The following is a 55988-nucleotide window of genomic DNA, read 5'->3' on the forward strand; positions in this document are numbered from 1 at the left end:
ACAAATTTGACCAAACAAAAGACACCAAAACTGGCATCAAAAAAACCACACCCCTAAACGGGAAAAAGAGGCGCGGCAACAAAACAACAAACAAAAACCACCAAACACACTATTGAGTTCTCAAACAACACACCCGGTTTCAGGCAACCCTGCCACTGTACTTCATGTGGCCAGGGAGGTCAAACCTCGTCCGCCGAATCTCTCGACCGGGGCCGTGGGCTTCTGTTGGAAGATACTACGCACGAATCCGCAGTAAGCCCAAATTCCCTGGTCACAGCCGGTTTCGGACCTTCAAGTCTACGTGACTCGCTCGACTTCCGCACCCAAACTGACGAGATTCTCGACGAACTTCGGGTAGCCGCGGTCGATGTGGAACACGTCGTGCACCTCGGTCTCCCCGTCGGCGACGAGGCCCGCCAACACCAGGCCGGCACCCGCGCGGATGTCCGACGACCACACAGGTGCACTCGACAGCTGCGGGATGCCCCGAACCACCGCATGGTGGCCATCGGTCCGAGCGTCGGCGCCGAGTCGGATCATCTCTTCGACGAAGCGGAAACGCGCCTCGAAAACGTTCTCGGTGATCATCGACGTACCGTCCGCGACGGCCGCCAGGCCGATGGCCATCGGCTGCAGGTCGGTCGGGAATCCGGGGAACGGCAGGGTCGCGACGTTGACCGCCTTGGGCCGCTCGTACTGGACCACCCGGAAACCGTCGTCACTCTGGGTGACGGTGGCGCCGGCGTCATGCAGTTTGTGCAACACCAACTGCAGGTGGGCCGGATCGACCCCGGTTACGGAGACGTCCCCGCGGGTCATCGCCGCAGCGATGCCCCACGTGGCTGCGACGATCCGGTCGCCGATCACCCGGTGCTCGGTCGGATACAGCCGGTCGACTCCGGTGATCGTCAGGGTCGACGAGCCGGCCCCGGTGACCTGTGCACCCATTTGGTTGAGCATCGTGCAGAGGTCGACGACGTCGGGTTCCCGCGCCGCGTTGTGGATGGTCGTGACGCCTTCGGCGAGCACCGCGGCCATCAGGATGTTCTCTGTGGCCCCGACCGACGGGAACTCCAGCTGGATTTCCGCGCCGCGCAGGTGATCGGCCTCGGCCACCACGCAGCCGTGCTCGATCGTGCAGCGCGCACCCAACTGCCGCAGTCCCGCCTGATGCATGTCCAGGGGACGCGACCCGATGGCATCGCCACCGGGCAACGCGACCTTGGCCCTCTTGCACCGGCCGACCAACGGCCCGAGGACGCAGACCGATGCGCGGAACTGGCGCACCGCAGCGAAGTCGGCGTCGTACTTCGGTTCGTCGGGCGAGGTGATCCGGACGACGTCGCCGTCGAGTTCGACGGTCGCCCCGAGTCCTCGCAACACCTCGGCCATCAGCGGAACATCGAGGATGTCGGGGCAGTTGGTGATCGTGCTGGTTCCCTCAGCGAGCAGCGCCGCCGCCATCAGCTTCAGCACACTGTTCTTGGCGCCGCCGACAGCAACTTCGCCCGATAACCGGCAACCGCCGGTCACCACGAAATGCTCGCTCACGTCGGTCAGTGTAAACAGCGGCCCTGCCCATGTCAGTCTCCCGAGCCGCGACTCTCAGACTACGTCCCGTACGGTTTGGGCATGGCTGTGCACCTGACTCGGATATATACCCGGACCGGCGACGATGGGTCCACGGGACTCAGCGATTTCAGCCGGGTTTCCAAGAACGATGCGCGGTTGACGGCCTACGCCGACTGTGACGAAACGAACGCCGCCATCGGTGTCGCACTCGCGCTCGGCAACGCCGACGATCGCCTCACCGAGGTGCTTCGGCAGATCCAGAACGACCTGTTCGACGCGGGTGCCGATCTGTCGACACCGGTGGTGGAGAACCCCGAACATCCCCCACTGCGCATCCAGCAGAGCTACATCGACCGGCTGGAACGCTGGTGCGACGAATTCAACGAGGGGCTGCCGGCCCTCAACTCGTTCGTGTTGCCCGGCGGGACGACGCTGTCGGCCCTGCTGCATGTCGCTCGGACCGTCGCTCGGAGAGCCGAACGTTCGGCCTGGTCCGCGGTGCAGACCCACGGTGAGACCGTCAGCGTCCTGCCCGCGAGATACCTGAACAGGCTCTCGGACCTGTTGTTCATCTTGTCGCGGGTCGCCAATCCCGACGGGGACGTGCTCTGGAAGCCGGGGGGCGGCGCTCAGTAACTTCGCCGACGCGCCCGTGGTGACGGCCGCGACTCCAGCCACGAGGTGAAGGCGGTCAAGGCACCGCGATCGAGCGCGATCTCATAGCCCCGGCCGCGTTCCGGACCGGTGTCCCGGAGTTCGAGGATCACGATCTCGTCGGTCATGATGTCGAACTCGTCGCCGCGGGGCGACCGACGCGACACGATCTCGAGGCCGCGGCGGCTCAAGGTCCGATCAGGCCACCAGCGCAGGCTGGAGAGTCGATAGAACTCGGCTTCGCCGCCGCGGTACCGCATGACCCCGTGGCGCCAGCCCTGACCGCCGACCGCCGGATAGTCCCGCAAAATCGCCGCGGTGCCCCCGACCTGACGCAGCTTCCACAGCCGATAGCCGAGCACCGCGACCAACAGTGCGAGGACGGCGACGAGCGCGACCATGAGTTGCATGGACGCGCTCATCGCGGGTCAGTCCAGTTGCCCCAGGGCGCGCAGGCGCGCGCGACCCCACGCCGCGGTCCGCTCGTCGTCGGACTCCGCGTCCTGCTTGGCCTCGTCGGCGTTGATCTCGTTCTCGAACTGCGCGTTCTCCACGAGGATGCGGACCGCATCCTCGGTGACCGACAGGAATCCCCCGTCGACTGCGATGCGCAGGTCGTCCTCGCCTTCCCGCTCGACGCGCACCATCGCGTCGTCGACCAGCTGCGCGACGAGCGGGATGTGCCGCGGCAGGATCCCGATCTCGCCGGCCGTGGTGCGGGTGAACACGAACGTGGCTTCGCCCTGCCACAGCTCACGTTCCACGGCGACGATCTCGACGTTCATCTCCGCCATGTCACACCACCTCTCTCAACCCGATGCTCTTCGCGCAAGCGCTCATCGCCGGCGCGAAATTAACCTCGTCGATCACAGCTTCGCGCCGAGGCTTTCAGCCTTCTTGGCGAGGTCGTCGAGCCCACCGATGAGGAAGAATGCCTGCTCGGGCAGGTGGTCGAACTCGCCCTTGGTGAGCTTGTCGAACGCCTCGATGGTCTCCTTAAGCGGCACCGTGGAGCCGGGCTGGCCGGTGAACTGCTCGGCGGCCATCATGTTCTGGCTCAGGAAGCGCTCGATGCGGCGCGCCCGGTTCACCAACTGCTTGTCCTCTTCGGCGAGCTCGTCGATACCGAGGATGGCGATGATGTCCTGGAGGTCCTTGTAACGCTGCAGAATCCGGATGACTTCCTGCGCGACGCGGTAGTGCTCGTCGCCGACCACGGCCGGGTCGAGGATCGTCGAGCTCGACGCCAGCGGGTCCACCGCGGGGAAGATGCCCTTCGAGAACACCGAACGAGAGAGCTCGGTGGTCGCGTCGAGGTGGGCGAACGTGGTCGCCGGAGCCGGGTCGGTGTAGTCGTCGGCGGGCACGTACACGGCCTGCATCGAGGTGATCGACTTACCGCGGGTCGAGGTGATGCGCTCCTGGAGCTCACCCATCTCGTCGGCCAGGGTGGGCTGGTAGCCCACCGCGGACGGCATACGACCGAGCAGCGTCGAGACCTCCGAGCCGGCCTGCGTGAAGCGGAAGATGTTGTCGATGAACAGCAGCACGTCCTGGCCCTGCTCGTCGCGGAAGTACTCCGCCATCGTCAGCGCCGACAGGGCGACGCGCATACGGGTGCCCGGCGGCTCGTCCATCTGACCGAACACCAGGGCGGTGTCCTTGAGCACGTTGGCGTCCTCGAGTTCGACCCACAGGTCGTTGCCCTCACGGGTGCGCTCACCGACGCCGGCGAACACCGAGGTACCACCGAAGTTACGGGCGATACGGTTGATCATCTCCTGGATGAGCACCGTCTTGCCCACGCCGGCGCCGCCGAACAGGGCGATCTTGCCGCCGCGCACGTACGGGGTCAGCAGGTCGACGACCTTCAGACCGGTCTCCAGCATCTCGGTACGGGGCTCGAGGTCGGAGAAGGCCGGCGGCTTGCGGTGGATCGACCAGTGCTCGAAGTCCTTGCCGTAGCCGGGCTCGTCGAGGCAGTCGCCGAGGGCGTTGAACACGTGACCCTTGACGCCGTCGCCGACGGGCACCGAGATCGACCGGCCGGTGTCGGTGACCTCGACGCCGCGCACCAGACCGTCGGTGGGCTGCATCGAGATGGTCCGGACCAGGTTGTCCCCGAGGTGCTGAGCCACCTCCAGCGTCAGGGTCTTGGACAGCTCCTTGTAGGAGATGTCGGCGTGCAGCGCGTTGAACAGCTCCGGGACGGAGCCACGCGGGAACTCGACGTCGACGACCGGGCCGGTGATACGGACCACGCGGCCGGTGGTCTCCTTGGCTTCTGCTGGTGCACTCATGATTGTTTCTTCGCTTCCTAACGGGGCGTACTGCTGAAGGTCACTTGGCGTCGGCGAGCGCGTTGGCGCCGCCGACGATCTCGCTGATTTCCTGGGTGATCTGGGCCTGGCGTTCGCGGTTGGCCGCGAGCGTCAGGGACTTGATCAGTTCGTCGGCGTTGTCGGTGGCCGACTTCATGGCCCGGCGTCGCGACGCGGACTCCGAGGCAGCGGCCTCGAGCAGCGCGGCGTACACGCGGGTGGCGACGTAGCGGGGAAGCAGTTCGCCGAACAGCGTCTCGGCGTCGGGCTCGAACGAGAACAACGTCTGCGGGCCGTCGGCCGGCGTCTCGTCCTCGACGTACTCGACGACCATCGGCGCGATCCGCCGGGCGGCCACCACCTGCGAGAGCATCGACCGGAACTCGGTGAAGACGATGTGCAGTTCGTCGACACCGAGGATGCCGTCGGCTCCGGCGTCATCGCCCTCGTCGTCGGCTCCGGACATGAACGCCGTCACCAAGGTGTCGGCGATCTCCCGCGCGTTCTCGTAGCTGGGACGCTCGGAGAAACCGGTCCACGACTCGACGACCTCGCGCTGACGGAAGCTGAAGTAACCCAACGCTTTCCGGCCGACGACGTAGAGAACCGGTTCCTTGCCCTCTTCGCGCAGCAGCGAGAAGAGCTCCTCGGACTGCCGCAACACGTTGGCGTTGTAGGCGCCACAGAGCCCACGGTCCGACGACACCACCAACACACCGGCCCGCTTCCGGTTCTCCCGCTCCACGAGCAACGGGTGATCCAGCGCGCTCGCGCTGGCGAGCTCGGTGAGCATGTTGGTGATCTCGGTGCTGTAAGGCCGAGCCGCCTCGACCCTGGCCTGCGCCTTCGAGATTCGCGAGGTCGCGATCAGTTCTTGCGCCTTGGTGATCTTCTTGATCGACCCGGCGGAACGGATGCGCCCGCGAAGCTCGCGCAGTGTTGCAGCCATCTAGCTCTCCAGCCCTCCAGTACCTGTTCCGTCCGACTACTTCGCCGCCGGCTTGCGAACCTTGACGGACTCCTTCTCGACGTCCTCTTCGTCCATGGCCTCAGCCTTGGGATCGACCGCAACGGAGCTGCCGTCAGACGCCGAGAAGCCCTTCTTGAAGTCGTTGATGACCTTCACGAGCTTCTCCTCGTTCTCCTCAGAGAACTTCTTGGACTCGCGGATGTCCTGCAGGATCTCGCCGTGCGAGCCGCGGATGTGCTCGAGCAGGTCCGCCTCGAAGCGCGAGACATCCTCCACCGGAACCGAATCGAGATGACCGCCGGTGCCGAGGAAGATCGACACAACCTGCTCCTCGACCGGGAACGGGGTGTACTGCGGCTGCTTGAGCAGCTCGACCAGGCGTGCACCACGGTCCAGCTGCGCCTTCGAAGCGGCATCGAGGTCCGAGGCGAACGCCGCGAACGACTCGAGCTCGCGGTACTGCGACAGTTCCAGACGCAGCGACCCGGCGACCTCTTTCATGGCCTTGATCTGAGCGGCGCCACCGACGCGCGACACCGACACACCGACGTTGATGGCCGGGCGCACACCCTGGTTGAACAGGTCGGACTCCAGGAAGCACTGGCCGTCGGTGATCGAGATGACGTTGGTCGGGATGAACGCCGAGATGTCGTTGGCCTTGGTCTCGATGATCGGCAGGCCCGTCATCGAACCGCCACCGAGCTCGTCGGAAAGCTTCGCGCAACGCTCCAGCAGACGCGAGTGCAGGTAGAACACGTCACCCGGGAACGCCTCGCGGCCCGGCGGGCGGCGCAGCAGCAGCGAGATGGCGCGGTAGGCGTCGGCCTGCTTGGTCAGGTCGTCGAACACGATCAGCACGTGCTTGCCGTCGTACATCCAGTGCTGACCGATGGCCGAACCGGTGTACGGGGCCAGCCACTTGAAGCCGGCGGCGTCGGAGGCCGGAGCCGCGACGATGGTGGTGTACTCCATCGCGCCGCCCTCTTCGAGAGCCCGCTTCACCGACGCGATCGTGGTGCCCTTCTGGCCGATCGCGACGTAGACGCAGCGCACCTGCTGCTTGGGGTCACCCGTCTCCCATGCCTGACGCTGGTTGAGGATGGTGTCCACGGCGACGGCGGTCTTGCCGGTCTTGCGGTCGCCGATGATCAGCTGGCGCTGACCGCGCCCGATCGGGGTCTGGCTGTCGATCGCCTTGATGCCGGTCTGCAGCGGCTCCGAAACGCCTTGGCGCTGAACCACCGACGGTGCCTGGAGCTCCAGTGCGCGACGGGTGTCGGTCTCGATGTCGCCCTGGCCGTCGATCGGCTGGCCGAGGGGGTTGACGACGCGCCCGAGGAACGCGTCGCCGACCGGGACCGAGAGCACCTCACCGGTGCGCTTGACCTGCTGGCCTTCTTCGATCTTCTCGAAGTCGCCCAGGATGACCGCACCGACCTCGTGTTCGTCGAGGTTCAGCGCGACACCGAGGACGCCGCCCGGGAACTCGAGCAGTTCCTGGGTCATGACCGAGGGCAGGCCCTCGATGTGGGCGATACCGTCGCCGGCGTCGACGACGACACCAATTTCTTCTCGGTCGGACTCCGCGGAGAAGGAGGAGACGTAGTCCTCGATCGCCCCTTCGATGTCAGAAGCCGAGATTGTCAACTCTGCCATGGCTTTTCGTCTTCCTGCCTGTGTGTTTCTCGTTGCTTGGTTCTCGGAGTCCGGCGTGTTCAGTCCGGCAGCCCTGCGCGGGCTGCGGCCAACCGGGAGGAAATGGATCCGTCGATGACCTCGTCGCCGACGGTGATGAGGAGGCCGCCGAGCAGATCGGGATCGACGTCGAGCTGGACCGACACGTCGGTCCCGTAGATACGGCTGAGCACCTCGGTCAGCCGCGTGCGTTGTTCGTCGGACAGTTCGGCTGCCGCGGTGACCTGTGCGACGGCTTCACCGCGCCGCGCCACCGCCAACTCGGCCAGATCGTTGACCGCCGCGTCGGCGTTCTGGCCGCGCAGCAGCTCGACGGTCTGCTTCAGCAGCGCCGACGTGGTCTCGTTGACACCACCGCCGCTCTGGAGCACCTTGTCCAGCAGGCCGATCCGCTGCTCGGCGTCGACGGTGGTGTCCGACAGCAGCCGGCTGAGCCGGGATTCGTTGTCGAGCACCCGGCCGAACCGGAACAGCTGCTCTTCGACTTCCTCTGCTTGGTTGTCGCGCTCGGCGCGGACCAGCAGGGCCAACCGCGCCACGTGCTCGAGCGCATCGACCAGGTTTTCCGTGACCGACCAACGCTGGGCCACAGCCGTCTTCAGCAGTTCCAGGCTCTTGGCGTCGACCTTGCCGTCGAACAGACGCTCGACCAGGCGCACCTTGGCCGACGACTCGTCTGCCGGCTCCGCGAGGTGCTTGTTGAGCGCCGATTCCTTGAGCAGAACCTTCGCGATCCCGGTGAGGTCGTCGGCGACGGTGCTCAGGGTGGCGGCGTCAGCGCCGTCGGCGTCGGACTCGAACTGCTTGACGACCTCGCCGAGGGCTTCGCGACTGGCGGCACGCAGATTGAGCGAGGCCCCCGACTCGAGAACCGCCGGGGAGGGCGCCATCTCGTTGAGCTGATCGAGGAAGCGGTCGACGGTCGACGACTGCGCGGCCGGATCCGAGACGTAGTCGCGGACGATGTCCTCGGCCTTCTGGACCGACTGCAGGCCGAGGTTCTGACGGAGTCCTCGGATGGTCTGCTGCCGGAGCAGTTCGACCTGCTGCTGGCCCTGCGCCTTGATCCGTTCCGCCTCGACGGCGGCCTGCGAGCGCAGCTGCTCGACGATGCGCTTCGAGTCCGACTGCGCCTCCTCCTTGACCTGAGCGGCCTCGGATTTGGCTTCCTCGAGTGCCTTCTGGTGCATCTGGTCGGCGTTGGCCAGCTTCTCGGCGGCCGCCTTGCTCTCCTCGAGGGCCACGCGAACCGCCTCCTGCTGCGTTTCCATCATTCGCTTCACCAGCGGAACGACGTACTTCCACAGCAAGAAACCGATGATGGCGAACCCGACCAGGTTCCCGATGAACGTCGACATCAGCGCCTCTCGCTCGAGGTGCCGTTGACATCGACACCAAGGATGCGGCTGGCCAACGTCTTGGACAGATCGTCGACCGACGACTCGAGTTGAGTCGAGGTGGTCGCAGCGGTCTGGTCCAGAGTCGCGTTGGCGGACTGCAATTGGTTCGAGACTTCTCCGCCCGCCTCGGCTCTGGCCTGGTCCACTACCTGGCGACCTTCGGCCCGAGCTTCGTCACGGATTGCGGCGGCTTCACTGCGCGCACCCGCCATCGCCTTGTTGTAGTCCTCCTGGGCCGCGTCGAGTTGCTTGGCAGCCTCTCGGTTGTCGGCAGCGGTCTTGGCGAGCATGGCCTCGCGTTCGGCCAGGACCTTGCTCACCGGCGGCACGACCCACTTGGCGATCACGGCGAGAACGACGAGGAAGATCAACAGCACCACGAAGAAGGTGCCGTTGGGCAGCAGGAAGTTGCCGGTCCCCTCGCTCTCGTCGGCAGCCGGGGCTGCCAGGACGGCTGCGGTCAGTTCACCCATGTCGCTGAATTAGCCGACGGGGGTGGCGAAGACGAACAGCGCCATGAACGCCAGGTTGATGAAGTACGCCGCCTCGACCAGACCGACGGTGATGAAGAACGGCGTGAAGAGCCGACCCTGTGCTTCCGGCTGGCGAGCGATGCCCGAGATGAGCGCGTTACCGGCCACACCGTTACCGATACCGGCGCCGATGGCGCCACCGGCCATGATGAGCCCGCCGCCAATGAGCGCGCCGGCAGCGATTGTGGGATCCATTCCTTGTCCTCCTTGATATCTGGCAGAGATGCCTACCAGGGTCTGCGTGCTTCTTACGAACCGATGTCGTTGGTCAGCGGTCGGTTGCGACCGCGGTCTCGCTAGTGATGGTCATCCTCATGCTCGAGTTCCATCGACTGTCCGAAGTACAAGATGGTCAGCAGCGAGAAGATGAAGGCCTGGATGAGTCCGATGAACAGGTCGAACGCCTTCCAGATGGCGTTGGGGGCCCACAGGATCCAGGCGGGGAACATCGCGATCAGACCGATCATGATGCTGCCGGCGAAGATGTTGCCGAAGAGTCGCAAGGACAGCGAGATCGGCTTGGCGATCTCCTCGACCAGGTTGATCGGCGCCAGGAACGCGACGTGGCCCTTGAGCAGACGCTTCGGATGGCCCAGGATGCCGCGCCGCCAGACGCCGGCCGCGTGGTAGGCGATGAAGACGAACGCGGCGAGCGCGAAGACGAAGTTCACGTCGGCTGCCGGCGGTTTGAGGAGCTCGTGCTCCATGCCGTCGCTACCCGTGTACTGCACCGGCAGCACCGCGATCCAGTTGGCGATCAGGATAAACACGAAGAGGCTCACCGCCAGGGGGAGCACGAACGGTGCGACCCTCATGCCGATCGCGCTCTCGACCTGGTTGCGGAACTGGATGGTCACAGTCTCGAAGAACAGCTGGACACCGCCGGGCACACCGGTCGAGGTGACCTTCGCCCGGAGGTAGAACGCCAAGGCCAACACCACGGCCGCTGCGATCGCCGTCGACAGGACGGTGTCGACGTTGACCGTCATGCCGAACCACTCCTGCTCGGTGTGGTGGCCGACCTGGAGCGCCAGGATTTGTTCACTCATCTGTGGATTGATCCTTCGATGCTTAACCGTCGTTGAAAGTCGTTGCGGAGTGCGTGGAACTGGGTGTCGTGGGATCGGCTGATGCCTCGTCGTCGCCGGCCCGCAGCTTCTTCAGAACCGGTAACGACGTGCTCAGTACGAGAATCACCTGAAATAATGCCAAACCGAACAGCACGCCCAACCCCTGCGGTCGGAAGTAGAAGGCGATGCTGAGACCGATCACGGTGATCACCATGAGGCGGGTCGCGGAGTTCAGGGCCATCTTGCTCTTCAGCGGATGATCGCTGGCCGTGATGGCCTGCACGCTGCGGCGGACGAGCAGGGCGTTGGTCAGGCCGAGCGCCAGACCGATGGCGAAGAACACTCCGAACAACGGGTGACCCAACAGGGCGGCGGCGACACACGCGACGCCCGCGATGGCGGCGCACACCGCAGACAACATGACGGGTCGGAAAGCGACGGACGGAAACACCAACGGCGCGTCGTGCGCTGGCGTCGTCACGGCTTCACCTCGATCCCGCGGTCGTCATGTGTTGTGAGAGCTGCCCCGGCGTTTCGGTGCGTGGCGCCCGTAGCGTAGCGGAGGGCGGCAGGCGCACTGGAATCACCCAAGGGGTAGCTCCCTGTGATCGGTCGAACTGTCTATCTTTGTTCCGTTCGGGTTCGGCGGAGCCGATGGCCCGAGAACGGAAACCCGCGAGGTCGGTCGGGGTTCTTATTGAACCCTAACACACGGAACAGGGCACAAAAGAGGGCCTACTACTTCTCGTCGTATACCCCCCGGCCTGCATCGTCGCGGCGGCCGAGCAGCGGTATCAACGTCACGACGAGGGCTACGACGACGGCCGCTCCCATCACCGCGGCGGTGTGCCGGGGATCGAAGAAGATCGAGCTCGCCGCTCCCAGCGCCGCGATCCCGACCCACAGATAGATGAGCAGCACGACGCGTCGGTGCGAGTGCCCGATCTCGAGGAGCCGATGATGCAGGTGCATCTTGTCGGGACTGAACGGGCTGCGGCCCGCACGGGTGCGCCGGATGATCGCCAGCAGCATGTCCAGGGCGGGCACGAACATCACGGCGACCACCAGAAGGAACGGCGACAGCAACGCGAAGACGTCACGCACCCCGTACGCGGTCTGCGAGATCGGCCCGGCGGCCGTCGTCGACGCGGCCGCCAACATCAGGCCGATCAGCATCGACCCGGAGTCCCCCATGAAGATCTTGGCCTTGTGGAAGTTGTGCGGCAGGAAGCCCAGACACGCGCCGGCCAACACCACCGAAATCACCGCCGGCGGGTAGAACAGCACGTCGCCACCGTGGTCGCGGAGCAGGCCGACGGAGAACAGACAGATGGCCAGGGCGGTGATCAGCCCGAGCCCCGCCGCCAAGCCGTCCAGTCCGTCGACGAAGTTCATCGCGTTGACGATCGCCACGGTCAGGGCCAGCGTCAGCAGGATCGATGCGACCTGGTCGAGCACAATGGTGCCGACCCCGCCGAACGGGATGTAGAGCACACTCCAGGCCACCCCCATCGTGACCAGCACGCTGGCGGCGGTGATCTGGCCGGCGAACTTGGTCAGGGCGTCCAGACCCCAGCGGTCGTCGATGAGTCCGACGACCATGATGAGGCCGCCGGCCACCACCACCGCGGGCATGCCCGACGAGTAGACGAAACCGCGGGTCAGTGCCGGTAGCTGGGAGGCCAGCAGGACCGCCGCCACGACGCCGACGTACATCGCCAGCCCGCCCATCCGCGGGGTGGGCTGCAGGTGGACGTCACGTTCACGCGGATAGGCGACCGCACCCCAACGCATCGCCAGCACGCGGACCAGTCCGGTGGCCAGGTAGGTGATGATCGCCGCGGTCAGCCCGACCAGTGCCAGTTCTCGCAGCGGTACACCGGCACCGCGGTCCGACAGCGCGAGCACGCTCTCCGATACGGGGCTGGAGAACATCACCGCGCCACCGTAATCCACGCGCCCGGCACTCAGTCGGGCTGCGGCAGCAGGGTCGCAGGGTCGACGCGCAGCACATCGGCGATGGCCTCGGCGGTCACCGGCCCCTCCCGCAGGATGCGTGGTGTCTCGCCGGTCAGGTCGACGATGGTCGAGGCGGCCTGAGCTTGGGCAGGGCCACCGTCGAGGTAGACGGCGACCCGGTCGCCGAGTTGATCACGCGCCGCGGCGGCGGTGACCGCCGCCGGGTGTCCGGAGATGTTGGCGCTCGACACCGCCATCGGCCCGACTTCGCGGAGAAGTTCGATGGCCACCGGGTGCAGGGGCATGCGCAGCATCACCGTGCCGTCCGCGTCGCCCAGGTCCCATTGCAGGGATGGCGCCTGGTGCACCACGAGGCTCAGCGCGCCGGGCCAGAACGCGCGGATCAGTTCTTTGACCGACGGCGGCACCGAGTAGACCAGGCCCTGGATCGTGTGCCAGGAACCGACCAGTACCGGGACCGGCATGTTGCGGCCACGTCCCTTGGCCTCCAGCAGCGCGGCCACGGCTTCGCCGTCGAAGGCGTCGGCACCGATGCCGTAGACGGTGTCGGTGGGCATGACCACCAGTCGACCACCCTTGAGCGCGCTGATGGCTGCCGCGATGCCGGTCTTGCGTTGCTCCGGGTCGGAGCAGTCGTAGGTGTCAGCCATGGGTCACCAATCTCTCACCGTTCACGCACGGCGGTCACGAATCGGGGCCGGCCGGTCCAATCGTGTCGCGAGGTGATCGCCTCGAACCGCCCCTGTCGTCGGAAGACGTCGACAGTGGCCTCGGCCGTGGTGTCGTCGTGCTCCACCGCGCAGAATCCGCCCGGCGTCAGCAGTCGGGCCGAGTGGCCGACGATGGGTCCGATGACCGCCATCCCGTCCGGGCCGCCGAACAGGGCGCGCTGCGGATCATGCTGCGCCACTTCGGGTTCCAGCCTGGCGCCGTCGGGAATGTAGGGCGGATTGGCGACCAGCAGGTCCACCCGGCCGTCCAGGTCCGCGAGCAGGCCGGGGCGCGTCACGTCGGCGTGCAGCAGTTCGACGCGGGCGCCGGCCGCGTTGCGGCGGGCGTAGGCCAGGGCGTCGTCGGAGTCGTCGACGGCGATCACCCGGGCCGCGGGGTAGGCCACGGAAAGCGCGAGCGCCAACGCGCCGGAGCCGGTGCACAGGTCCACGATCACCGGCGCGTCCGGCAGCGGCAGCTTCATCGCCCAGTCGAGCAGGACCTCGGTCTCTGGCCGCGGAGTGAACACCCCCGGCCCGACCTCGACGGTCACCGGACCGAACGCGGTGCTGCCGAGGAGATGTTGCAGCGGAACGCGTTGGGCGCGCCGCGCAACGAGTTCGCGGTAACGCTCGACGTGCTCGGCGTCCGGCTCGGTCAGGGCGAGACGTCCGCGAGGAACTCCGGCGACGTGCGCGGCCAGGAGTTCGGCGTCCACCCGCGGCGACGCCACTCCCGCGGCGGTCAGCTCGCGGGTTGCGGCGTCGATGACCTCACGCATGGTCGCCGGCCGCTGGGCCACGGTCACGTTCTCTGCAGCCGCGTCTGCCGGTCGGCAGCGGCCAGCGCGTCGAACAGCGGGTCGAGCTCTCCGTCGAGGACCTGGTCGAGGTTGTGCGCCTTGAAGTTGATGCGGTGGTCGGCGATCCGGTTCTCGGGGAAGTTGTACGTCCGGATGCGTTCGCTGCGGTCGACGGTGCGGATCTGGCTGGCCCGGTCGGCCGAGGCGTCGGCCTGGGCCTGCTCCTCGGCGAGCGCCTGTAGCCGCGCCGCGAGCACCTGCAGCGCACGGGCCTTGTTCTGCAGCTGCGAGCGCTCGTTCTGGCAGGTGACGACGATGCCGGTGGGCAGGTGGGTGATACGCACCGCGGAGTCGGTGGTATTGACTCCCTGACCGCCCTTCCCTGAACTGCGGTAGACGTCGACCCGTAGGTCGGATTCGTCGATCTGGACGGCCTCGATCTCTTCGGGCTCGGGGTAGACGAGCACCCCGGCGGCCGAGGTGTGGACCCGGCCCTGGGATTCGGTGACCGGCACCCGCTGGACGCGGTGCACACCGCCTTCGAACTTCATCCGCGACCACACACCGTCGGCCGAGTCGCCCTTGCTGCGGATGGAGAGGGTGGCGTCTTTGTAGCCGCCGAGATCGGAGCTCGTTTCGTCGAGGATGGTCACGGTCCAGCCCCGCCGCTCCGCGTAGCGGATGTACATGCGGGCCAGGTCCGCGGCGAACAGGGCGGACTCCTCGCCGCCCTCCCCCGATTTCACCTCGAGCACGATGTCGTCGGCGTCGTGCGGGTCGCGCGGCGCGAGCAGGTCGGCCAGTTGCGTCTCCAGTTCGGCGACGGTGGCGGTGAGCTCCTCGACCTCGGCGGCGAACGACGAGTCGGCGGCGGCGAGTTCGCGCGCGGCTTCGAGGTCGCCGCGGGCCGCCTCGAGCTTGCTGTGCGTGGCGACGATCGGCGAGATCTGCGCGAATCGGCGACCCACCTTGCGAGCGGCGCCCGGATCGGCGTGCAATTCCGGATCGGCCATGCGCTGCTGCAGGTCAGCGTGTTCGGCGAGGACGGCGTCGATCCCCGATGCGGTGTCGGTCACCCCGCCTCCTTGTCGTACCGACGAAACAGCGCCCGCCCTGCGCGGAATGCGTCAGGCCGGGCGCCGATCGGATGGCTACTTGTCGTCTGCGGACTTGTTCTGGCCCGCCGAGCGCTTGCCGTAGCGCTTCTCGAAGCGGGCGACGCGGCCGCCGCTGTCGAGGATCTTCTGCTTGCCGGTGTAGAACGGGTGGCACTGCGAGCAGACCTCGACGGTGATCTGGCCGCTCTTCTTGGTGCTGCGGGTGGTGAAGCTGGCGCCGCAGCCACACAGCACGGTGGTCTCGACGTAGTCAGGATGGATACCTGATTTCATTGGATGTTCCCTCTTCGATCGTGGGCCCCGGGTCGCCTCCGAATATTCGAGAGATTGCGGCGTGAACCGGAACCGAGGTGTCGGCGGACCATTATGCCAGTGCGACCGCCAGCAGCCTAAACGCGCAGCCGACCGGCACTATTCCGGGCGGTAGACGCGGCCCTCTCGCCGCCAGAGCACTCGTCCGGCGGGTTCGGCGCCCATCGCGACGAGTTCCCGTTTGAGGATCTTGTTCGTCGCGGTGGTGGGCAGTTCGTCGGCGACCCAGACGTGGCGTGGCCAGGCTTTCGGCGACAGGTCGGGCTGGGCGGCCAGGAACTCGGCGAACTCCTCCGGGGTCAGGGTCGCCTCGTCCTGCAGCACGACGGCAGCCATCACCTGGTCGCCGACGTGCTCGTCGGGCACCGGGTAGACCGCGACGGTGCTGATGGCGGGGAGCCGGATCAGGATTCGCTCGATCGGGGCGGCGGTCATGTTCTCGCCGTCGACCCGCATCCAGTCGGCGGTGCGGCCGGCGAGGTAGATCCAACCGTCGGCGTCCCGGTAAGCGAGGTCCCCCGACCAGAACATGCCGTGCCGCATCCGTTCGTCGGTGGCTCCGGGATCGTTGTAGTACCCGGCGAACATTCCGGCTCCCTGGGTGTTCACCAGTTCGCCGATCGCGTCGTCGGGGTTGAGCAGCGCGCCGTGCCGGTCGAACTCCGCGACGGCGCACTCGGTCAGGGTCTCGGCGTCGTAGATGGCCACACCGGGAAAGCCCTTGCCGATCGACCCGGGCGGGCAGCCGTCGTCGCGGGTGACGGTGACGGCGTTCTCGGTGGACCCGAAGCCGTCCCAGACCTGGCAGTCGAAGCGGCGCGCGAACTCGGCGATGTCCCGGTCGGTGGCCTCGTTGCCGAATGCCACCCGCAACGGGTTGTCCGCATCGTCGGGGCGTTCCGGGGTGGCCAGCACATAGGCCAGCGGCTTCCCGACGTAGTTGAGGTACGTGGCTCCGTAGCGGCGGATGTCGGCCAGGAAGTTCGACGCCGAGAAGTGCGCAGGTGCCATCGCCGCGCCCGCGTTCAATGCGACCGACCAGCCGGCCAGAACCGCGTTGCTGTGGAACAACGGCATCGCCAGATAACAGACGTCGTCGGAGGTCAGGCCGAACCGGTCGGTCAGCGCCGCGCCCGCGAGCAGCACCATCGCGTGCATCACCTGCACGGCTTTCGGGTCGCCGCTGGTTCCCGAGGTGAAGATCAGCATGAAGGTGTCGGTGCCGCCGGACTCTCGGTGCGGGACGAGTTCACCGGCGCCGGCGAGCAGTTCCTTGTACTCGGCACCACCGACCCGAAGCACACGCACGCCGGGCAGGTCCAGACCGTCGAGCAGGGGCGCGTGCTCGTCGTCGGTGAGCACGATCTGGCAGTCGGCGTGCACGATGTCGCGCGCCAGCGCGGGCCCCCGACGCGTGTTGTTGATACCGCAGAGGACGTAGCCCCCCAAACCTGCGGCCGCCATCGCGGTCAGCATATCCGGGGTGTTCCCCAGCAACGTCCCGACGTGCAGCGGACGGGCGGGGTCGGCAGTCTCGATCAGAGCGGACGCCTGGGCAGCCGCGGCGTCGAGATGCTCGCGCCACGTCCACGTCTGCCCTTCGAAGGTGACGGCGATCCCGTCGTCGCCGTGGCGTTCCCGCAGCAACTGCTGAACCGTCTCGGCCACCGGCGCCACCCTCCGCTTGTGTACAGAATTTGATACTTGTCTACTCGACGGGTCACGGCTGGGCCACATCGGCCCATCGGGAACAGGTCATTTGCGAAGATAGGCCGATGAGCGTCGACACTGTGGTCAATCCGGCATCTGCTTCGGAGACGAAGCGGCCGGTCCGGGACCGGCTGATCGACGCGGCGGTTCGATGCTTGACCGCCAAGGGAATTCGCGCGACCACCGTATCGGAGGTGGCGGAGCAGGCCGGTGTCAGCAGAGGTTGGCTGTACCGGCACTTCCCCGACAAGTCCGAGCTTCTCGGCGCGGCCATCGTGCGGCTCAACGACGCTTTCTGGACGGAGTCGCGGACGCGCCTGGACTCGGTGCAGGGCCTGGACCAGCAGATCGCGGTCGGTGTGGCGCTGGCGCGGAAGGAGTCCGAGACGCCGGGTGCTCTGGTGCTCAAGCTGCGTCAGGAGGAGCCGGAGGCATTCACCGCATGTGTGGGCCTGGGTGTGCGCGGGTTGATCCCCGAGATCGCCGCCTTCTGGGTGCCGTATCTGCAGGCGGCTGCGGCGAGCGGGGAGATCCACCCGGACACCGACTGCGCCGAGGCCGCCGAGTGGATCGCCCGCCTGATGATGAGCCTGGCGACGGTGCCGGGTGAACAGTGCGACGTCGACGACCACGAGTCGGTGCTGCGGCACGCACGCCGCTACATCGTCGCGGCGTTGCGGTGCGACCCTCACGCCATCGGCTGACGACGTCCCGTCAGCTTCAGCAGCAGGTCACCGATCGGCGCCTCGACCGTGGTCGCGCCCTCCCCCACCGCGAAGTCCGCGTCCGTGGCGATCAACCGCGCATCGGCATAGCGCCGACGCGCATGGAAAGGGAAGCCGCGCCCCCAGACATGGATCGCCGCTTCCACGGCGGCGTCGATCGGCATAGACCGCTCGATCCCCAACGGACGACAGATGTCCTGCGTATGCACCAGTACATCGGTGAGCGGATCGCGGACGTCGGTGCCCGGCGGGTGCCGCCGGCGACCGACCATGGCGCGGAGTCGGGAAGTGAGTTGCGACGGGGTGCTGTCGTCGGAGCGCGCCATCCGGTCGATCACCGCGTTCATCCGGAACCCATTGCGCGCGGCCTCCCACAGCATCCTCGGCGCGCCCACCGTCGAGTGGGTCACATGCGCAGCGACATGACGGACTGTCCACCCGTCGCACAGTGACGGTGTGTCCCAGGCGGCGGTGTCCAAGGCGTCGAGGAGGTCGGCGAGCTCACCCCGTTGCTGATCGATGTGCCGCCATACGGTGTCGTCGTCCATGGCCCACCTCGCTGACATAGTCAAATTCCCTGACTAAATTAGTCAGGGAATGCGACTAAAGTCAAGGGGTGTCCGAGCACCCGCCTGTCGCCGTCCTCATGTTCATCGCGCACCGCGAAGTGGAGAGTCGAGTGATGACGGCGATCGCCGCAGCGGGATTCACCGACATCACGATCGCGCAGTCCCGACTGATGCAGCGGCTCGATCCGACGGGCATGCGCCTGACCGACCTCGCCGAGCGGGCGCGCGTGACCAAGCAGACGGCCGGGGCACTGATCGACCAGCTCGAGCGCGCCGGTTACGTGCGACGTGGCCCCGACCCGACCGACGCACGGGCGCGACAGGTCACACTCAGCGACAAGGGTGCACAGGTGTGCCGGCTGGCCGGCGCCGAGGTCGGGCGCGTGGAAGCACAGTGGCGCAACCACCTCGGCGACCGCGCGTTCACCGCGCTACGCGACGCCCTGGTCACCTTGCGCGAGATCACCGACCCCTACGCGTGACCGGCAACACCGGTCAGTCGTTGTCGCCGCCCGGCGTGTTCTTCGAGACCTGGACCAGGAACTCGTAGTTGTTCTTGGTCTTGCGCAGCTGGCTCATCAACAGGTCGATGGCCTGGTGCGGGTCCAGTCCGGACAGCACCCGGCGCAGCTTGTGCACGATCGCGAATTCGTCGGGCGAGAGCAACAGCTCGTCCTTGCGGGTGCCCGACGGGTTGACGTCGACGGCCGGGAAGACGCGCCGCTCGGCGATCTTGCGGTCCAGCTTGAGCTCGGCGTTGCCGGTGCCCTTGAACTCCTCGAAGATCACGGTGTCGCCGGTGGAGCCGGTTTCGACCATGGCCGTGGCGATGATCGTCAGCGAGCCGCCCTCTTCGATGTTGCGCGCGGCACCGAGGAAGCGCTTCGGCGGGTACAGCGCCGTCGAGTCGACACCACCGGACAGGATGCGGCCCGACGCCGGGGACGCATTGTTGTAGGCGCGGCCCAGACGGGTGATCGAGTCGAGCAGCACGACGACGTCCTTGCCCTGCTCGACCAGGCGCTTGGCGCGTTCGATGGCGAGCTCGGCGGCCTGGGTGTGGTCGGACGGCGGCCGGTCGAAGGTCGAGGCGATCACCTCACCCTTGACCGATCGCTGCATGTCGGTGACCTCTTCGGGGCGCTCGTCGACGAGCACGACCATCAGGTGGCATTCCGGGTTGTTGCGGGTGATCGCGTTGGCGATGTCCTGCATGATCGTGGTCTTACCGGCCTTGGGCGGAGACACGATCAGCGCACGCTGACCCTTGCCGATCGGCATGATCAGGTCGATCACGCGGGTGGTCAGCTTGTCGCCGGAGGTCTCCAGACGCAGACGCTGGTTCGGGTAGAGCGGGGTGAGCTTGTTGAACTCAGGCCGCTTCTTGGCCTCTTCGACCGGCTTGCCGTTGACGCTGTCGAGGCGCACCAGCGGGTTGAACTTCTGGCGCGAATTCTGTCCGCCGCCGCTGTCGCCCTCCTTGGGGACGCGCACCGCGCCGGTCACGGCATCACCGCGCCGCAGACCGTTCTTGCGGACCATGTTCATCGAGACGTAGACGTCGTTGGGGCCGGCGAGGTAGCCCGATGTGCGCACGAACGCGTAGTTGTCCAGCACGTCGAGGATGCCGGCCACCGGCTGCACGACGTCGTCCTCACGCAGCTCCGCATCGGCGTTGCCGCCGTCACCACCGCCGCGCTCGCGACGACGACGATCCCGGAACCGGCGACCCCGCCGACCCTGGCGTCCGTCGCCGTCGTCATCGTTGTTGTCCGACCGGTTGTTGTTGTCCGACCGGTTGCGGTTCTGTCCGCCCTGCTGATCGTTGTCGGAGTCGTTGCCGTCCGACTTGTCGCTCTTGTCCTTGGACTCCTGGCGCGAATCCTGGCGTTCGCCGGAGTTGTCCGCCTTCGAGTCCTGCGCGTTGCGACCGCCGCGCCCGGACCGGTTCTCGTTGTCCTTGCCGGACTCCGCCCGCTGTCCGGCGTCGTCGCCGTCCTGAGCCGGTGCGCTGTCGGCACTCTCCTGGGCGGCCGCCGGCTTGCCCTGGTCACGCGACGCACCGCGGCGCTCACGGCGCGGCGGCGCGGACGTGTCGGCCACGGGCTGGTCGGCACCCGATTCGGGAGCGGTGGAAGCAGGAGCATCCGCCGCGGGTGCGCTCGACGCCGAGGCGCCGTTGCTCGCCTCGCGACGCTCACGGATGGCCGAAACCAGCTCGCCCTTGCGCATGCCCGAAGCACCCTCGATACCGAGTTCCTTCGCCAGGGCGCGCAGTTCGGGCAGCACCATGCTGGTCAGGGCGCCACCGCGGCGCGGGGCGGCCGGTGCCGACGTCGCGCTGTCGTCCGCGGCAGCGGGAACGTCTGGGGTCACGGAGATGGGCAGCTGGCCGGAATCGGCGCTGTCACCAGCCGTGATGAGGTCCGTATCGGTCACGGATTTCCTTTCTTCCCTCGCTGATCAGGTCACGCGGGGGTTCGGTGCGATCAGCCGAGCCGCTGATCGCGAAGGTCACACCATTGCCAGTGCAACGATGATCGCCGGGCTTCGCCGGGAAACGGCGAACCGTCAGTCCACAAATTGAACACCTGAAAGAAGAGTGGTCGTCCTCGTGTCAACGCAGGTACAGACGCTGCGATTGCTGGACGATTGCGAGAATAACCCGCATCGGAGGCGGAAGCAAGAAAGCCGTGGTCGGCATGTTTTCCGTCGCGGCATGCGCGCTAGCCGCCCACCTGGCTTTTCGTCATGTCTCCGAACTACCGACGACCACTCCCGATGTCCACCGCACGCCGTGGCCGACCGTGGTCTTCACGAGGGTGAAGCCCTTGTCTGCAGCACATCGCACGGCTTCGTCGGGAAGTTCTTGCCGGGTGCTCAACGCCAGTACCGCAGGCCCGGCGCCTGACAGTACTGCTGCGATCCCACAACGCCGGAGTACCTCGAACAATTCCGCCGAGGCCGGCATGGCCGGAGCGCGCTGCGGCTGGTGCAGAACATCCTCGGTGGCGCTCAGCAGCAGGTCGGGTCGTTCGGAGAGCGCCACGACCAGCAGCGCCGCCCGGCTCAAGTTGAACCGCGCGTCGCAGTGGCTGACCTGTTCGGGCAGCAGCACCCGGGTCTCGGCTGTGGAGGAACGCACCTGCGGGATCGCGACGAACAGGTTGATGTCGGGATGCAACCGGATCGGCGCCGCCGCGTAACGCCGTTGGTCACCGTCTTCGTCGGTCCAGGACACCACGGCGCCACCACAGACCGCGGCGGCGGCGTTGTCGGGGTGACCCTCGAACTCGGAGGAGACCTGCACCAGTTCGTCTTGGTCCATCAGGGGGCAATCGATCTGTGCGGCAAGCCCGTTGGCCGCAGCCAGACCGCCGACCACCGCGGCCGCCGAGGACCCGAGTCCACGGGAATGCGGAATGTCGTTGCGGCAGCGGACGATCAGACCGGGCGCAGTGACACCCAGGACACGGAGGCCGCGCTCGATCGCCCGCACCACCAGATGCGAGGAATCCAGCGGGACCTGCCCCTGCCCTTCACCTTCGACGTCCACGACGAGACCGGACTCCGTTGTCTCGACGATGATCTCGTCGTAGATGCTCAGAGCCAGCCCGAGACTGTCGAACCCGGGCCCGAGGTTGGCGCTCGACGCCGCGACCACGGCGTTGGCGGTCAGCCCGGGAGGCAGGGTGCGCGTCATCGACCGTTCCTAGACCAGACCCAGCTTGGCGACCACGGCGACGGGGTCGACGGGCACCGGGATGACCGCCGGCATGCCCTTGAGTGCGGTGTCGGGGTCCTTGAGGCCGTTGCCGGTGACGGTGCACACGACCGTGGATCCCTTGGCCACCCAACCGTCTTCGATCGACTTCAGCAGACCTGCGATGCTGGCCGCCGACGCCGGTTCGACGAACACGCCTTCGGTGCGGGCGACCAGGTGGTAGGCGGCGAGGATCTCCTCGTCGGTGGCGGCCAGGAACCGCCCGTCGGATTGCTGCTGGGCTTCCACTGCCGAACTCCACGACGCGGGTGAGCCGATACGGATCGCCGTGGCGATGGTTTCGGGGTCGGCGACCGGTTCCCCCAGGACCAACGGCGCCGCGCCGGCGGCCTGCGTGCCGAGCATCCGCGGCAGCCGCTGGGCGATACCGTCACGCCGGTACTCGCTGTAACCCTTCCAATACGCGGTGATGTTGCCGGCGTTGCCGACCGGCAGCGCATGGACGTCGGGAGCGTCGCCGAGCGCGTCGACGATCTCGAAGGCAGCGGTCTTCTGCCCCTCGATACGGAACGGGTTGACCGAGTTGACCAGCGACACCGTCGGGAAGTCGGCGGTCAGCTTGCGCGCCAGTTCGAGGCAGTCGTCGAAGTTGCCGTCGATCTGGATGATCTTGGCGCCGTGCATGACCGCCTGGGCGAGCTTGCCCATGGCGATCTTGCCCTGGGGCACCAGGACCGCGCAGGTGATCCCGGCACGGGCCGCGTACGCGGCGGCCGACGCCGAGGTGTTGCCGGTCGAGGCGCACAACACGGCCTGCTGACCGCGCGCCACGGCCTCGGTGACGGCCATCGTCATCCCGCGGTCCTTGAACGACCCCGTCGGATTGAGGCCCTCGACCTTCAGATGCACTGTGCAGCCGGTGTATTCGGACAACCGCGGCGCGGGGAGCAGCGGAGTGCCGCCTTCCCGCAGGGTGATCGGGGTCCAGCTGTCCTCGACGGGCAGGCGGTCGCGGTACGCCGCGATCAGTCCCGGCCAGGGCTGGTGGACGGCTGAGGTGGTACTCATTCGGCGGTTCCCTCCATCCGAAGGACACTGTTGATGCTCTGCACGACCTCCAGATCGGCAAGGGCGGCAACCGTTTTCGACAGTGCGGCGTCGGTGGCTTGGTGGGTCACGACGACGATGCGGGCGCCGCTGCGCTGCCCCTCCTCGTCGACCACGCTCTCCTGCCGGACCTGGGCGATGCTGACCTCGCGGGTGGCGAACTCGGCGGCGACCGCCGAGAGCACGCCGGGGCGGTCGGCGACGTTCATGTTGACGTAGTAGCGCGTGGCGATGTCGCCGATCGGCGCGATCGGCAGCTTGGCGTACTTGGATTCCCGGGGGCCGCGGCCACCCTGGACCCGGTTACGCGCGGCCATCACCAGATCGCCCAGAACCGCGGACGCGGTGGGCGACCCGCCGGCGCCCTGACCGTAGAACATCAGCCGTCCGGCGGCCTCGGCTTCCACCACCACGGCGTTGAACGCACCGTTGACCGAGGCCAGCGGATGGTCCAGCGGCACCAGCGCCGGGTAGACCCGCGCGGACACGCGCTGCTGCCCGTCGTCTCCGGTGAGACGTTCGCAGGTGGCGAGCAGCTTGATCGTGCATCCCAGCGCACGCGCCGAGGCGAAGTCGGCGGGGGTCACCTTGGTGATGCCCTCGCAGTGGACGTCGTCGGCGGTCACCCGGGTGTGGAACGCGATGGACGCGAGAATGGCCGCCTTGGCGGCGGCGTCGTGACCCTCGACGTCGGCCGTCGGGTCGGCCTCGGCGTATCCGAGCGCACTGGCGTCGGCCAGTGCGGTGGCGTAGTCGGCTCCGGTGCTGTCCATCTCGGAGAGGATGTAGTTGGTGGTGCCGTTGACGATGCCGGCGACCCGCAGCACCGTGTCCCCGGCCAGCGATTGGGTCAGCGGGCGGATCACGGGGATGGCGCCGGCCACCGCGGCCTCGAAATAGAGGTCGACGTGGGCGTTTTCGGCGGCTTGTGCGAGTTCACCGGCCGCGACGGCCATCAGCGCCTTGTTGGCCGTGATGACCGACTTGCCCTGCTCGAGGGCGGCCAGGATGGCTTTGCGGGCCGGTTCGACGGGACCCATGAGCTCCACGACGATGTCGACGTCGTCGCGGTTGACCAGTGCGTCGATGTCGTCGGTCAGCAGGTCCGGCGAGACTCCGCGGTCGGTGTCTACCCGGCGCACGCCGATGCCGCGCACCTTCAGCGGCGCGCCGATCCGGGCGGCGAGGTCCTCGGCACTCTCGTCGATGATGCGGACCACCTGACTGCCCACGTTGCCCAGCCCCAGGACAGCCACGCCGATCTCGCTGACGGACTCGGTCACCGGTTCACCTCACTTCCAGACTCAGGAGATCATCGACCGTCTCGCGGCGCAGGATCAGGCGGGCCCGCCCGTCGCGCACGGCCACGACAGCCGGTCGGCCGATCAGGTTGTATCGGCTCGACATCGAGTAGCAGTATGCGCCGGTCGCTGCGACCCCGGCCAAGTCACCCGGTGTGATGTCGTCGGGGATCCAGGCATCGCGGACCACGATGTCACCGCTCTCGCAGTGCTTGCCGACCACCCGTGCCAGCGCCGGCGACCCGTCGCTGGTGCGCGACAGCAGCCGGACGTCGTACTCGGCGCCGTACAGCGACGTACGGATGTTGTCGCTCATCCCGCCGTCGACGCTGACGTAGCGGCGGTACCGGTCGGCGGCCACGGCGACGTCCTTGACGGTGCCGACCTCGTAGAGCGTGATGGTGCCCGGGCCGGCGATCGCCCGGCCGGGTTCGACCACCAGCTTGGGCGTCGGGAGCCCGACCGCCGCGGACTCGTTGCGCACGATGTCGCGCAGCTTGTCGGCCAACTCGTCCATCGGGGGCGGGTTGTCGTCGGGCAGATACGAGATGCCCAAGCCACCGCCGAGGTCCACGATCGACATCTGGGCGGTCTTCTCGACGCCGAACTCGGCGACCACGTCGCGCAGCAGTCCGATGACGCGGCGGGCCGCGATCTCGAAACCGGCGACGTCGAAGATCTGCGAGCCGATGTGGCTGTGCAGACCGACCAGCCGAAGATTGTCGGTCGCGAAGACCTTGCGTACGGCGTCCATCGCGGCGCCGCTGGCCAGCGACAGCCCGAACTTCTGGTCTTCGTGTGCGGTGGAGATGAACTCGTGGGTGTGCGCCTCGACGCCGACGGTCACGCGCACCAGCACGTCCTGCACGACCCCGGCCTCACCGGCGATCCGGTCCAGGCGCTCGATTTCGATCTCGGAGTCGAGCACGACGTGGCCCACGCCGGCGTCGACCGCTGCGGTGAGCTCGGCGATCGACTTGTTGTTGCCGTGCACGGTGATTCGTTCGGCCGGGAATCCGGCGTGCAGCGCGACGGCGAGTTCACCGCCGGTGGCGACGTCCAGGCACAGGCCTTCCTCGTCGACCCAGCGCGCGATCTCGGTGCACAGGAACGCCTTTGCGGCGTAGTGCACGTGCTCTCCCCCACCGAACGCCGCGGCGATCTCTCGGCAGCGTGACCGGAAGTCGTCCTCGTCGACGACGAAGACCGGTGTGCCGAACTCGGCGGCGATGTCGGTGACCGCGACGCCGGCGATGCGCACCACCCCGTCGTCGCCGCGAACCGCGTTGCGTGGCCACACATTCGGCGCCAGCGTCAGCACCTCGGTGATGTCGCGGGGACGGTCGGGCGTGTCGGCGTGGTGGATTTCCTCGGCGTGCCGGGGACCGGCGGGATGCGCGATCACATGCGCTCCGGTGCGCTGACGCCGAGGATGCTCAGTCCGTTGGCGATGACCTGGCGGGTGGCCACGCACAGGGCCAGCCGCGCCGCGTGCAGTTCCCCGGCAGGTTCGTCGCCCTGGGGCAGCACCCGGCAGGAGTCGTAGAAGCGGTGATAGTCGCCGGCCAGGTCTTCGAGGTAGCGCGAGACCCGGTGCGGTTCCCGTAGGGCCGCAGCGGTTTTGAGCACCCGGGGGAACTCGCCGATGTTGCGGATCAGCGTGCCCTCTTTGTCGTGGGTCAGCAGGTCCAGGTGCGCGGTGTCGGGTGCGACGCCGAGGTCGGCGGCGTTGCGCGCCAGCGCCGACAGCCGGGCGTGGGCGTACTGCACGTAGTAAACGGGGTTTTCGTTGGACGCCGAGGACCACAGCCCGAGGTCGATGTCGATCGGGGTGTCGACCGAGCTGCGGATCAGCGAGTAGCGGGAGGCGTCGACGCCGATGGCCTCGACCAGGTCGTCGAGCGTGATGACGGTGCCGGCGCGCTTGCTCATCCGCACCGGTTGGCCGTCGCGGACCAGGTTGACCATCTGGCCGATGAGCACCTCGACGGTGTCGGGGTCGTCACCGAGCGCCGCCGCGGCCGCCTTGAGCCGAGCGACGTAGCCGTGGTGGTCGGCGCCGAGCATGTAGATGCACAGATCGAAACCGCGCTTGCGCTTGTCCAGGAAGTACGCGAGGTCACCGGCGATGTAGGCGGGCTGGCCGTCGCTCTTGATGACGACGCGGTCCTTGTCGTCGCCGTGGTCGGTGGTGCGCAGCCAGACCGCGCCGTCCTTCTCGTAGATGGCGCCGTTGTCGCGCAGCTGCGCGATGGCCTGGTCGACGCGGCCGGAGGTGTGCATCGAGTCTTCGTGGGTGTAGACGTCGAAGTCTGTGCCGAACTCGTGCAGGGACGCCTTGATGTGGTCGAACATCAGGTTGACGCCGATCGCGCGGAACGTCTCGCGCATCTCGTCCTCGGGCAGGTTCAGCGCGTCGGGCTCCTTGGCCAGCACCTGGGCGGCGATGTCGCCGATGTAGGTGCCCGCGTATCCGTCCTCGGGGGTCGGCTCGCCCTTGGCGGCGGCGATCAGCGAGTTGGTGAAGCGATCGATCTGCGCGCCGTGGTCGTTGAAGTAGTACTCGCGGGTGACGTCGGCACCCTGGGTGGTGAGCAGCCGGCCCAGTGCGTCGCCGACGGCGGCCCAGCGGGTGCCGCCGATGTGGATGGGGCCGGTGGGGTTGGCCGAGACGAACTCGAGGTTGACCTTGGTGCCGCCCAGAACGGTCGAATGGCCGTAGTCGGCGCCGGCGGTCAGCACGTCGGTGACGATGACGTTCTGCGCGGACGCCTCGATACGCAGGTTCACGAAGCCGGGACCGGCGACGTCGGCGGCGGCGATGCCGTCTTGCTCGGCCAGCGCGGCGGCCAGCCAGCCGGCCAGTTCACGGGGGTTGGCGCCGACCTTCTTGCCGAGCTGCAGCGCCAGGTTGGTGGCGTAATCACCGTGGTCGGGGTTGCGCGGGCGTTCAACCGTGACGGTGGCGGGCAGTGCGGCGGTGTCGAGGCCGTGCTCGGCCAGCACCGCGGCAGCGGTGGCCTTGAGCAGCTCGGCCAGATCGGCGGGGGTCACGGGGGTTCATCCTATGGTCTGGCCCCTTCAGGCCCCGAATCCGTTTCCCGCCGTCGTCATGCGCTACGCTAGGCCACGCCCAACGGCGCGGTGTTTCCGCACGCGCCCCCGTAGCTCAGGGGATAGAGCGTCTGCCTCCGGAGCAGAAGGCCGCAGGTTCGAATCCTGCCGGGGGCACCATCTGACCGCATGTTTCGGCAGGTAGTGGGCAACTTTCGGGCAACAGCGAGTAACTTCCGTGACATCTACGACCCGGTGAGGTGACCCGGTCAGCCTAAGAAGTAGAGAGCCGCGTGGTCAGCGAACGTCGAGCGGGCGATAAAGTTGGTGCTCAACTGCGACGATCTCAAAGGGAGGCTCTGAGGTGAAGTCCAAGCGGATCGGGATAATCGTCTGTATCGCGGCTGTCGTGCTGCTCGTCGGCACACTTGTCGCCGGGTTGTGGCCGGTCAAGAGCGACTACAAGACGTCGTGCGGCAGCTTCCTCGCGGCGAGCGACAGCGTCTATAACGATGCCTATCAGCGCAACATGGGCATGATGGGCGACGCCGCTTACGACGTAGGCGCATACTCAGAGAACTCCCTCGGGTTGCCGTCGGGGGCGTTCGATGTCGTCGCGCGCAACATGGCGAACGAAGAGGTCACTAAGTGCGCTGGCAAACGACAGGTGACCGGCATCATCGCTGGGGTGCTCCTAGTGCTCACTCTCGGCGCGGGCGCGACGGGCGCATACCTATTACTTCGTCAGCGGGGTGGCCCGGCAGCGGTGTGAACGCTCGTGAACGCTGCTCGTCAGCCCGTCATCAAGTTGCCGCCCGCGCCTCCGAGCGCGTTGAGCGCGACCTGCCACGCCGCGCCGCGCAGCGTCAGAGCGATCTGTTTCATCCGGCTGCGTTCATCCGCCTGGCGCGAGTCGTCATCGGCAGCAGCCTCAAGCGCGGCGATCAGTCGTTCGAGCTGAGTCTCGGGCGACGGCCACAGCCCCGCGACACGAAACGCATCCCCGGTGGGCTCGCCGACCATCAAGATGTCGCCGCCGAACGCTTCGACCCCTTTGTCGAAGTACGGCTGTCGATAGAGAGCCCGTAGTGCGCGCTGGACAGTCTGCTCATCGAAGCCGCAGGCTCGCTCTAGCTCGTCCGCACTTGGGCCTTCACCAGTCTGGTCGTACAACTCGACGGCGGCTTTGAGGACGGGCAGATCGCGCGTCGTCCACGTGTCTGTCATGCGCGCGAGTATGCCGCCGCCGACCGACAGCGGGGCAACACGGCGCGCGGTGATCGGCGCGCGGTATGAGTTGTTTGGCTTCACGCGCTCGCAAAGGGACGAACCAGGCGCGATCAGACGGGTCGCGAAGTCATAGACCCGAGCACTGCTTGTGATTCAGGAGGCGATAAATGGTATTTGTCAGTGACATTGTGTTTGGCTGACACCCCGACACCGTCGAGTTCATTACGAAGTTGTTCGGACCGACGCGAACGGGAGCAATCAGCGTCCATCAGAGCGGGAGGAAGTTGTGTGACGATCCCCGACTTCCAGACGCTGATGCGTCCGGTACTTGCCCACCTAGCCGACGGCGAGGTTCATCGTTCGCGGGATGTCATCGAGGCGATGGCCGACCAGTTCGGCCTTACCCCCGAAGAGCGGGCCGAGAAAGTGCCGAGCGGACAAAAGCGGATCGACAACCGGGGCGGATGGGCGATGTCCTATCTAAGTCAGGCGGGACTCATCGAGCGGCCTGGACGCGGGCTGGTGACGATCTCCGACGAGGGCCGCGCCGCGCTCGACAAGTACCCCGAGCGGATCGACATGAAGGCTCTGGAGGCGTATCCGGCGTATCTAGAGTTCCGTGACCGCAAGCGAGACCGTCCCGCCGACGACGGCCAAGGAACCGAGAAGCCGTCGATCTCCGAGGAAGACTCAAGTACGCCCAACGATCTAGCCGAGCGCGCGGAGCGGATCAACCGGGCAGCAGTGGAAAGCGAAGTATTGGCCGCTGCGCTCAAACTGTCGCCGACCGGCTTCGAGGAACTGGTCGTTCGGCTGCTCGATCGCATGGGTTACGGGCGTGCGCGCGGGTCAGCTCACCGAACCGCCCCATCCGGTGATGGCGGCATCGACGGCATCATCAGCCAGGACCCGCTCGGGCTAGACCGCATCTACATTCAGGCCAAGCGGTACACCGACACACCGGTCGATAGACCACAAATTCACGGCTTCGCTGGGGCCTTGCTTTCCAAGCAGGGCGACCGCGGGGTGTTCATCACAACATCGCGGTTCACGAAAGGTGCCCGCGAAGAGGCCGAGCGGATCAACGCCCGCATTGAACTTATAGACGGCGCACGGCTGGCCGAGCTGTTGGTGCAGTATGGCATCGGCGTTCAGCCGGAGCAGTCGGTGACTCTCTACCGGCTGGACGAGGACTTCTTCGACACGCTGTAGGTTGCCCGCACAACTTCCGGTTTATAGGGCTAGATCAGCGACCACTATCGCGTGATCGGATAACTTCCCGTCGGAGACCTTGCCACGAACATGGTGAATGTGCTGCGCGCTTCTGATGCTTTCCCGCAATGGAGATGAAACCCAAATATAGTCAAGGCGAAAACCGTTGAAGTCTCTACCATCGCGCGTCGTGAACCATGTGTAATCTCTGGCCTTAGGGTTCAGATGACGCCAGGTGTCAATATACTTGCCGTCCATACGCAATATGCGGATGTTTTCTGAGAGCTTGAACGGGGTGCCCTTTGGAGTCTTGTCGATCTCATTCAGCCCCGTGTTGAGATCACCCATAATCACGACCTTTTCGTCCTTATGGGCCGTGGCATATCGTGTGACCTCGTACCACAGCAGTTCTTTACGCTTCTGGCCAGACATACCGCGGCCCTCGGAGTCGAACTTGTGATCCGGTGCTCCCGGAATATGGACACATAACACGCGCAAATCGAGGCTTGGAATATAGACGGACGCCCACCGCTCTTGGTCGTGCGTTATCTCTTCTTTCACGGCATCGAAGGGGATTTTCGATGCCAGCAGAACACTATTCACTTCTTTCTCGGGGCACGGCGTTTCGATGTGGTCGAATCCACTCGCTTCTAGAGCGTTTGTCAGCATCGCAAGATTACTAGATTTCACTTCGGTGAAAGCGAGAATCTCGGGGGCCAAGAGGTCCACTTCTCGCATCATTTGCGGCACCCGACTGCCGCCTCCGCTCTGGATGTTCCAGGTCAAAAATCGTGTTTCACCGTCAGCCTTCGTCATCGTTGCTCCCCCGCCCTGATCGGTCATGTCGTGTTGGTCGACAGAGGCTAGCAAAGGGCCATGACATCAGCGGCATGTAAAGCGACGCGACGATGTCTGGCCGCGTTCGTCGCGCGTGTGCAGCACAGGCAAGCGTCGGCCACTCGCTGGGCGAGCGATTACAGCCCGTTGATGCGCCGTCGCAGCGGTGAGTTGGGGCTGAGCGGGCTCGGCGCAAAAGGGCGAGCCACGTTCGCGCCTGCGCGGATTCGCCGCCCGACGTCGAGCGGGCTGACGATGTGCCACTGCTGCCCGAGGGAATGACTCAAGACGTCGTGTGCGACGACGAGCGCAGCGAGCGCGTCGGGCTGATGCTGGCCTTGCTGCCATTGCACCGCAGCCCGCTCAAGCTCGGGCAGATGCCCCGCCATGCGCGTCGTGCCCGTCTCAAGCCCTTGCAGCAGCGCAGAGCTGCGCGCGATTGCGTCACCGCCGCCGCGACCGCTGCCCTTCGGCGGCCACGCAGTGACGCGCACCGGGTGAGTGAGCTTGTAGCGGCGCATAGCGTCTTTGACGACACGCTGATACGTCTCGCGCGCCGCGAAGCTCTCCACGGCGATCTCCGATGCGCCGACATCGACTGCCAGCTCGACAGCTGCGCGCGCCCACTGATCGCTCGTCATCGGCGCGCTGACGTCGGCGATCACGGCGACGACGCCGTCTCGGGTGAGCGACGCGGCGACGATGCCGCAGCTGTCACCGCTGCCGCTGTCGCTGGGATCGACGCCGACGACGGTCATGCTCGGCGCGCTCGGCGCAGCGGGCAGACGCCAGTTGTCGAGCCATTCGCGTTTGATCAGCCCGCCCTCGGGCGCGGTGGGCACACCTTCGTAGAGCGCGAACCATGCGCGCTCGCCCGATGTGCGCCGCGCAGCTGCGAAGTGATCGGCGGTGTAGCCGAGCGCGCTGGTCATCACCACACCCGGTCTGCGGTCCAACGCATCGGGGATGCCGGCCTCGGCTACTGCGGGAATGTTGGTGTGCCGCCAGACTTCGGGCTCGCTGTCGAGAAGATAACCGGCCAAGTCGGTTTCGGCCCATCTCGTCATGACGAGCAGCACGCTGCCACCGGGATGCAGCCGCGTCGCGAGAGTGCTGCGGTACTCGTTGATGACGCGGCGGCGATGCGCCGCGCTGTCGGCTTCGGCGGCGTCCTTGACTGGGTCGTCGATGATCATCATGTCTGCGCCGAAGCCGGTCACGCCGCTGTTGATGCCTGTGGCGAGCAGCCCGCCCGCGTGCCCGTCGACTCGCCAGCGACCGACTGCCGTCTTGTCTTGCGACAGCCGGAAGCCCAGATAGTCGGTGTGCTCGTTGATCAGCTGTCGTGCTTCGCGGCTGTGCGCTTGGGCGAGTTCGTCGCTGTAGCTGACGAGCACGATCTGCATGTCGGGATCGCGCATCAACGCCCAGACGACAGTCCAGATCGCGAGCAGGCGGCTCTTGCCGGTGCGCGGCGGTGTCGTCACGATGTCGCGCTGATCGGGCTCGCTGACTGATCGCGCGGCGAGATCACTCAGCAGTCGAATCGTCGGGGTGACAACGAACTTCGGATCGAGTCGACACGCCAGCTCTGCGGGTGTGGCCGGTCTCCGCTGTGCTCGCGCGGCGCGCAGGCTGCGCGAAGCGACGAGCGTCGTCACTGCGTCGGCGTTCACAGGCACGTCACCCGCGGCACGCGGCCCTCAGCCTTGCGCCGCTTCGCGATCTCGATGTCGTGCTCGTCGCCGAGCGCGACATAGTTGCGCCCCCGATTCTTGATCGCGTAGACGCGACCGTCGCAGAACAATCGCGCGAGGGCTTCGCCTTTGCGCCAGAAGCTGCCAGGCACTCGCTCGCGGATCAGTGCCCACGGCACGAACTCGTCGCGGCTGGCGTCGATCTCGCGCAGGATCGCGGCGTCGATCTCGTCATCGGTCGGCTCAGTCATGGTGGTCGGGCTGACAGTCATGGTTCGTCCTCGGGTGTCGTCGTCGGGTGATTGGGTTGTCGATCGGTCAATGGTGTTGTCACCGCTGCCCGCCGAGGCTCGGGCGGCGGTGACGTCGATCAGGCGGCTTGCTTGCTTCGCCGCTCGATCGGGGGCACGCTGCGCAGCCGCGCGCGAATGTTCGCGAGCTGGAAGCTGCCCAGCCCGCCGCCGTCGTCCACGCTGAGCGCGGCGAGCACATCGGCGTGCGTCGCTTCGCCGGTCTTGTAGAGCTGCTGAGCGACACGCACGACAGCGGGCCAGCAATGCGTCAACAGCGGCACGACGTCGTATCCGGTGTGTGTGCCGCCAGCGGCGCACAGCACTCGGTCGTCTCGATGTCCGGTCGACGTGAGAACCGCGTGGACCTCGCGCATCGTCGGGCGTCGACCCGCAAGCCAGCGCGCTTGCGCCCACGGCCCGCTGTACGCCACTTCGGGGTTGCGGCCCTCGGGCATCTCAGCGACGGTCGTGAGCCCTTGGACGCCGAGCACGCGACCGCTGGCGACGACGGTCGAGCGGATCACGCCGCCCAGCGTCACAGCCGTGACGGCGTGACCCGCTTCGTGGATGCACGTCTCAAGATGCCGACGTTGCTTGTCAGTCAGGTCAGCCAATGTCAGAGGCATTGTCGCCACACTCCTTCCGTGGTCAGCTCGCGTGAGCTGGGATTCGGTTCAGCGATCGACGTCGAGGCAGCGAGGCCCGCAGCCATGCCACCGCCCCGGCGTCGATCGTCTGCAGCACTGCCCGGAGACATAGCGGTGCCGCCGTCGCTGTTGTGTTCGTGAATCAGGTTGCGCAAGTTGCGGACCACCCTGTCGCGCGCCTTATCCGACTTCGACAACCAACGTGCTTGGGCTTCGTCGAGATAGCGGTCGATGCAGGCGCGACACCGCCAGCCGTGAACGTCACCTTTGTAGAAGGCGCACGGTCCCTGGCACTCCCAGCAGGTGCCGACGTAGACGTCGGTGTCGTACTCGACCGCGGTATCGGCTGTCATGGCGTCACCGTCACCGCTGCGACGACTGCTTCGACGCCGACGACGAAACTGCGCTCAGCGATCGCGGCGAAGATGTTGTGCCGCTCCTCGATCGCCTCGCGCACCGACGGCTGATCGCGCCACCCGTAGGGCTGCGACGTCGCGACGATCGTGTCATCGAGCCCATCGACATAGCCGCCGCCGATGACGACGGTGTGCCCGCCCGGTGACGAGAACACAGCACCGTTGCGCTTGAACAGCTCGACGTCTTGCGCGACCCACTGTGCGCCGATGTGGAGGACGCCGACCGTGTTCGTCTGGGCGAGAACGCCTTCGAGGTAGCCGACCGCGAGCTTGAGTGATGCAGCCGTCTCGATGCCGCCCGGTGTCGCCGCAGCTTCGATCAGCAGCCGAGCGGCGAACTCACGCTCGACAGCGTTCTGCTCGTTCAGCCGAAGAATCTGCTGCGCGCGCTGACGAACCTCGGCACGGCTCGCAGCGGTCAAGTCGCACTGGTCGTAAGCCCAGACCGTGATCGGCGCGAACGGGTCGAGCCAGCCGGGACGCTCGCCCTCTTTGCGAGCTGCGGTCGCCGGATCGGGCGGCGCGCACCAGTCAGCGTCCCAGACGCCGAAAGCGTCTTCGCCGCCGTAGTTTGCGCCTCTGATCTCGACGCCGCTGTCGAGCCACCGCAGCGGGCCGCTCTCGTCGGTCCACTGCGTCGCTGCGAACAGTCCGTTAGGCGCGGGGTTGAGCAGCGGCGCGCCGAAGCGCACCGGCAGCATGTCGGTGTAGGTCGTCGGGGTCGGGGCTGTCATCGTCGTTGGCCTCTCAGTTGATCTCGGGTCAGGTGTCGATGCCGAGCGTCGCGAGTTCAGCGCGCGCCCGCTCGGTATCGGTCGGTGGCGGTGCCTGTTGACGACGCTGCTCGCGGCCGCGCTCAGCGCGATCGAGCAGACGGTCAAGCGTCAGCGCGGCGGTGTCGACGACGCGCAGCGCAGCCTCAAGACGCTCGGACGCCGATCGCGCGCCGCGTGTTGCGCCGGGCGGCAGCGCATGGGCGAGCACGTCGGCGAGCTGCGCGCGGTACGGCTCGGTCAGCGCGATCAGCGTCGCGGCCCAGGCACCCGACGCGAGCGCGTCGTCGCCGATCTCGGGCAGCGCAGGCCGCTCAGCGAGGTCGACGAGTCTGCGCACGGCATACGCGCGTTTCTCGTACGGCAGATGCGCCGTCTTGCGGCGAGCGTCGCGCTCAGCGATGAGACCGACGACGACGTGCGTCAGCTCGTGCACGGCGGCAGCGACCGCGTCGGCTTCGCGCCAGCACGCGCCCGGAGGCAGATAACTCGCCCGCGCCGCGAGCGGCGAGACGATCGCTACGACTTCGGCGGTCAGATCGAACGCGCGTGTGTAGCGGTGCAGCAGACCGGCGCGACGACGCTGCCGCAGTTCGTCTTGCGTGTAGTCGACGGGCGCGCGCTGCGGCTGATCGAGCTGCGCGGCCCGAGCAGCGGGTGTGTTGTTGCGAGCGGTGATCGTCATCGCGACACCGCCGCGTCATGCTGCTCGATCACCGACAGCAGGCTGTGCGCCGCGTCAGCGTCAATCTGCAGCTCACGGAGCAGCGTCGCGTGCATACGCCAGTACGACAACGCTTCGCTGCACTCTGCGACGCGCGGGCCGTCGACTTCGCCGCGCGACGCGAGCACAGCCTTGCGGGCTCGCCACGACTGCATCGAGCGATCACGCCACCGCAGACGCGGCGGCTCACGCCGATCAGTCGCCGTTGGGCTGTCGCTGGTGCTGTCGTTGGCTGCTGAGGCTGTCATGCACGCCATGATGTCACTAAGGGGTGCAAGCTACAAGCAGCTGCGACGGCGAATCCCGTTGCGGGATAACATGATAACCCGACGCCGTCGGGTAATTAGGTGCACGTCTCGGCTGCTCGCGTTACGTCGTCACACACTAGGGGTAGAGACGACTGACCCCCGACTGTTGACGGTCGGGGGTCAGCGTGTCGAGCGCAGCAGCGAGCGGGTTCAGCTCGCCTCAACGAGTCTCAGCGCGTTGTAGATCGTCGCTCGACTGACGCCGTACTCGCGAGCGAGCGCAGACGCCGACTCGCGCTCGGCGAGACGCGCAGCGACTTCGACCCGCTGCGCAGGCGACAGCGACGGCGTGCGCCCTTTGTACTTGCCTGCACGCTTCGCAAGCGCGATGCCTTCACGCTGACGCTCAAGCAGCAGCGAACGCTCAAACTCGGCGACCGCGCCCATCACGCTGAGCATCAGCACCGCGCACGGATCGCTCTCGTCACGCGAGAACGTCAGACCTTCCTTCACGAAGCGCACGCGCACACCGCGCGCTGTCAGCTCATCGACGGTGCGACGCAGATCGACCAGCGATCGCGACAGCCGATCCATGCTGTGAACGATCAGCTCGTCGCCTTCGCGCACGTAGTCGAGGCACGCTCGCAGCTTGGGTCGATCAGTGTCTTTGCCGCTCGCGTGATCGGTGAACAGCTTGTCCAGCTCGATCCCGTCTAGCTGTCGCTCGGCGTTCTGCTCGACGGTCGAGACACGTTGGTAGCCAACTGATTGCCCGTTGTTCATGGTTCATCCTTTCGGGTGTCTAACTAAGGTCTTGGGCAGATTAGACGGCTGTCTAGGAGTCCTCAACCAACTTCACTCAGACGAGAGGCTCTGCGCCGCAGCCTGATCGGCTGGGCTGTAGCCCAGATAGACGGCAGCGAGATCGCCGGCCCGACAGTGTCGGCTTTCTCGTGCGCGCTGCGCGCTCAGTAGACGGTCGGCAGATCGCGACCGCGTGCGGCGATCAGATGCGACGGGACGCGACGGCCATCGAGCAGCGTGACCATCGTCGGACTGCTGCAGCCACAGCCGTCTTCGGTGCTCGATGCGGCAGCGTCGTCGGGCTGCGCCTCGGTCTCGACGTCAGCTGACGATGCGGCGTCAGCGTCAGCTATCGCGTGAAGCGCGTCGTCCTGCGGGCCGAGCGCGTCGCTCCCGGTCGAAACCTGCTCGGTCGAGGCATTGCCTGCGTCGCGCTCATCTGACGGCTCAGCGTGCTGCTGCCGCTCGCGATGACGCAACGCTGCCGCCCACTCGCTGAGTTCGTCGGGGCTGATGCCGCCGAGCGCGATGACACGACGGGCGACGTCGAGCTGCAGCGGCCACAGCGAATCGTTTTGCCCGACAACGTCGCCGAACAACTCGCGCAGCTCGTCGGCGAGCGCGGCGTCGAGCGATGACGGGTCGAGCTTGTTCTGAGCGACGTCGTCGGCGACGCTCATCGCCGCGTTGATCGCGTCGCGCTTGCTCGTGCCGGGTGCGCTCACTGCTCGATCTCCTTGGGTTCGATGACTTCGGCGTCGACCACAGCCAGCAGACGCTCGCGTGCTTCGGCGATGATCTGCGTCGGCGTCTGCGTGACGTTGATGTCGAGCTTGTCGGGCGCGTTGAGCCCGTAGAGACGCGCCAGCTCTGCATCCGCTCGGGTGATGACGTCGATCATCCTGCCGACCGTCTGATAGTCGCCAGCCTTCTGCGCTTCGGCGAGCGACCTGAGAGCCGCGCCGACCGTGATCCGCTTGCGCTCGATGATCTCAGCTCGCGCCGCCTCACCGTTAGGCAGCGGGTTGCGTTCGTTGTACCGCTTGTACGCCTGCTGCACCGCGCCGACGCTCTTGAAGCCAAGAGTGTCGCGAATCTTCGACCACGACTGCATACCGACAGCTCGCATGACAAACACCTGCTCTGCGCGAGCACGGCTCTCAGCGAGTGACATCACTTGAGGCATACCTCGGTCTACCTCAAAACCGTGCAGAGGCGACACTACTGCGACAGCGTCGTATTCGATTGTCTTGCTTCCTACTTCGACGACGACGTCGGCTTTCGCGAGCGCATGAGTGACGCCGACTACGCCTGTCGCACAGCTCCGCGACGCGCTTCGATCCGGCTGCGCGGCGAAGCTGCGACCCTACGACTGTCCGAAGCTACGACCTACGACTCTACGACGATCGGTACGCGCGAAGATTGTCCGAATTGAGTTCCCCGACAACGTCGCACAACTCTGTGAACAGTATAAATACAACAAATAGGGAGCTTTCAGACGACATGGGTGCTTGTCGCAGTCGTAGTCGTAGCTTCCCGACAGTCGTAGAGTCGTAGAGTCGTAGCTTCGCAGCCCGGCAAAGTCGCATGATCGTCGTAGCTACGCGAACGAGCTGCGGGCTCATCCGATCAGCTGCGCGAACTTCGCTCCCCGACTCGCGTCACGCAGCCGCAGCTTGCCCTCAGCCGTGAGCTGTGCGAGCGCGTCGTCGATGTGCTCGGCGTCAGCCTGATTGAACTTGCGAAGAACACCGTTGGTGCCCGACAGCCTGTGCTCGCCGGGACCGAGCGCGGTCAGATAGCCAACAATGCGCGCTGCGACGCGACCGACGGGTGTGGTGCGCGCTTCGTCGTCTTCGATCGACTCGGCGAGACTGCGCGCACGCTCGTCACGCTTCGCCTTAGCTTGCCGTCGCCGACGATCAGTGACAGCAAGATCAGCGATCGCGCAAGACGTCTCAAACATCACGTCGGCCAGCGTCCAGTCGTCGTCGTTGATCACGAGCAGACCCCGCTCGTCGATGTCGGTGCGACCGTCGAGGATCGCGAGCAGACCGGCGACGCGAGCGGTCATCGCGTTGCGCTGGCTTCTGATGTCGGGCTCACTCTCAACGTCGTCATCACACAGCCACTCGGCGATCCGATCGTCGTCGATCTTGGCGCGCAGCGACTCGCACAGCCGCAGCCCTGTCGACGGGATCGTGACGTCGAGCGTGCCGGGGTCGACGATCTGAGCCAGCAGCTCGCGCGACACCTGCCTCGGGTCGGGCTTCGACCACAGGTTGATGAACCGCTGTGGTGTGCCGAGCAGAATCTGCTCAGCGGTCAACAGATCGGCGAGCACCGACAGGTGAAAGCCGACGATCAGCGCGAGCCGATACGCGCCAGCAGGAACGAAGCGATACCGCGAGCCGTCGGCGTTGCTCTGACCGATCGCTTGATCCGACCACGCTTCGCGCAGCGTCTCGCCCACTGTGCTTTTCGGGTCGGTGATGTACTTGACGAGGCTGTGCGCCTCGTCGGTGTGCATCAGCACGTTCGATCGCACGCGCTTCCGCTCTTTGACCGGCTTGCCCTTCGGCCCGGTCACCATCACGTCGCCCCAATACATCTCGGCGATGCCCTCGCCTGAGCGAATCTTGCCAACGCGCGGGAACGGCTCGCCGCCCGGCAGCAGCACCGGACGATCGACGTCGTCCATCGGGTCCATCGACCAGCTCGGGACCGGTCGCACGATCTGCGCCGAGGTCGTCATCGCCGATGTTTTGCCCTTGCCTGACCACGACACCGACGCCGCGAACAGATGCAGCGGCAGCGGCGACATGATGCCGGTGTCGACGCGCACGCACGGCGGGGTGTGCGCGGAGATGCGGGCGAGAACAGCACCGAGCGTCGCGTCGGGTGCAGCGCGGCGAGCCAACGCGGCGTCGCGAATGTGACGCAGCGAGTCGCGCGCCTCCCAGAATGACGCGGGCAGCGTGACACCTTTGGGCACCGCGCGGTCGCCGTTCTCGTCGTCATCGTCGCGTCGACCGATGTCGAGGCCGAGATCGTCGTTCAGTGCGAGCGAGTCGCTGTCGTCGTGAAGATCAAGCGCGGTCATCGCGGCTCCCATGTCGTTGTCGAAGTCGATGAGCGCGACCGCTTGCAGCCGTGAGACTGTCGCGCAGTTGAGCGCGTCGAACGGCTCGATGTCGTGGTCGGTCCAGATGTGCATCGGCGGGTCGGACGAGTCGACCCACTGCGCGCAGCCCGGCTCATGCGCGGTCGCCGACTTCGCGCTCGCGTGCGGCCCCGGCGCAGCCCACGTCTCGCATCCGCAGCTGTCGGCTTTCCCGTTGGGCGTCCAGTCGGTTGCGCGCAGAATCTCGGTCCAGCTGATCGTCGCGCCCCACCGCGCGATCGGGCTGTCGTTGTCGATGTGCTCGCGGCTGCGTTGCGCCCGCTCGGCGTGCGACTGGCCGTGCTCGATGATGCGCGCACGCAGCCAATCGGGCAGCGCGTGAACGTCGCCGCTGACCGTGTACGTGCCTTCGTCGCGCACACTCGGCGGGATCAGCGCGTACTTTCCCGCGCCCCACATCACTGAGTAGGCGTCGTCGCCGTCGCCGATGCTCATCGACTCGGGCCGCTGCGGCAGCTCGACATCGTCGGGCACGACGAACCAGAAGTGACCGCCGTTGCTGTGCGCCCAACTCTCGGGATCGTTCGGGTCACCGTCGCCGACGTGTCCCGGCGTGCTCACTGTCTGCGCGATGTGAGCGTCACCACGAGCGTCGGCGAGAAACGCCGCGCGCTGCTGAACGCTGTCGCAGTCGACGACGACGAGACGGCTGCGCCCGAGTGACAGCGCGGCGTTGATCTGGACGGCGTCGCCGAACGTCGCGATGTAGCGGTCGAGATAGTCGTCGAGCGTCGCGACGTCGCTTGTGGCGAGATGCACGCCCGCGTCGGACTTGACGCGCTGCCAGTTGCGTTTACCGGCGTCGCGCGCTTGCTGCTGCGCCGCTTTGTCGTCAGCTGATTGTCGCTGCGGCGAACGCATGTCGGCGGGCTGCTTGCTGCCGGGATAAATCAGCAGCGGCGCGCAGCCCAGCGCAGCGAGCGCGTGCAGATATTCGCGCACTCCGTCGTGGTCGTCAGCCTTGGGCACGTCAGCGAGCACCGCCGAGAGCTGAGCCTCGCGACTGCCGCTGTGCGCGGTATTCTTCACAGTGTTCCTTCTGTTGGGTTTCTCTCGCCCTCGGAGGGGCTGACTCTCTCGGAGTCGTCGGTGATCGGTGATGCCGCCTGGCACATGCGAGTCGAGGCAAAACGCTCGCGCTGGGCGGCATCGCTGCTATCTAGTGATCACGCGCGCCGGGTGACTTCTCCGACATGGCCGGCATTGTGCGCGTTGATGTTTCGCGCGGTGCTCATCGCGCAGCCTGAATCTCGGGCGGGATGACCGGCTTGAACAGCGCGTCAACGTCGCTGATCTTCACGCGGATCGCGCTGCGCGGCTTGTCGCTGATGCGGTACGCGGGCAGCTCACCGCTCGCGACTTTGTCTCGAAGCGAGAACACCGAGAAGCCGGTGCGCACGGCAGCGTCTTGCAGGGAAATGAAGTGTGGTGTGGCAGTTGGCCTGGCACTCACTTGTCGCTCCGTCGTCTGGTGACGATCCCCAGGGCGTGTGTGCGGTGTGAGCGGGGCGTGTCGGCGTGTGCGGAGCGTGGGGCGTGCGCGGGTCTGGGGCTATGACCTGACGCCAGAATAGCTGATGCAGAGCGCAGCTGCTTATAGCTGGCGCGAGATCATCGAGAACCGTTTGGCGTGAGAACTACGACGAAGTCGTAGAACTGCCAGCGTCTTTCGGCTCAGGTGTCGCTCAGCTGCGCGAGCATCGACAGTCGATCAGCGAGCGCAGCAGCGCGCCCTTCGGCGATGTGCTGATAGCGCATCGCAGTGTTCGGCGACGTGTGCCCGAGCCTGCCCATGATCTCGCGCAGCGTCGCGCCCGTCAGCGCGACAAGCACACCCGCGCAGTGCCGCAAGTCGTGGAAGTGCAGATCGGGCTTACCGATCGCGTCGCGCGCAGATTCCCACGCAGCTCTGAACCGCTTCTCGCCCGCGAACGATCCGGTGCCCGGTTCGGTGAACAGCAGCGCGTCATCGTCAGAACCGACGTGCTGCTGCAAGTGCTGCACGACGGCGGGCCGCATGTGCGGCGGCACCGACACTTCGCGACGCGACTCGCGCGTCTTCGTCGGCCCGACTTCGTGCTTCCCATGCCGATACGTCACCGCGCGCTCGACGCGCACCATCGAGCCGTCAGCGGCGACGTCACAACGACGCAGCGCGAACAGCTCGCCGCGCCGCAGCCCGCACCAGCCAGCGAGCAGCACCGTCAGTCGCAGATCGTCGGGCATCTTCTCGGCGAGCTGCGTCAGCTGAGCAGCGTCAAGCAGCACAATGCTGTGCTTCGCGTGCTTGACCTGCGCTGCGCCCTTAATCCGGCATGGATTGCTCGCGACCAGCCCGTCGTCAACGGCGGTGTTGAAGATCGAGCGCAGCAGCGCGTAAGCCTTCGCGTTGCGCGACTCGTGCTCGCTGCCCAACTCGGCGAACCACCGCCGCACAATCTCGGGCGTGATCTCAGCGAGCGCGTGATCGCCGAGTGCCGGGACGATCAGATTGTCGAGCTGCGACTCGTACAGGTCGCGCGTGCGACGGGCCAGCTTCGTCTTGGCGGCGAGCCACGACTGCGCGTAGCGGTCGAGTGTCAGCTTCTCGGCTTGCCGTCTGGCGACGCGCTCAGCGGGCGGTGCCCATGCGCCGGGGTTGCGACGATCAAGCTCGATCAGCTCGCGCTCGTCCTCAAGCCAGGCGACCGCGCTCGCTTTCGTCGGGAACGTCGCGGGCGCGTTATAGACCGCGCCGTGGTGCAGGTACCCGGCCTGCCATCGACCGCTCGCGCGCTGCCGCAGTCGCCCGAACTGTCGTCGGGTGCGTTCGCCGACGGGCTTCGCGGGCGACTTCGTGCGCGGCATGACCGTCTCCTAGATGGGCAACAAACGGGCAATAGTGACTCTAAACGATCTGCGCAGAATCTCAGTCAGCCTCAACGGTGGTTTGTGCTGGTCACGCAGCTCAGCGATGGTTTTCGCTGCTCACGCTGCAATGACAATTGTAGCTGTCAGCTACTTCGAATCCTGCCGGGGGCACCAGATTCTCCCAGGTCAGCTAATCGGTCTGACGCTTTCCATCCATCACGTGCGGCGGTTGCCCGGGCTCCCGCCGCCAGCGCTCGCCCCGTTGGTCGGTGAACTCGACGGTCACCGGACCCGGGGCCAGACCCGGCTCGGATCGGTCGTGGTCACCGGGTGGCACCAGGTCGACAACGTGCTCGCTGCCGTTGGCGCAGATCACGACCACGTCGTGAATCGGGTGACCGGACGCGTTGCGGATGCGGACCTGACCGGTCGTGGCCCACGCGGAGACCCGATCGGCATGTGCTCGTCGGCGTTCCCACCATTCGCGATGCTCGCGCTTCTGCCGCTCGACCCGTTCACGCCGGATCTGCCAGAAGGCCACGATGAACGCTCCGATGGTGCCGATCGAGCCGACCCAGGTCGCCCAATCACCCAGCTCGATCTCCAACATGGTCACCTCTGGTCACGACGTTGATCTCGAGGTGACAGTAGCCGCAGTCCCGACAGACGCTGCCGGCTTTGCGGCACCGTGCCCATACTGAACGGCATGGAGCAGTTGCTCACGGGTCTCGGGCTGTCGACCGCGGCCGGCCTGAACGCCTACATCCCCATGCTGATGCTGGGGATCCTGGCGCGTTTCACCGACCTCGTCAGCCTGCCTACGAGCTGGTCGTGGCTCGAGAACGGCTGGGTTCTGGCGATTGTGGCGGTGTTGCTGGCGGTGGAGATCGTCGCCGATAAGGTGCCGGCGCTGGATTCGATCAACGACACGGTCCAAACATTCGTACGTCCTGCGGCGGGCGGCATCGTGTTCGGCTCGGGTACCGCCGCGGAGACGGCGGCTGTTTCCGATCCCGGCCAGTGGGCGCAGTCGGGGCAGTGGGTGCCGGTGCTGATCGGTGTCGTCGTGGCGTTGGTGGTTTCGCTGGCGAAGTCAGCGGTGCGACCAGCCGCCAATGTCGCCACTGCGGGAGTGGCCGCGCCTGTGCTGTCGACGGTGGAGGATGCGGCCAGCGTGGGGCTGGTGTTCGTTGCCCTGCTGATCCCCTTGCTGGTCGTGGTGGCCCTGGCAGCGCTGATGTGGGTGGGGTGGCGACTCTGGCGGCGGATCCGACGCCGCGGCAAGGGCCGGGGCCCGACACCTCCGATCGGCGCCGCGAGCGGTTGACCTCAGCGTGTCCCCGGCGCGATCTCGTCGAGGAACGCGAACCGCTCTCGGACCTCGTCGGGCCGGATGCCGAATTCCTCAGGGGTGTAGCGATGCCCGCCCGCCTCGCGGGGGTGCGCTCGGTGATAGGCGCCGATGAAGCCGTTCAGGTCGTTCGGCGGCGCCATCCCTGCCGCCGCGTAGACCCGTGCTACCACGTGGGCGGTGTTGTCGACCAGGTCGCGGTAGTCGAGGTCGAGGAACGTCGCGGCGTCGGGCGCGATCTCGCGGCGCACCGCGACGGCACGCCGCAACCAGAGCTCGCTCTGGTCGACCTGCTGGCGTCCGACCTCGATGGGATCGACGTCGTCGCTGTAGGTCGTGCGGTACACCGCGAACAGGCTGGCGCCCGAGGTCAGAGTCGACACGATGTCGCGATGGATCTGCACGACGGTCAGGCCGGGGAACGTCTCGATGAGGTGGTCGAGTTCGGCGGTGTGGGCCGGGGCCTTCAGTACGAAGCGACGCGTATCGCCACCGGCGAGTAGTTGCAGTCCCTCCCGGTACCGCGCGTAGGTGCCGCCGAAGTCCTGTCCGGCAAGCCAGTCGGCGTACGACGGCAGCCGCATCATCGACGTGAATCCCCAGTTGCGCAGGTCGGTCCCCATGCCCAGCACGCATTCCTCGGGCAGCGCCGGACCGGACGGGTGCACCACCGCCATGTCGGGGTTGAGGGTGTGCAGCAAATCGCTTGTCGTCGCACTGATCTCGGCGGCGGGCGGATGGTCAGGTGCGGCGAATCGCCACGGCGCCACCAACTCGGCGGGCAGTGGTGCGTGCAAGCGGGGGTCACTGCCGAGGAGCCGAAACAGGAACGTCGTGCCGGTGCGCCAGCCCCCGATGATCACGATGGGCGGGGCCATCTCGACGGCACAGACCTCGGGGTGATCCCTGCGGTAGCGGCCGATTCGGGCGCCGGCGGTCAGCCGCCCGGTGGCGGATTGCAGCGCCATCCTGATCCCGACCGCGTTGAGCCTACCGTCCTGCTCGGCGGAGCCGAGGAAAGCGTCGAGGCCCGATCTCCATCCGTCGGCGAAATCGTCCGGCGAGAACTCACCACGGCGCGTCGCCCGTTCGACGACCCGGTCGGCGTCGAATCGGTAGCGTTGCGGGTTCTCCGCCCGATCCTTCCCGGCTTCGGCGTAGATCTGCTGCGCGGTCTCGCTCCGCTGCGGCATGCGCCAACTCATCGGAGCTCACCGAGCGAGATGCGCCGCGCTGCGGGCAGTTCCGGCGGCGCCGCGGCATGCAGGAACCGCATCACGAACACACCGAAGTTCCGCCCTTCGGTGTCCAGCCAGTCGTAGCCCGCCATCCCGGGATCACGGGCGGCCAGCACGAACCGGTAACCGCCGTCAGCCAGGGTCACCGACGCGCCCGTGTGCGACACGGTTCGATGCCGGTAGTCCAGCGAGTTGAGAAAGCGGTTGTACAGCACGATGTTCCAGTGCCGGCAGGCCGGCGGGACACCCTCGAGGACGAGAGCTTCGTCGTCGCCGAGTTGCCACGCGCCTCGGACGTAGTGGATGCCGGGTTCGGTGAACGCCGCTCCCCCGGCCATCGCCGACCAGTGCCGCACCGCGTTGGGTGCCGCGACGTCCTCGGCGACGGCGAACTCGAGGACGTTCGGCAACGCCGCGAAGGTGCGCCCCAGCCGCGACAACGACCGATCGACGTCCGGTTCGGGCGGCGCGACAGCGGAATCCGCGTCGAGCGCCTCGATTCGACACCAACCCGGGTCGGCCGGATCGACACCGTCATGGACGTAGCGCACCCACACCGACGACGAACCCGGGGGCAACGTCAGCCCGGGGCCATCGAAGTCACTGGGAGACAGCGTGATCGAGAAGTTCCCCTCCGCGTCGGGACCCAGATTGTCGCTGTCCAGGCGCGCCACGGCCGCCGCGTCGGCGATCCCGGTACCGCTGTAGACCGTGACGGACTGGTACACCGACTGCCCGACGTTGCCGATGATCCGATAGCTGCGGTCGTCGCGGAGGTCGGTGATCCAGTACCGGTAATCCGGGTTGTCCATGAAGAACTTCTGCCGCCAGCCGTTGAACGGCACCAGTTCGGGCCGGTCTCGGTCGGTCTCCAACCGTCCGACGAGATTGTTCAACGCTCGCACCAGAGCACGTTGACCATCGTGACGGTCCGCGGCGTCGAGTGCGGCGGTAGCCGCTGCCATCGTCTCGCCGGCCTTGCGTACACCGTCGGCGAAGTCCTGCCATCCGTCGTCACTCATCGGGTACCGCTGCCTGCCTTGAACATCGCAGCGGAGTCTAGCCACGTATGACAGTGTCCGGAAGGCCGCTCCACCCCGAACAGAATGACCTGGGATTGAGAACCATTGGCAGGCAACAGGAAGACACTGTTTTGTCGCTGTTGCCCTAGACGACCCTCTACGACCGCCCGCTCGTTGGGCCGTGACGTCCGGTCCGCTGTCCGCGATGCGGTCGGGTCGCGATGCGGTTGCAACCGCACGTATCTCAGGCGGCGGCGTCTCGCACTGTTTCGGCGCGGACGCTCGCCTCGGATCGTGGCTCCTCGGCAGCCGGATGGTCACCGGGATCCTCGTCGTATCCGACGTCGTCAGCGTATTCCTCGGGCGCCCCGTCCGCACCGGTCGAAGGTTCCTCGGACAGATCGTCGCTCACCGTCTCGGCGTCCTCTCCAGACGTCTCGGCGTCCTCTCCGGACGTCTCGGTGTCACGGTCGACGCCGATCTGCGCGCGCAGGTCGTCCTCCCGCTCGGTGGGCTGGCGTGGCGCAACGGAATTCCCGGGAAGATACGTCTGCGTCTCCACCGCCTCAACGTCGTCCAGGGCGACACCCTCATGCAAAGTCGAGGCCTCCTCGGCGGCCGGCGGTGTCGATACCGAAGCGTCGGCTGTCAACGCCCGTTGCACACGCGGCGGATCGGTGGGCGCGTCCGACATCTCGCTGTCATCCGCCTCGGCGCCGGCGGCGTCGAACGGACTGAGGAAGAAATCGGCCTGCGCACCCATCCAGTCGACCAACGCCTGCCACGCCTGGCCGGTGCGTGCTGCGATGGATCCGATGGTCGTGTTGAAGGCGTTGACGACCGCGGCGATCAGGCCGTCCCCCTGGATGGCGTCGGTGACGAACTGGTCTCCTGCGTTGATCATGTCGTGTGCGAAACCGGTGAGCGCGTCGATTTCGCCGGCGATCAACTCCCAGGTCGCGACGAGCTCGAAATTGATCAAGGGGACGAAAGGGATCCAACCGACGGTGTCCAGGACGTCGCTGGCGGCGTTGACGGTCCAGTCGATGCCTCCGCGAATCGGCTCCCAGACGTTCCAGACAGCGTTGGAGACATCAGCGAGTAGATGGGATGCCCCGACCACCGCGTCGCCGAGAAAACCCTCGGGAAGATCTGCCGCCGGCGGCCGAGGCGGGTAGATGTCGACAGGCGGCAGCGGAATCCACGCCCCCACCTCGTCGATACCCAGCCACACGGTGGCGAGCCCGAGGTCGACCACCCAGTCGGCGACGTTCTTGAGCACAGAGCCCTCGCCGCGCAGCCAGTCGGTGGTGTTGAACACGCCGCTGTTGATCAGCGACTCCACGAAGCTGTAGACGACCATGATCTGGTTGCCGAGAATCCCGATGTACGGGATCCAGACGATGATGTCTGAAGCGACCTGGAATCCGTACCGGACCCACTTCTCGATCGCCTCATATGCGGCATCGACGGCGTCCGCGAAGGCGATCAGCGACGGCGTGCTCGCCAGCGTCGGCGTGGGGTCGAGCAAGAGTCGCTGCACCGACGCGGTCAGTTGAAGATCAGCGACGTTGATCGTCGACGCGGCCGATGTCTGCACACAGAGGTGTGCGCTGGGCTGGATGCGGGACGGTTCGGGGAGGGGAGCCACAGTCGCGGCCACCGCGATCCCGGCTGCGGCGAATGCTGCCGTCGCCATTTTCGTTGAGGACCGTATTGTGCGCACCATGGCCGCTCCTCGCGTGCTTCGGCTCTGATTGTCGCGCCGAGCCGGGCTGCAGATGCGGCTTTCGGTCAAACGAGCAGCGACATCATTGCGGGTATCTGGCGAGGTACTCCTCGACCCGGATCGGGTGGTCGGCGCGGTACCCCACGGGCAGCACCACGTCGCCGACCGCGGTGCGGTAGTACACGTCCCAGCGATGGAAACCCGCGAACGCTGCCGGGTCGGCTGCGATGAGGGCGGCGTACTGGTTGACCGCGCGCACGTACTGGCGAGAGTTGTTGTAGCGCAAGAGCGCGGCATCCTTGTCGCGGGCGAAACCCTGGGCGGCCAGGAACCGGCCGGCCGCGAGGATGGCATCTCTCGGGGACCAGATGTCGCCGCGGCCGTAGATCGCGAATGTCGACGGCAGGAACTGCATCGGGCCTTGCGCCCCCGCGGTGCTGACGCCGTGGATGCGGCCGAACGCGGTCTCGACGAAGTTGATCGCGGCCAGGTAGTTCCAGCCGACACCGGAGGCCTCTTCGGCTTCGCGGTAGAGCGCCCGCAGCTCCGGCAGCGGGACCGGCGGGTCGACGTGCCAGGCCGGCAACGTGGGCTTGCCCCGTACCGAGCTCATGCCCTCGAGTTGGCGACGGGCGTCGACGTTGCGGTCGAACACCTCGCGCAGCGACGCCGGAAGACGGGCGTGGGCGACGGGATCCCACTCGGGGTGCCGTGCGAACGCGCGGTATGCCGCCTGCTGCCGGCGCGCGGCGGCGGTCAGCCATTCCTCGGTCGCGGCCGGGTCGCGCAGCACCCGTTCGTCGGCGACGAGGTCGTCGACGAGGCGCTGCGGCTCGGCGGCCAGACGGGGCTGCGCCCACGGCGGCGTGACGTGCGGGGGCGGCGCCGCCTCCGGCACGGGTGGGGCCGTGGGCGCTGCGGTGTGCTGCTCGGGTGTGGGCGCCGAGGTGCAGCCGCCGAGCAGCCCGATCGTCAGCATGATGGCTCCGGTCAGCGCGCGGGTGCGACTCAGAGTGATCCCTCCCTCGGGTGGCTTCCCGACCAGTGTGACGACAACGTCGCCATCTGCCCACCTCCGTAGAGTGGCCGACATGAAACGAGGCCGCATCGTCTGTGCCTGGCTGGCCGTGGTGCTCGCGGCGTTGGTCTTCGCGCCGTCCTCCGCGCTCGCGTCGCCGGCTCTGCGCATGTCCGCGGACGACGAACAGATCCTGGCGGCGATGCTCGCTTCGGACGCGCGGGACGCCGACGCGGTGTCCGCCCGGTTCCTGGGCACGCCGTACGGCGCCAACACGCTGATCGGGTCGGCGACCGAGCCCGAACAGCTCGTCGTCGACCTGCAGCACGTGGACTGTTTCACCTACGCCGACTACGTCGAAGCCCTCAAGCGCGCCAACGACCGCGCTTCGTTCCTCGAGAGCCTCACCGCGGTCCGTTACAAGGACGGTGAGGTGTCCTTCCAGAGCAGGCGCCACTTCTTCACCGACTGGTCCGCGTCGGCGCCTGCCGTGGCCACCGACGTGACGTCAGCGGTCAGCGACGACGCGGTCCGCACGTCGAAACGCCTGAATGAGAAGGATTCCGGCGGGGTGTACCTGCCTGGTCTTCCGCCGGTCACCCGCGACGTGTCCTACATTCCCAGCGACCGGGTGGACGACGAGGTGATCGGCCGCCTGCGCACCGGCGATTATGTGGGCGCCTACGCCGAGGACGGTGGACTCGACGTCACCCATGTCGGCATCTTCATCGATTCGCCGGCGGGGCCGATGTTCCGCAACGCGTCGTCCCTGGAGTCGGACATGGGAGTGGTCGACACCCCGCTGCGCGCCTACCTGGCCACGGTCCCCGGTGTGGTGGTGCTGCGTCCGCTGCGGTGAATCGAGGTCTAGGCCGCCCGACCGCGCTCCGTCCGCGAGGCGCGCTTCTCGCCGGCACCCTCGCGGGTCTGCGGCTTCGCTACGTCTGGGGCCGGCGCTGCGTCAGCTGCGCCACTCATCTCCGCCTTGCTGTCGGCCGCTTCGGTCTCAGCCTGTTCGGAGGCCTGGTCGACGAGCTCCTGCGGATCGATCGCGGTCTCGTCGCCCTCTTTCACGTCATCGTCCTCGACCATCGCGATCTTCTCGGCCGTGGACGCCTGCACGGATCGTTCGTTCTCCGGGACTTCCGCGGAGCGGGCCTCCGGGTCGAACCAGTCCGGCGGGAACGGCACCTGCAGCGGCTCGTCCGGCGCTATGGTCCAGGCGTGGAACCATGCGCTCGGCGCATCCACGGGCCCACGGTCGGGAAGACCGATGATCGGGGTGGCGCTGGCGCCCGGGATGTTCAGGGTCCACTCGTCGACGAGGACATAGAGCGCGGCGAGGAACACGTCGGTGGCGAACTCACCCAGGTTGGTGGACAGTCCCTCGCCGCGGGCGATGTCTGCGCCGTTGAAGACGGCGCTGGCCACGATCGTCTCCCCGAAGTTGTGTCCGACGGCCAGCTGCTTGCCGAGGTAGCCCAGCCGGTTGGCGAACTCGTGGAAGTCGGTGCGCGCCGCGTTGCGGAATGCGATGAACCCGGCATCGATGTCGTCGGGCGTGGCTGCCTGCTGCGGACCGACCGTCGCTGCCGCGGCGTCCGCGCTGCTGCGTGACGACGACGGTGCGGGCAGCCACGGCCATCCCCGGAGCGCTTTCGTCGACGCCGTCAGATCCACCGATGTCATCGAGCTTGGCACCGGTTCCGAGGATGCTTCGACGGGTGTGACCGCGACGGTTGCCCCCGCGACGACAATCGCCGCCATGGTCGCGCACGCTCGACACTTCAGACTCACCGGATTTCCCCCAATCGACTCGTCAATGTGTGAGCAAGCTAACACCAGCGCGCACAATCGAAAAGGCCTTCATAATTTGCTGCTGTGTCAGTTTGAGTGCGGTTTCGTTCGTGCCACTGGTCTGCGCGCGTTGCGGTGGGATACGGGTGAGCGAAAGCCCACCTGGCCCGCCCAGGATTTTGACGTGCAATTTTCACGATATCTCTCGGTGGCCACCCTGCCGCAGCATCCGTGTGGCGAGTACGGGGCTTGCGCTGAAGACACCCCTGCGCATGTTTGCCATCTGGAACGGCTGAGCCGCCGATGCGCTACTCCGGAAACCCGGGTCTCGCGGCGGCGGAGTCCGCTCCGGCCGCGGATTCCGCCCACTTCGATTGCAGTCCCAACCAAGTGGTTAGTCTGCAAGGAGTCCAACGATGGAGCAGGAGGCCGCCATGCAGCTGGCGCTGACACCCGAGGAAGCCGAATTTCGCGACGAGCTTCGCACCTTCTATCGGACGAAGATCCCGGCGGAGATCCGCGAGCGGTCTCGCCACGCGACGGAACTCAACCACGAAGACATCATCACCAGCCACAAGATCCTCCACGAGCACGGGCTCGCGGTCCCGAACTGGCCGGTGGAATGGGGCGGCAAAGACTGGACGCAGACCCAGCACCAGATCTGGCGTGACGAGATGCAACTGGCCAGTGTGCCGGAGCCGCTCACCTTCAACGCGCAGATGGTCGGCCCCGTGATCGCCGAGTTCGGCTCCCAGGAACTCAAGGAGCGGTTCCTGCCACCGACCGCAGCCCTGGACATCTGGTGGGCGCAGGGGTTCTCCGAACCCGAAGCCGGCTCGGACCTGGCGTCCTTGCGTACCACCGCCATCCGCGACGGCGACAGCTACGTCGTCAACGGCCAGAAGACCTGGACCACGCTGGGCCAGTACGCCGACTGGATCTTCTGCCTGGTCCGCACCGACCCGGACGCCCCAAAGAAGCAGGCCGGCATCTCGTTCTTGCTGATGGACATGAAGACTCCGGGCATCACCCTGCGGCCGATCAAACTCATCGACGGCAGCTACGAGGTCAACGAAGTGTTCTTCGAAGACGTGCGGGTGCCTGCCGATCAGCTGGTCGGCGAGGAGAACCAGGGGTGGAGCTACGCCAAATTCCTGCTCGGCAACGAGCGCACCGGCATCACCCACATCGGCCGCACCAAGGTCAAGCTGTCCGATATCAAGGCCCGCGCCAAGAAGATCGGCCTGCTCGACGATCCGCTGTTCGCCGCGCGGCTCGCTGAACTCGAAAACGATGTCGTCGCACTGGAACTCACCCAGATGCGGGTGGTGTCCGGATCGTCGGCCGGCAAGCCCAACCCGGCCTCGTCGGTGTTGAAGCTGCGCGCCACCGAACTCCAGCAGCTGACCACAGAACTGGCCGTCGAGGTCGCCGGCCTCGACGCACTGCCCTTCGACGCGGGTGACGACATCGCCTCGCCGGTATGGGCGCAGCACGCCGCTCCGCATTATCTGAACTACCGCAAGACATCGATCTACGGCGGCAGCAACGAGGTGCAGCGCACCATCATCGCGTCGACGATTCTCGGATTGTGAGGTAAGCCATGGACTTTCAACTCAGCGAAGAGCAGGTCCTGCTCCGCGACACCACCAAAGATGTGCTCTCACGCGCCTATCCGGTCGAACGTCGGCTCGAAGTCATCGATTCCGAGTCCGGGTGGAGCCGGGAAGTCTGGAGCCAATTGGCCGAGATCGGGCTGCTGGGCCTGGGTTTCGAGGAGGACGCCGGCGGTCAGATCGAGGTGATGGCCGCGATGGCCGAGATCGGTCGGCGCCTGGCTCCCGAGCCGGTGCTGCACGCCGCCCTGGGCCCGGGTTCGTTGATCGCAGAGGTCGGCACCGACGAGCAGAAGGCGATGCTCGACGAGGTCGCTGCCGGGCAGCACCTGCTGGCGTTCGCCCATTTCGAGCCGGGCACTCGCGGACCGTCGACGACGGTGACCACAACTGCTGCGCAGCAGGGTGATTCGTGGACGATCACGGGGACGAAGAACCCGGTGCTGGCCGGCGACAGCGCCGATACCCTCGTCGTCAGCGCCGCGCTGCCCGACGGCGGGACCGGCCTCTTCCTGGTCGACGCGGCTGCCGCGCGTCGGCAGCCGTACCGCACCTTCGACGGTCTGCGCGCCGCGCAGGTCGACTTCGACGCCACGGCCGCTCGGCCGCTCGGCGACGGCGCCGACGCGTCGGAGGCGATCAGCCGCGCCCTGGTCCGCATGTCGTCGGCACTGTGCGCCGAGGCGCTCGGTGCGATGGAGGAGGCCCTGCGCCTGACCTCCGAGTACCTGACGCAACGCAAGCAGTTCGGCGTCACGCTGAGCAAGTTCCAGACGCTCACCCAGCGCGCCGCCGACATGTACGTGTCCCTCGAACTCGCGCGCAGCATGACGATGTACGCGGCCATGTCGATCGCCGACGGCAACCTCGACCCCGTCATCGCGGCACGGGCGAAACTGCAGATCGGCCGATCCGGGCGACACATCAGCCAGGAGGCCATCCAGCTGCACGGCGGTATCGGTGTCACCGCCGAGTACCCGATCAGCCACTACGCGGCCCGGCTCACGGCGATCGAGAACACGCTCGGGTCGTCGCAGGATCAGCTGCACACGCTGGTCGGTGTGTTGGACGACTACGAGGTGATCACCGTCTGACCGGGCCCGAACAGGCTTCGTAACGCCCACGGGCGGGAATTCGACAGACCGTAGAGACATTGCAACGAGCATCCAACAGGCAGGAGTGCACGATGCAGGCGAAAAAGTTGATGGCCGGCGTCATGATCGCCGGTGGCCTCGGTGCGGCAGCGACAGTGTTCGGTGCGGGCACGGCAACGGCCGACCCGCATTGGTGGTATCCGCCGCCCCCGCCAGGGCACGTCGGACAGGCCGTCGGTATCCCGCCGGGCCACATCGGTCAGTGGGTCGGTGTGCCGCCCGGGCACTGGGACAAACCGTGGAAGTGGTTCAAGTAGCCGGTTCACACCGCCGTCCAGCACTGCGCACCACCGCCATCGATGCCGGACTGGTAGACGGCCACCGCGAACCGGTCCAGCGCGACCACGGCACCGGAGTCCGGCAGCTCGACACCCACAGGATTGCCGGACTTGTTTATCAACAAGGCCTTTCGCGTGCCCTCCGCGGTGACGAACGCTTGGGCATAGACCCTTGCGTCCGGGAACTTCGGGTCACCCACTTCCGTGCTCACCAGGGTGTCGCCTGGGCCGAAGTGCTCCAGGAGCTTCCGTAACGCCTGATAGCGGGCGTTGGGCTCGCCGGTGTCCCAGTCGACCAGAGTGACACCCGGGATCATGCCGGGATAGCCCATGAATTCGGCGATCCCCACCAGATCGATCCCGAGCGTCACCAGGTGCGCCCACACGTAGGACTGCAGCGCGGCGCTGAGCAGCCAGTAGTCGGCCGGAATCTCGGGCTCCGGGTTCATCAGATCCGGGGTGAACGTGCCGACCTCGTTGACAAAAGTCTTGGTGTCGGGTGACAGGCGACGTCGGACCGACTCGATCCATCGCACCTGGTCGAGGAAACCGTCGGCCTGGGCGAAGAAGACCGCGGGCCACTGGTCGAAGGGGATGTTTCCTTCCGGTGCAATAGGATTCACGATGTCGGGATGGGCGTAGAAGTGGTAGGAGATCGCGTCGCGGTGCGGTCCTGAACCGAGGAAATGCCAGAAGTACTCCGGATTGTGGTGCTGGTGGGTCAAAGAGAGTCCCACAAATTTCATCTGCGGGTCCAGGGGCGCGAGACGCTGCACCACAGCGTCGAACAGGCGTGTGTATGCCTGGGGTGACAGTCCCCGCATGTCGGGCTCGCACAACACCTCCCAGTACGCGAACCGGTACCGATGGCCGGACTCGCGCCGACGGCCGGCCTCGTCGGTGAAGCCTCCTGCGATGTACCAGCTGGCCAGTCGATAGAAGTAGTCGGCGACTTCCGCACAGGTGGGGTCGCGCAACTCCACACCATGCTCGTAGTCCCAGACGGCTTGGTCCGGGTCATCGGGTACGTCGACGGTCGTGGTGAACATCCACGCCGGGATGGTTGCGAAGTTGGCCACCACGGGCCGCCCCTCTGCAGCGGCCATGACGTCGGCCACGAACGGGTCGAGTCGGTCGAAATTCCACGACGTCTGCCCATCGGTTGGTGGGGTGAGCGCGGGCACAGACACGTGCGGGTGGGAGAACCACGGCAGGAAGCGAATCAGGTCGGCACGCAGTTCCTTCAGCGCCGCGAACACCCGATCGTGCACCGGCGAGCCGCGACGCAGTGTCGGCGCGGTCCACACATGGGTGGTCAGCGTGGTCCGCGAGATCCCGGTGGCGGCGGCCCAGTCAACGCGCAGCGGAATCGTCACCGTCTTTTCCTCCTGAAGTCACCGGCCGAGTGCCGGCAGAATTGCCTGGTCGACGATGGCGGCACGACGCTCGGCATCAGGCACTTCACCGGTGTCGATCTGGTGTTTGATCATCAATGCCTCTCCGATGTCTGCGACGACGTCGGTGACACGCTCGTAGTCGATCTGGCCGATGGCCGCGTAGTGCTCCATCACCGTGCGGGTGAACCGTCCGCCGCGCGGCGCGAAGACCTGCCGATAGAGCGCGTCGACCAGGTCTGGGCGGCGGTCCCGTTCGGCGAGGATCGACGCGACGACGACGGCGGTCGGCCCGGCCAGCCAGTCGGCCAGCAGGTCCAGCGAGCGCAGGAGGTCGGCGCGCAGGTCACCGCCGGCCGGTGAGGGCGTCTCGACCGGATGGCTCTCGGCCAGGGCCTCCAGCAGCAGATCGTCCAGCGTCGGCCAGTGCCGGTAGATCGACGTCTTCGCGACGTCGGCCCGGCGCGCCACCCCCTCGACGGTGATCGCCGCGACCCCGACCCGAAGCACCTCGTCCAGAATCGCCGCGCGGCACACGGCCCTGAGGTCGGATGTGGTCCGGCGCATAGCGTGACACGTTAGCTACGCGACCATAGCTACGCAAGCGTAGCTATGTTAATACTGGTCGTGCAGCCGCATCCACTGATACGGCGGCTCTTGGGGCCACCCGTCTGGTGAGTCCTCCCAGGTCTCCTGGCGCCCGTACGGTGTCAGGTCGAGCAGGTCGAACACCACCATGAACGGCTCTTCGCCGCGACCGAACGTCTGCCAGGTGTGGAACACGCGGTCACCGTCGCGCAGGAACACGCTGATCGAATGGTGTTCCTCGCCGTCGACCGTCGCGTGGAAGTCCTCGTTGAAGGTGCTGCGCCCCGACGACACCCAGGGCAGGTCCCAGCCCATGCGGTCCTTGAACGCGACGAGCTTCCCGACGGGCGCGCGGGAGACCAGGGCGAACGAGGTGTCCTTGGCGTGCAGGTGGGACAGCGGTCCGACGTGGTCGGCCATCATCGAGCAGCCCGAGCAGCCCTCATCCCAGTCGGGCGCGAACATGAAGTGCTGCACGATCAGCTGGCGCCGGCCGTCGAACAGGTCGAGCAGTGACAGCGGCCCGGACTCGGTGTCGAGCGCGTACGGGGTATCGATCG

The 55988-nt window shown here is 66.7% G+C and carries 58 protein-coding genes and 1 tRNA gene (1 of these 59 running past the window's edge); 11 read left to right on the forward strand and 48 right to left on the reverse strand.

Annotated elements, in window-relative coordinates; translation table 11 throughout:
- Positions 1 to 297 precede the first annotated feature (297 nt).
- Entirely contained in the window at positions 298 to 1551 is a 1254-nt protein-coding gene (murA, locus tag ACAG25_RS17285; protein ID WP_370489698.1) for a UDP-N-acetylglucosamine 1-carboxyvinyltransferase, read from the reverse strand.
- Between the two features lie 81 nt (positions 1552 to 1632).
- On the opposite strand from murA, the gene ACAG25_RS17290 reads away from it, so the two are divergent.
- Positions 1633 to 2208, forward strand: a complete 576-nt coding sequence (locus tag ACAG25_RS17290; protein WP_370489699.1) for a cob(I)yrinic acid a,c-diamide adenosyltransferase — start codon at positions 1633 to 1635, stop codon at positions 2206 to 2208.
- Here the strand turns inward: ACAG25_RS17290 and ACAG25_RS17295 are convergent.
- From ACAG25_RS17295 to fadD1, 16 genes are all read right to left on the reverse strand, one after another.
- Complete coding sequence (locus ACAG25_RS17295; protein ID WP_370489700.1) at positions 2202 to 2648, reverse strand: DUF2550 domain-containing protein; 447 nt, start codon at positions 2646 to 2648, stop codon at positions 2202 to 2204. The genes ACAG25_RS17290 and ACAG25_RS17295 overlap by 7 nt on opposite strands.
- Positions 2649 to 2654: 6 nt before the next feature.
- A complete protein-coding gene (locus tag ACAG25_RS17300) occupies positions 2655 to 3020 on the reverse strand; it encodes a F0F1 ATP synthase subunit epsilon (RefSeq protein ID WP_370489701.1) in 366 nt (121 codons plus the stop codon).
- A gap of 72 nt (positions 3021 to 3092) precedes the next feature.
- On the reverse strand, positions 3093 to 4526 hold the full coding sequence (gene atpD, locus ACAG25_RS17305; RefSeq protein ID WP_370489702.1) for a F0F1 ATP synthase subunit beta: 1434 nt from the start codon (positions 4524 to 4526) through the stop codon (positions 3093 to 3095).
- Between the two features lie 40 nt (positions 4527 to 4566).
- Complete coding sequence (locus tag ACAG25_RS17310; protein ID WP_370489703.1) at positions 4567 to 5496, reverse strand: F0F1 ATP synthase subunit gamma; 930 nt, start codon at positions 5494 to 5496, stop codon at positions 4567 to 4569.
- A 36-nt stretch (positions 5497 to 5532) separates the two neighbouring features.
- Entirely contained in the window at positions 5533 to 7173 is a 1641-nt protein-coding gene (gene atpA, locus ACAG25_RS17315) for a F0F1 ATP synthase subunit alpha (protein ID WP_370489704.1), read from the reverse strand.
- A gap of 59 nt (positions 7174 to 7232) precedes the next feature.
- Positions 7233 to 8570 carry a F0F1 ATP synthase subunit B/delta gene (locus ACAG25_RS17320; RefSeq protein ID WP_370489705.1) on the reverse strand — a complete coding sequence of 446 codons (1338 nt, stop codon included), beginning with the start codon at positions 8568 to 8570 and terminating at the stop codon, positions 7233 to 7235.
- Positions 8570 to 9085 carry a F0F1 ATP synthase subunit B gene (locus tag ACAG25_RS17325; protein ID WP_370489706.1) on the reverse strand — a complete coding sequence of 172 codons (516 nt, stop codon included), beginning with the start codon at positions 9083 to 9085 and terminating at the stop codon, positions 8570 to 8572. The genes ACAG25_RS17320 and ACAG25_RS17325 overlap by 1 nt, the downstream gene beginning before the upstream one ends.
- Positions 9086 to 9094: 9 nt before the next feature.
- A complete protein-coding gene (locus tag ACAG25_RS17330) occupies positions 9095 to 9340 on the reverse strand; it encodes a F0F1 ATP synthase subunit C (protein WP_126332965.1) in 246 nt (81 codons plus the stop codon).
- A gap of 101 nt (positions 9341 to 9441) precedes the next feature.
- On the reverse strand, positions 9442 to 10194 hold the full coding sequence (gene atpB, locus ACAG25_RS17335; RefSeq protein ID WP_370489707.1) for a F0F1 ATP synthase subunit A: 753 nt from the start codon (positions 10192 to 10194) through the stop codon (positions 9442 to 9444).
- A gap of 22 nt (positions 10195 to 10216) precedes the next feature.
- Complete coding sequence (locus tag ACAG25_RS17340) at positions 10217 to 10696, reverse strand: ATP synthase subunit I (RefSeq protein WP_370489708.1); 480 nt, start codon at positions 10694 to 10696, stop codon at positions 10217 to 10219.
- A gap of 257 nt (positions 10697 to 10953) precedes the next feature.
- A complete protein-coding gene (locus ACAG25_RS17345; RefSeq protein ID WP_370489835.1) occupies positions 10954 to 12150 on the reverse strand; it encodes a glycosyltransferase family 4 protein in 1197 nt (398 codons plus the stop codon).
- A 32-nt stretch (positions 12151 to 12182) separates the two neighbouring features.
- Positions 12183 to 12845 (reverse strand): L-threonylcarbamoyladenylate synthase, encoded by a 663-nt coding sequence (locus ACAG25_RS17350; RefSeq protein WP_370489709.1) that lies wholly within the window; start codon positions 12843 to 12845, stop codon positions 12183 to 12185.
- A 14-nt stretch (positions 12846 to 12859) separates the two neighbouring features.
- On the reverse strand, positions 12860 to 13687 hold the full coding sequence (gene prmC / locus ACAG25_RS17355) for a peptide chain release factor N(5)-glutamine methyltransferase (protein ID WP_370489836.1): 828 nt from the start codon (positions 13685 to 13687) through the stop codon (positions 12860 to 12862).
- 23 nt (positions 13688 to 13710) lie between these two features.
- Entirely contained in the window at positions 13711 to 14784 is a 1074-nt protein-coding gene (prfA, locus tag ACAG25_RS17360; RefSeq protein ID WP_370489710.1) for a peptide chain release factor 1, read from the reverse strand.
- A gap of 75 nt (positions 14785 to 14859) precedes the next feature.
- Positions 14860 to 15099: a 50S ribosomal protein L31 gene (gene rpmE, locus ACAG25_RS17365; RefSeq protein WP_098006207.1), complete on the reverse strand. Its 240-nt coding sequence runs from the start codon at positions 15097 to 15099 to the stop codon at positions 14860 to 14862.
- Positions 15100 to 15237: 138 nt separating this feature from the next.
- Positions 15238 to 16806 carry a fatty-acid--CoA ligase FadD1 gene (gene fadD1 / locus ACAG25_RS17370; RefSeq protein WP_370489711.1) on the reverse strand — a complete coding sequence of 523 codons (1569 nt, stop codon included), beginning with the start codon at positions 16804 to 16806 and terminating at the stop codon, positions 15238 to 15240.
- A gap of 107 nt (positions 16807 to 16913) precedes the next feature.
- Here fadD1 and ACAG25_RS17375 point away from each other — a divergent pair, with 107 nt between their 5' ends.
- Positions 16914 to 17552, forward strand: coding sequence for a TetR/AcrR family transcriptional regulator (locus ACAG25_RS17375; protein ID WP_370489712.1), 639 nt, complete (start codon positions 16914 to 16916; stop codon positions 17550 to 17552).
- On the opposite strand, the gene ACAG25_RS17380 is transcribed toward ACAG25_RS17375, so the two are convergent.
- Complete coding sequence (locus tag ACAG25_RS17380) at positions 17537 to 18121, reverse strand: maleylpyruvate isomerase family mycothiol-dependent enzyme (protein WP_370489713.1); 585 nt, start codon at positions 18119 to 18121, stop codon at positions 17537 to 17539. The genes ACAG25_RS17375 and ACAG25_RS17380 overlap by 16 nt on opposite strands.
- A gap of 98 nt (positions 18122 to 18219) precedes the next feature.
- Between ACAG25_RS17380 and ACAG25_RS17385 the strand changes: the two genes are divergently transcribed.
- Complete coding sequence (locus tag ACAG25_RS17385) at positions 18220 to 18624, forward strand: MarR family winged helix-turn-helix transcriptional regulator (protein ID WP_370489837.1); 405 nt, start codon at positions 18220 to 18222, stop codon at positions 18622 to 18624.
- A 13-nt stretch (positions 18625 to 18637) separates the two neighbouring features.
- Here the strand turns inward: ACAG25_RS17385 and rho are convergent, their stop codons facing one another.
- From rho to argS, 6 genes are all read right to left on the reverse strand, one after another.
- Positions 18638 to 20581: a transcription termination factor Rho gene (rho, locus tag ACAG25_RS17390; protein WP_370489714.1), complete on the reverse strand. Its 1944-nt coding sequence runs from the start codon at positions 20579 to 20581 to the stop codon at positions 18638 to 18640.
- A gap of 310 nt (positions 20582 to 20891) precedes the next feature.
- Positions 20892 to 21845 carry a homoserine kinase gene (gene thrB / locus ACAG25_RS17395; protein WP_370489715.1) on the reverse strand — a complete coding sequence of 318 codons (954 nt, stop codon included), beginning with the start codon at positions 21843 to 21845 and terminating at the stop codon, positions 20892 to 20894.
- A 9-nt stretch (positions 21846 to 21854) separates the two neighbouring features.
- Positions 21855 to 22934: a threonine synthase gene (thrC, locus tag ACAG25_RS17400; protein ID WP_370489716.1), complete on the reverse strand. Its 1080-nt coding sequence runs from the start codon at positions 22932 to 22934 to the stop codon at positions 21855 to 21857.
- Complete coding sequence (locus tag ACAG25_RS17405; RefSeq protein ID WP_370489717.1) at positions 22931 to 24256, reverse strand: homoserine dehydrogenase; 1326 nt, start codon at positions 24254 to 24256, stop codon at positions 22931 to 22933. The genes thrC and ACAG25_RS17405 overlap by 4 nt, the downstream gene beginning before the upstream one ends.
- A gap of 4 nt (positions 24257 to 24260) precedes the next feature.
- Entirely contained in the window at positions 24261 to 25604 is a 1344-nt protein-coding gene (lysA, locus tag ACAG25_RS17410) for a diaminopimelate decarboxylase (protein WP_370489838.1), read from the reverse strand.
- A gap of 71 nt (positions 25605 to 25675) precedes the next feature.
- Positions 25676 to 27328, reverse strand: a complete 1653-nt coding sequence (gene argS, locus ACAG25_RS17415) for an arginine--tRNA ligase (RefSeq protein ID WP_370489718.1) — start codon at positions 27326 to 27328, stop codon at positions 25676 to 25678.
- Positions 27329 to 27432: 104 nt separating this feature from the next.
- Here argS and ACAG25_RS17420 point away from each other — a divergent pair.
- Both ACAG25_RS17420 and ACAG25_RS17425 read left to right on the forward strand, forming a co-directional pair.
- Positions 27433 to 27508 (forward strand) — tRNA-Arg (locus ACAG25_RS17420).
- Between the two features lie 184 nt (positions 27509 to 27692).
- The gene (locus ACAG25_RS17425; RefSeq protein ID WP_370489719.1) at positions 27693 to 28100 is read left to right on the forward strand and encodes a hypothetical protein; all 408 of its coding nucleotides are present in this window, start codon (positions 27693 to 27695) and stop codon (positions 28098 to 28100) included.
- Between the two features lie 20 nt (positions 28101 to 28120).
- Here ACAG25_RS17425 and ACAG25_RS17430 read toward each other — a convergent pair whose 3' ends face one another.
- Positions 28121 to 28555, reverse strand: coding sequence for a hypothetical protein (locus tag ACAG25_RS17430; protein WP_370489720.1), 435 nt, complete (start codon positions 28553 to 28555; stop codon positions 28121 to 28123).
- A gap of 291 nt (positions 28556 to 28846) precedes the next feature.
- Between ACAG25_RS17430 and ACAG25_RS17435 the strand changes: the two genes are divergently transcribed.
- Complete coding sequence (locus ACAG25_RS17435; RefSeq protein ID WP_061482059.1) at positions 28847 to 29770, forward strand: restriction endonuclease; 924 nt, start codon at positions 28847 to 28849, stop codon at positions 29768 to 29770.
- Between the two features lie 21 nt (positions 29771 to 29791).
- Here ACAG25_RS17435 and ACAG25_RS17440 read toward each other — a convergent pair whose 3' ends face one another.
- From ACAG25_RS17440 to ACAG25_RS17510, 15 genes are all read right to left on the reverse strand, one after another.
- Complete coding sequence (locus ACAG25_RS17440) at positions 29792 to 30586, reverse strand: endonuclease/exonuclease/phosphatase family protein (protein ID WP_157888644.1); 795 nt, start codon at positions 30584 to 30586, stop codon at positions 29792 to 29794.
- 158 nt (positions 30587 to 30744) lie between these two features.
- Positions 30745 to 32289, reverse strand: a complete 1545-nt coding sequence (locus ACAG25_RS17445; protein ID WP_370489721.1) for a terminase large subunit domain-containing protein — start codon at positions 32287 to 32289, stop codon at positions 30745 to 30747.
- Entirely contained in the window at positions 32280 to 32576 is a 297-nt protein-coding gene (locus ACAG25_RS17450; RefSeq protein ID WP_370489722.1) for a hypothetical protein, read from the reverse strand. The genes ACAG25_RS17445 and ACAG25_RS17450 overlap by 10 nt, the downstream gene beginning before the upstream one ends.
- A gap of 98 nt (positions 32577 to 32674) precedes the next feature.
- Positions 32675 to 33223 carry a hypothetical protein gene (locus tag ACAG25_RS17455; RefSeq protein WP_370489723.1) on the reverse strand — a complete coding sequence of 183 codons (549 nt, stop codon included), beginning with the start codon at positions 33221 to 33223 and terminating at the stop codon, positions 32675 to 32677.
- The gene (locus ACAG25_RS17460) at positions 33214 to 33597 is read right to left on the reverse strand and encodes a hypothetical protein (RefSeq protein WP_370489724.1); all 384 of its coding nucleotides are present in this window, start codon (positions 33595 to 33597) and stop codon (positions 33214 to 33216) included. The genes ACAG25_RS17455 and ACAG25_RS17460 overlap by 10 nt, the downstream gene beginning before the upstream one ends.
- Positions 33594 to 34361, reverse strand: a complete 768-nt coding sequence (locus tag ACAG25_RS17465; protein WP_370489725.1) for a hypothetical protein — start codon at positions 34359 to 34361, stop codon at positions 33594 to 33596. Before ACAG25_RS17465 ends, ACAG25_RS17460 begins: the two co-directional genes overlap by 4 nt.
- A 61-nt stretch (positions 34362 to 34422) precedes the next feature.
- Positions 34423 to 35118: a hypothetical protein gene (locus ACAG25_RS17470; RefSeq protein WP_370489726.1), complete on the reverse strand. Its 696-nt coding sequence runs from the start codon at positions 35116 to 35118 to the stop codon at positions 34423 to 34425.
- Complete coding sequence (locus ACAG25_RS17475; protein WP_370489727.1) at positions 35115 to 35405, reverse strand: hypothetical protein; 291 nt, start codon at positions 35403 to 35405, stop codon at positions 35115 to 35117. The genes ACAG25_RS17470 and ACAG25_RS17475 overlap by 4 nt, the downstream gene beginning before the upstream one ends.
- Positions 35406 to 35615: 210 nt before the next feature.
- Entirely contained in the window at positions 35616 to 36188 is a 573-nt protein-coding gene (locus ACAG25_RS17480; RefSeq protein ID WP_370489728.1) for a recombinase family protein, read from the reverse strand.
- 185 nt (positions 36189 to 36373) lie between these two features.
- Positions 36374 to 36934 (reverse strand): hypothetical protein, encoded by a 561-nt coding sequence (locus ACAG25_RS17485; protein ID WP_370489729.1) that lies wholly within the window; start codon positions 36932 to 36934, stop codon positions 36374 to 36376.
- Positions 36931 to 37323, reverse strand: coding sequence for a hypothetical protein (locus tag ACAG25_RS17490; RefSeq protein WP_370489730.1), 393 nt, complete (start codon positions 37321 to 37323; stop codon positions 36931 to 36933). Before ACAG25_RS17490 ends, ACAG25_RS17485 begins: the two co-directional genes overlap by 4 nt.
- A gap of 507 nt (positions 37324 to 37830) precedes the next feature.
- Entirely contained in the window at positions 37831 to 40422 is a 2592-nt protein-coding gene (locus ACAG25_RS17495; RefSeq protein WP_370489731.1) for a bifunctional DNA primase/polymerase, read from the reverse strand.
- A gap of 202 nt (positions 40423 to 40624) precedes the next feature.
- On the reverse strand, positions 40625 to 40846 hold the full coding sequence (locus ACAG25_RS17500; RefSeq protein WP_370489732.1) for a helix-turn-helix transcriptional regulator: 222 nt from the start codon (positions 40844 to 40846) through the stop codon (positions 40625 to 40627).
- A gap of 221 nt (positions 40847 to 41067) precedes the next feature.
- Entirely contained in the window at positions 41068 to 42240 is a 1173-nt protein-coding gene (locus ACAG25_RS17505) for a tyrosine-type recombinase/integrase (protein WP_370489733.1), read from the reverse strand.
- A 193-nt stretch (positions 42241 to 42433) separates the two neighbouring features.
- On the reverse strand, positions 42434 to 42853 hold the full coding sequence (locus tag ACAG25_RS17510) for a hypothetical protein (protein ID WP_370489734.1): 420 nt from the start codon (positions 42851 to 42853) through the stop codon (positions 42434 to 42436).
- A gap of 96 nt (positions 42854 to 42949) precedes the next feature.
- Between ACAG25_RS17510 and ACAG25_RS17515 the strand changes: the two genes are divergently transcribed.
- The gene (locus ACAG25_RS17515) at positions 42950 to 43570 is read left to right on the forward strand and encodes a DUF4126 domain-containing protein (RefSeq protein WP_370489735.1); all 621 of its coding nucleotides are present in this window, start codon (positions 42950 to 42952) and stop codon (positions 43568 to 43570) included.
- Between the two features lie 2 nt (positions 43571 to 43572).
- On the opposite strand, the gene ACAG25_RS17520 is transcribed toward ACAG25_RS17515, so the two are convergent.
- The 4 genes from ACAG25_RS17520 to ACAG25_RS17535 all read right to left on the reverse strand — a co-directional run bounded on the left by ACAG25_RS17520 (position 43573) and on the right by ACAG25_RS17535 (position 48562).
- Complete coding sequence (locus ACAG25_RS17520; RefSeq protein ID WP_370489736.1) at positions 43573 to 44787, reverse strand: sulfotransferase; 1215 nt, start codon at positions 44785 to 44787, stop codon at positions 43573 to 43575.
- A gap of 8 nt (positions 44788 to 44795) precedes the next feature.
- Positions 44796 to 45854, reverse strand: a complete 1059-nt coding sequence (locus ACAG25_RS17525) for a DUF1214 domain-containing protein (protein ID WP_370489737.1) — start codon at positions 45852 to 45854, stop codon at positions 44796 to 44798.
- A 244-nt stretch (positions 45855 to 46098) separates the two neighbouring features.
- The gene (locus ACAG25_RS17530; protein WP_370489738.1) at positions 46099 to 47553 is read right to left on the reverse strand and encodes a hypothetical protein; all 1455 of its coding nucleotides are present in this window, start codon (positions 47551 to 47553) and stop codon (positions 46099 to 46101) included.
- 112 nt (positions 47554 to 47665) lie between these two features.
- Complete coding sequence (locus ACAG25_RS17535; RefSeq protein WP_370489739.1) at positions 47666 to 48562, reverse strand: lytic murein transglycosylase; 897 nt, start codon at positions 48560 to 48562, stop codon at positions 47666 to 47668.
- A 112-nt stretch (positions 48563 to 48674) separates the two neighbouring features.
- Here ACAG25_RS17535 and ACAG25_RS17540 point away from each other — a divergent pair, with 112 nt between their 5' ends.
- Positions 48675 to 49460, forward strand: a complete 786-nt coding sequence (locus ACAG25_RS17540) for a DUF1460 domain-containing protein (protein ID WP_370489740.1) — start codon at positions 48675 to 48677, stop codon at positions 49458 to 49460.
- A gap of 8 nt (positions 49461 to 49468) precedes the next feature.
- Here ACAG25_RS17540 and ACAG25_RS17545 read toward each other — a convergent pair whose 3' ends face one another.
- A complete protein-coding gene (locus ACAG25_RS17545; protein WP_370489741.1) occupies positions 49469 to 50368 on the reverse strand; it encodes a hypothetical protein in 900 nt (299 codons plus the stop codon).
- A 464-nt stretch (positions 50369 to 50832) separates the two neighbouring features.
- Between ACAG25_RS17545 and ACAG25_RS17550 the strand changes: the two genes are divergently transcribed.
- From ACAG25_RS17550 to ACAG25_RS17560, 3 genes are all read left to right on the forward strand, one after another.
- Entirely contained in the window at positions 50833 to 51993 is a 1161-nt protein-coding gene (locus ACAG25_RS17550; RefSeq protein ID WP_370489839.1) for an acyl-CoA dehydrogenase family protein, read from the forward strand.
- An 8-nt stretch (positions 51994 to 52001) separates the two neighbouring features.
- Entirely contained in the window at positions 52002 to 53108 is a 1107-nt protein-coding gene (locus ACAG25_RS17555) for an acyl-CoA dehydrogenase family protein (RefSeq protein WP_370489742.1), read from the forward strand.
- Positions 53109 to 53200: 92 nt separating this feature from the next.
- Positions 53201 to 53425 (forward strand): hypothetical protein, encoded by a 225-nt coding sequence (locus tag ACAG25_RS17560; protein WP_370489743.1) that lies wholly within the window; start codon positions 53201 to 53203, stop codon positions 53423 to 53425.
- Positions 53426 to 53430: 5 nt separating this feature from the next.
- Here the strand turns inward: ACAG25_RS17560 and ACAG25_RS17565 are convergent, their stop codons facing one another.
- The 3 genes in view from ACAG25_RS17565 to ACAG25_RS17575 are tightly spaced (at most 48 nt apart) and all read right to left on the reverse strand, a layout consistent with a single transcriptional unit that may run on beyond the window.
- A complete protein-coding gene (locus ACAG25_RS17565) occupies positions 53431 to 54822 on the reverse strand; it encodes a hypothetical protein (RefSeq protein ID WP_370489744.1) in 1392 nt (463 codons plus the stop codon).
- 18 nt (positions 54823 to 54840) lie between these two features.
- Entirely contained in the window at positions 54841 to 55407 is a 567-nt protein-coding gene (locus ACAG25_RS17570) for a TetR/AcrR family transcriptional regulator C-terminal ligand-binding domain-containing protein (RefSeq protein WP_370489745.1), read from the reverse strand.
- A gap of 48 nt (positions 55408 to 55455) precedes the next feature.
- Positions 55456 to 55988 carry the 3' portion of a DUF899 domain-containing protein gene (locus ACAG25_RS17575; RefSeq protein WP_370489746.1) on the reverse strand. Its footprint extends 136 nt past the window's final position, so only the last 533 of its 669 coding nucleotides appear in the window; its start codon lies off the right edge, out of view; it ends in the stop codon at positions 55456 to 55458.

Origin of the sequence: Mycobacterium sp. pV006 (assembly GCF_041287115.1) — a bacterium.
Classification (GTDB): domain Bacteria; phylum Actinomycetota; class Actinomycetes; order Mycobacteriales; family Mycobacteriaceae; genus Mycobacterium.

Excerpts from the sequence above, each read along its gene's own strand:
- ACAG25_RS17570 (WP_370489745.1), bottom strand. The coding sequence starts at position 55,407 with ATGCGCCGGACCACATCCGACCTCAGGGCCGTGTGCCGCGCGGCGATT.
- ACAG25_RS17440 (WP_157888644.1), bottom strand. The coding sequence starts at position 30,586 with ATGACGAAGGCTGACGGTGAAACACGATTTTTGACCTGGAACATCCAG.
- ACAG25_RS17465 (WP_370489725.1), bottom strand. The coding sequence starts at position 34,361 with ATGCTGCCGGTGCGCTTCGGCGCGCCGCTGCTCAACCCCGCGCCTAAC.
- ACAG25_RS17550 (WP_370489839.1), top strand. The coding sequence starts at position 50,833 with ATGCAGCTGGCGCTGACACCCGAGGAAGCCGAATTTCGCGACGAGCTT.
- atpB (WP_370489707.1), bottom strand. The coding sequence starts at position 10,194 with ATGAGTGAACAAATCCTGGCGCTCCAGGTCGGCCACCACACCGAGCAG.
- ACAG25_RS17560 (WP_370489743.1), top strand. The coding sequence starts at position 53,201 with ATGCAGGCGAAAAAGTTGATGGCCGGCGTCATGATCGCCGGTGGCCTC.
- ACAG25_RS17475 (WP_370489727.1), bottom strand. The coding sequence starts at position 35,405 with ATGACAGCCTCAGCAGCCAACGACAGCACCAGCGACAGCCCAACGGCG.
- ACAG25_RS17540 (WP_370489740.1), top strand. The coding sequence starts at position 48,675 with ATGAAACGAGGCCGCATCGTCTGTGCCTGGCTGGCCGTGGTGCTCGCG.
- ACAG25_RS17510 (WP_370489734.1), bottom strand. The coding sequence starts at position 42,853 with ATGTTGGAGATCGAGCTGGGTGATTGGGCGACCTGGGTCGGCTCGATC.
- ACAG25_RS17300 (WP_370489701.1), bottom strand. The coding sequence starts at position 3,020 with ATGGCGGAGATGAACGTCGAGATCGTCGCCGTGGAACGTGAGCTGTGG.
- ACAG25_RS17385 (WP_370489837.1), top strand. The coding sequence starts at position 18,220 with ATGTTCATCGCGCACCGCGAAGTGGAGAGTCGAGTGATGACGGCGATC.
- ACAG25_RS17320 (WP_370489705.1), bottom strand. The coding sequence starts at position 8,570 with ATGTCGACGTTCATCGGGAACCTGGTCGGGTTCGCCATCATCGGTTTC.
- ACAG25_RS17310 (WP_370489703.1), bottom strand. The coding sequence starts at position 5,496 with ATGGCTGCAACACTGCGCGAGCTTCGCGGGCGCATCCGTTCCGCCGGG.
- ACAG25_RS17350 (WP_370489709.1), bottom strand. The coding sequence starts at position 12,845 with ATGGCTGACACCTACGACTGCTCCGACCCGGAGCAACGCAAGACCGGC.
- ACAG25_RS17325 (WP_370489706.1), bottom strand. The coding sequence starts at position 9,085 with ATGGGTGAACTGACCGCAGCCGTCCTGGCAGCCCCGGCTGCCGACGAG.
- ACAG25_RS17455 (WP_370489723.1), bottom strand. The coding sequence starts at position 33,223 with ATGCCTCTGACATTGGCTGACCTGACTGACAAGCAACGTCGGCATCTT.
- ACAG25_RS17295 (WP_370489700.1), bottom strand. The coding sequence starts at position 2,648 with ATGAGCGCGTCCATGCAACTCATGGTCGCGCTCGTCGCCGTCCTCGCA.
- ACAG25_RS17515 (WP_370489735.1), top strand. The coding sequence starts at position 42,950 with ATGGAGCAGTTGCTCACGGGTCTCGGGCTGTCGACCGCGGCCGGCCTG.
- atpD (WP_370489702.1), bottom strand. The coding sequence starts at position 4,526 with ATGAGTGCACCAGCAGAAGCCAAGGAGACCACCGGCCGCGTGGTCCGT.
- ACAG25_RS17480 (WP_370489728.1), bottom strand. The coding sequence starts at position 36,188 with ATGAACAACGGGCAATCAGTTGGCTACCAACGTGTCTCGACCGTCGAG.
- ACAG25_RS17470 (WP_370489726.1), bottom strand. The coding sequence starts at position 35,118 with ATGACGATCACCGCTCGCAACAACACACCCGCTGCTCGGGCCGCGCAG.
- ACAG25_RS17545 (WP_370489741.1), bottom strand. The coding sequence starts at position 50,368 with ATGGCGGCGATTGTCGTCGCGGGGGCAACCGTCGCGGTCACACCCGTC.
- ACAG25_RS17450 (WP_370489722.1), bottom strand. The coding sequence starts at position 32,576 with ATGACTGTCAGCCCGACCACCATGACTGAGCCGACCGATGACGAGATC.
- rpmE (WP_098006207.1), bottom strand. The coding sequence starts at position 15,099 with ATGAAATCAGGTATCCATCCTGACTACGTCGAGACCACCGTGCTGTGT.
- prmC (WP_370489836.1), bottom strand. The coding sequence starts at position 13,687 with ATGCGTGAGGTCATCGACGCCGCAACCCGCGAGCTGACCGCCGCGGGA.
- ACAG25_RS17330 (WP_126332965.1), bottom strand. The coding sequence starts at position 9,340 with ATGGATCCCACAATCGCTGCCGGCGCGCTCATTGGCGGCGGGCTCATC.
- ACAG25_RS17460 (WP_370489724.1), bottom strand. The coding sequence starts at position 33,597 with ATGACAGCCGATACCGCGGTCGAGTACGACACCGACGTCTACGTCGGC.
- ACAG25_RS17525 (WP_370489737.1), bottom strand. The coding sequence starts at position 45,854 with ATGAGTGACGACGGATGGCAGGACTTCGCCGACGGTGTACGCAAGGCC.
- ACAG25_RS17535 (WP_370489739.1), bottom strand. The coding sequence starts at position 48,562 with ATGCTGACGATCGGGCTGCTCGGCGGCTGCACCTCGGCGCCCACACCC.
- ACAG25_RS17530 (WP_370489738.1), bottom strand. The coding sequence starts at position 47,553 with ATGGCGACGGCAGCATTCGCCGCAGCCGGGATCGCGGTGGCCGCGACT.
- ACAG25_RS17380 (WP_370489713.1), bottom strand. The coding sequence starts at position 18,121 with ATGGACGACGACACCGTATGGCGGCACATCGATCAGCAACGGGGTGAG.
- ACAG25_RS17505 (WP_370489733.1), bottom strand. The coding sequence starts at position 42,240 with ATGCCGCGCACGAAGTCGCCCGCGAAGCCCGTCGGCGAACGCACCCGA.
- ACAG25_RS17520 (WP_370489736.1), bottom strand. The coding sequence starts at position 44,787 with ATGCCGCAGCGGAGCGAGACCGCGCAGCAGATCTACGCCGAAGCCGGG.
- ACAG25_RS17290 (WP_370489699.1), top strand. The coding sequence starts at position 1,633 with ATGGCTGTGCACCTGACTCGGATATATACCCGGACCGGCGACGATGGG.
- ACAG25_RS17430 (WP_370489720.1), bottom strand. The coding sequence starts at position 28,555 with ATGACAGACACGTGGACGACGCGCGATCTGCCCGTCCTCAAAGCCGCC.
- ACAG25_RS17375 (WP_370489712.1), top strand. The coding sequence starts at position 16,914 with ATGAGCGTCGACACTGTGGTCAATCCGGCATCTGCTTCGGAGACGAAG.
- ACAG25_RS17555 (WP_370489742.1), top strand. The coding sequence starts at position 52,002 with ATGGACTTTCAACTCAGCGAAGAGCAGGTCCTGCTCCGCGACACCACC.
- ACAG25_RS17345 (WP_370489835.1), bottom strand. The coding sequence starts at position 12,150 with ATGTTCTCCAGCCCCGTATCGGAGAGCGTGCTCGCGCTGTCGGACCGC.
- thrB (WP_370489715.1), bottom strand. The coding sequence starts at position 21,845 with ATGACGCGCACCCTGCCTCCCGGGCTGACCGCCAACGCCGTGGTCGCG.
- thrC (WP_370489716.1), bottom strand. The coding sequence starts at position 22,934 with ATGAGTACCACCTCAGCCGTCCACCAGCCCTGGCCGGGACTGATCGCG.
- atpA (WP_370489704.1), bottom strand. The coding sequence starts at position 7,173 with ATGGCAGAGTTGACAATCTCGGCTTCTGACATCGAAGGGGCGATCGAG.
- ACAG25_RS17490 (WP_370489730.1), bottom strand. The coding sequence starts at position 37,323 with ATGCAGTCGTGGTCGAAGATTCGCGACACTCTTGGCTTCAAGAGCGTC.